Annotated in this window: 69 protein-coding genes and 2 pseudogenes (1 of these 71 only partly in view); 48 read left to right on the forward strand and 23 right to left on the reverse strand. The window is 37.3% G+C overall.

The annotated features are described in order from the left end of the window. Window positions 1-431 precede the first annotated feature (431 nt). From FCJ93_RS25520 to FCJ93_RS19400, 6 genes and pseudogenes are all read right to left on the reverse strand, one after another. Window positions 432-962: pseudogene (locus tag FCJ93_RS25520) on the reverse strand (ATP-binding protein). 47 nt (window positions 963-1,009) lie between these two features. Then, the gene (locus FCJ93_RS25525; RefSeq protein ID WP_235879545.1) at window positions 1,010-1,273 is read right to left on the reverse strand and encodes a histidine kinase dimerization/phospho-acceptor domain-containing protein; all 264 of its coding nucleotides are present in this window, start codon (window positions 1,271-1,273) and stop codon (window positions 1,010-1,012) included. A 316-nt stretch (window positions 1,274-1,589) separates the two neighbouring features. Beyond that, window positions 1,590-1,901, reverse strand: coding sequence for an FtsX-like permease family protein (locus FCJ93_RS19385; protein ID WP_235879547.1), 312 nt, complete (start codon window positions 1,899-1,901; stop codon window positions 1,590-1,592). Window positions 1,902-1,906: 5 nt separating this feature from the next. After that, window positions 1,907-3,880, reverse strand: coding sequence for an ABC transporter permease (locus FCJ93_RS19390; protein ID WP_137744447.1), 1,974 nt, complete (start codon window positions 3,878-3,880; stop codon window positions 1,907-1,909). Further along, complete coding sequence (locus tag FCJ93_RS19395) at window positions 3,880-4,584, reverse strand: ABC transporter ATP-binding protein (RefSeq protein WP_095310691.1); 705 nt, start codon at window positions 4,582-4,584, stop codon at window positions 3,880-3,882. Before FCJ93_RS19395 ends, FCJ93_RS19390 begins: the two co-directional genes overlap by 1 nt. A gap of 32 nt (window positions 4,585-4,616) precedes the next feature. Continuing rightward, complete coding sequence (locus FCJ93_RS19400; protein ID WP_170211356.1) at window positions 4,617-5,294, reverse strand: TetR/AcrR family transcriptional regulator; 678 nt, start codon at window positions 5,292-5,294, stop codon at window positions 4,617-4,619. A gap of 563 nt (window positions 5,295-5,857) precedes the next feature. Here FCJ93_RS19400 and FCJ93_RS19405 point away from each other — a divergent pair. The 9 genes from FCJ93_RS19405 to FCJ93_RS19425 all read left to right on the forward strand — a co-directional run bounded on the left by FCJ93_RS19405 (window position 5,858) and on the right by FCJ93_RS19425 (window position 10,869). Continuing rightward, window positions 5,858-6,196 (forward strand): NAD(P)-binding domain-containing protein, encoded by a 339-nt coding sequence (locus FCJ93_RS19405; RefSeq protein ID WP_170211357.1) that lies wholly within the window; start codon window positions 5,858-5,860, stop codon window positions 6,194-6,196. A gap of 120 nt (window positions 6,197-6,316) precedes the next feature. Beyond that, on the forward strand, window positions 6,317-6,484 hold the full coding sequence (locus FCJ93_RS25080; RefSeq protein ID WP_170211358.1) for a hypothetical protein: 168 nt from the start codon (window positions 6,317-6,319) through the stop codon (window positions 6,482-6,484). Window positions 6,485-6,712: 228 nt separating this feature from the next. Next, the gene (locus FCJ93_RS25085; protein WP_170211359.1) at window positions 6,713-6,886 is read left to right on the forward strand and encodes a hypothetical protein; all 174 of its coding nucleotides are present in this window, start codon (window positions 6,713-6,715) and stop codon (window positions 6,884-6,886) included. Window positions 6,887-7,053: 167 nt separating this feature from the next. Continuing rightward, entirely contained in the window at window positions 7,054-7,647 is a 594-nt protein-coding gene (locus FCJ93_RS19410) for a lysophospholipid acyltransferase family protein (protein WP_137744449.1), read from the forward strand. A 56-nt stretch (window positions 7,648-7,703) separates the two neighbouring features. Next, a complete protein-coding gene (locus tag FCJ93_RS25090) occupies window positions 7,704-7,859 on the forward strand; it encodes a hypothetical protein (protein ID WP_170211360.1) in 156 nt (51 codons plus the stop codon). Between the two features lie 409 nt (window positions 7,860-8,268). Continuing rightward, window positions 8,269-8,490: a lipid II flippase family protein gene (locus FCJ93_RS25705; protein ID WP_268951609.1), complete on the forward strand. Its 222-nt coding sequence runs from the start codon at window positions 8,269-8,271 to the stop codon at window positions 8,488-8,490. Next, window positions 8,457-9,035, forward strand: coding sequence for a lipid II flippase family protein (locus FCJ93_RS19415; RefSeq protein WP_268951607.1), 579 nt, complete (start codon window positions 8,457-8,459; stop codon window positions 9,033-9,035). The genes FCJ93_RS25705 and FCJ93_RS19415 overlap by 34 nt, the downstream gene beginning before the upstream one ends. A gap of 39 nt (window positions 9,036-9,074) precedes the next feature. Beyond that, on the forward strand, window positions 9,075-9,443 hold the full coding sequence (locus FCJ93_RS19420) for a hypothetical protein (protein ID WP_095310683.1): 369 nt from the start codon (window positions 9,075-9,077) through the stop codon (window positions 9,441-9,443). Between the two features lie 421 nt (window positions 9,444-9,864). Next, window positions 9,865-10,869: a DUF3231 family protein gene (locus tag FCJ93_RS19425; protein WP_095310681.1), complete on the forward strand. Its 1,005-nt coding sequence runs from the start codon at window positions 9,865-9,867 to the stop codon at window positions 10,867-10,869. A 78-nt stretch (window positions 10,870-10,947) separates the two neighbouring features. Here the strand turns inward: FCJ93_RS19425 and FCJ93_RS19430 are convergent, their stop codons facing one another. After that, the gene (locus FCJ93_RS19430) at window positions 10,948-11,169 is read right to left on the reverse strand and encodes a hypothetical protein (protein WP_137744450.1); all 222 of its coding nucleotides are present in this window, start codon (window positions 11,167-11,169) and stop codon (window positions 10,948-10,950) included. Between the two features lie 166 nt (window positions 11,170-11,335). Continuing rightward, window positions 11,336-11,743, reverse strand: a complete 408-nt coding sequence (locus FCJ93_RS19435; protein WP_137744451.1) for a VOC family protein — start codon at window positions 11,741-11,743, stop codon at window positions 11,336-11,338. A 179-nt stretch (window positions 11,744-11,922) separates the two neighbouring features. On the opposite strand from FCJ93_RS19435, the gene FCJ93_RS19440 reads away from it, so the two are divergent. The 13 genes from FCJ93_RS19440 to FCJ93_RS19500 all read left to right on the forward strand — a co-directional run bounded on the left by FCJ93_RS19440 (window position 11,923) and on the right by FCJ93_RS19500 (window position 22,501). Further along, window positions 11,923-12,687, forward strand: a complete 765-nt coding sequence (locus tag FCJ93_RS19440; protein ID WP_137744452.1) for a class I SAM-dependent methyltransferase — start codon at window positions 11,923-11,925, stop codon at window positions 12,685-12,687. A gap of 18 nt (window positions 12,688-12,705) precedes the next feature. Then, the gene (locus tag FCJ93_RS19445) at window positions 12,706-13,203 is read left to right on the forward strand and encodes a GNAT family N-acetyltransferase (protein ID WP_137744453.1); all 498 of its coding nucleotides are present in this window, start codon (window positions 12,706-12,708) and stop codon (window positions 13,201-13,203) included. Window positions 13,204-13,447: 244 nt separating this feature from the next. Beyond that, a complete protein-coding gene (locus FCJ93_RS19450) occupies window positions 13,448-13,831 on the forward strand; it encodes a GntR family transcriptional regulator (RefSeq protein WP_095310673.1) in 384 nt (127 codons plus the stop codon). A gap of 1 nt (window position 13,832) precedes the next feature. Then, window positions 13,833-14,702 (forward strand): ABC transporter ATP-binding protein, encoded by an 870-nt coding sequence (locus tag FCJ93_RS19455; protein WP_211344136.1) that lies wholly within the window; start codon window positions 13,833-13,835, stop codon window positions 14,700-14,702. After that, the gene (locus FCJ93_RS19460; RefSeq protein ID WP_095310667.1) at window positions 14,686-15,345 is read left to right on the forward strand and encodes an ABC-2 transporter permease; all 660 of its coding nucleotides are present in this window, start codon (window positions 14,686-14,688) and stop codon (window positions 15,343-15,345) included. Before FCJ93_RS19455 ends, FCJ93_RS19460 begins: the two co-directional genes overlap by 17 nt. 316 nt (window positions 15,346-15,661) lie before the next feature. Further along, complete coding sequence (locus tag FCJ93_RS19465) at window positions 15,662-16,846, forward strand: hypothetical protein (RefSeq protein WP_137744455.1); 1,185 nt, start codon at window positions 15,662-15,664, stop codon at window positions 16,844-16,846. 45 nt (window positions 16,847-16,891) lie between these two features. Next, entirely contained in the window at window positions 16,892-17,767 is an 876-nt protein-coding gene (locus FCJ93_RS19470; RefSeq protein ID WP_137744456.1) for a MerR family transcriptional regulator, read from the forward strand. Window positions 17,768-18,244: 477 nt separating this feature from the next. Then, window positions 18,245-18,619 (forward strand): GntR family transcriptional regulator, encoded by a 375-nt coding sequence (locus FCJ93_RS19475; protein ID WP_095310649.1) that lies wholly within the window; start codon window positions 18,245-18,247, stop codon window positions 18,617-18,619. Window positions 18,620-18,632: 13 nt separating this feature from the next. Beyond that, entirely contained in the window at window positions 18,633-19,322 is a 690-nt protein-coding gene (locus tag FCJ93_RS19480) for an ABC transporter ATP-binding protein (RefSeq protein WP_095310648.1), read from the forward strand. After that, window positions 19,319-20,152 carry a hypothetical protein gene (locus FCJ93_RS19485; protein ID WP_095310646.1) on the forward strand — a complete coding sequence of 278 codons (834 nt, stop codon included), beginning with the start codon at window positions 19,319-19,321 and terminating at the stop codon, window positions 20,150-20,152. Before FCJ93_RS19480 ends, FCJ93_RS19485 begins: the two co-directional genes overlap by 4 nt. 13 nt (window positions 20,153-20,165) lie before the next feature. Further along, window positions 20,166-21,362 (forward strand): hypothetical protein, encoded by a 1,197-nt coding sequence (locus tag FCJ93_RS19490; RefSeq protein ID WP_137744457.1) that lies wholly within the window; start codon window positions 20,166-20,168, stop codon window positions 21,360-21,362. A 75-nt stretch (window positions 21,363-21,437) separates the two neighbouring features. Continuing rightward, window positions 21,438-21,935, forward strand: coding sequence for an RNA polymerase sigma factor (locus tag FCJ93_RS19495; protein WP_170211361.1), 498 nt, complete (start codon window positions 21,438-21,440; stop codon window positions 21,933-21,935). A gap of 341 nt (window positions 21,936-22,276) precedes the next feature. After that, complete coding sequence (locus tag FCJ93_RS19500; protein ID WP_137744458.1) at window positions 22,277-22,501, forward strand: hypothetical protein; 225 nt, start codon at window positions 22,277-22,279, stop codon at window positions 22,499-22,501. 216 nt (window positions 22,502-22,717) lie between these two features. Here FCJ93_RS19500 and FCJ93_RS19505 read toward each other — a convergent pair whose 3' ends face one another. Next, a complete protein-coding gene (locus FCJ93_RS19505) occupies window positions 22,718-22,990 on the reverse strand; it encodes a hypothetical protein (RefSeq protein WP_137744459.1) in 273 nt (90 codons plus the stop codon). A 97-nt stretch (window positions 22,991-23,087) separates the two neighbouring features. Next, complete coding sequence (locus FCJ93_RS19510) at window positions 23,088-23,423, reverse strand: DUF6054 family protein (RefSeq protein ID WP_137744460.1); 336 nt, start codon at window positions 23,421-23,423, stop codon at window positions 23,088-23,090. Window positions 23,424-23,730: 307 nt separating this feature from the next. Here FCJ93_RS19510 and FCJ93_RS19515 point away from each other — a divergent pair, with 307 nt between their 5' ends. The 3 genes from FCJ93_RS19515 (at window position 23,731) to FCJ93_RS19525 (ending at window position 26,770) form a co-directional block, all read left to right on the forward strand. Continuing rightward, on the forward strand, window positions 23,731-24,765 hold the full coding sequence (locus FCJ93_RS19515; RefSeq protein WP_137744461.1) for a serine hydrolase domain-containing protein: 1,035 nt from the start codon (window positions 23,731-23,733) through the stop codon (window positions 24,763-24,765). A gap of 30 nt (window positions 24,766-24,795) precedes the next feature. Continuing rightward, window positions 24,796-26,001, forward strand: coding sequence for an MFS transporter (locus FCJ93_RS19520; RefSeq protein WP_137744462.1), 1,206 nt, complete (start codon window positions 24,796-24,798; stop codon window positions 25,999-26,001). Window positions 26,002-26,098: 97 nt separating this feature from the next. After that, window positions 26,099-26,770 (forward strand): GNAT family N-acetyltransferase, encoded by a 672-nt coding sequence (locus FCJ93_RS19525; RefSeq protein ID WP_137744463.1) that lies wholly within the window; start codon window positions 26,099-26,101, stop codon window positions 26,768-26,770. A 224-nt stretch (window positions 26,771-26,994) separates the two neighbouring features. On the opposite strand, the gene FCJ93_RS19530 is transcribed toward FCJ93_RS19525, so the two are convergent. Next, window positions 26,995-27,438, reverse strand: a complete 444-nt coding sequence (locus FCJ93_RS19530; RefSeq protein WP_095310629.1) for an Rrf2 family transcriptional regulator — start codon at window positions 27,436-27,438, stop codon at window positions 26,995-26,997. 176 nt (window positions 27,439-27,614) lie between these two features. On the opposite strand from FCJ93_RS19530, the gene FCJ93_RS19535 reads away from it, so the two are divergent. Beyond that, window positions 27,615-28,484 (forward strand): SDR family oxidoreductase, encoded by an 870-nt coding sequence (locus FCJ93_RS19535; RefSeq protein WP_095310627.1) that lies wholly within the window; start codon window positions 27,615-27,617, stop codon window positions 28,482-28,484. Window positions 28,485-28,536: 52 nt separating this feature from the next. On the opposite strand, the gene FCJ93_RS19540 is transcribed toward FCJ93_RS19535, so the two are convergent. Then, window positions 28,537-29,097 carry a sugar O-acetyltransferase gene (locus tag FCJ93_RS19540; protein WP_095310625.1) on the reverse strand — a complete coding sequence of 187 codons (561 nt, stop codon included), beginning with the start codon at window positions 29,095-29,097 and terminating at the stop codon, window positions 28,537-28,539. Window positions 29,098-29,215: 118 nt separating this feature from the next. Next, on the reverse strand, window positions 29,216-29,761 hold the full coding sequence (locus FCJ93_RS19545; RefSeq protein ID WP_137744464.1) for a helix-turn-helix domain-containing protein: 546 nt from the start codon (window positions 29,759-29,761) through the stop codon (window positions 29,216-29,218). Window positions 29,762-29,906: 145 nt separating this feature from the next. Between FCJ93_RS19545 and FCJ93_RS19550 the strand changes: the two genes are divergently transcribed. Then, window positions 29,907-30,515: a LysE family translocator gene (locus tag FCJ93_RS19550; RefSeq protein ID WP_095310621.1), complete on the forward strand. Its 609-nt coding sequence runs from the start codon at window positions 29,907-29,909 to the stop codon at window positions 30,513-30,515. Between the two features lie 418 nt (window positions 30,516-30,933). On the opposite strand, the gene FCJ93_RS19555 is transcribed toward FCJ93_RS19550, so the two are convergent. From FCJ93_RS19555 to FCJ93_RS25285, 3 genes are all read right to left on the reverse strand, one after another. Beyond that, the gene (locus FCJ93_RS19555) at window positions 30,934-31,371 is read right to left on the reverse strand and encodes a VOC family protein (protein ID WP_095310619.1); all 438 of its coding nucleotides are present in this window, start codon (window positions 31,369-31,371) and stop codon (window positions 30,934-30,936) included. A gap of 361 nt (window positions 31,372-31,732) precedes the next feature. Then, the gene (locus FCJ93_RS25280) at window positions 31,733-32,176 is read right to left on the reverse strand and encodes a hypothetical protein (protein WP_211344134.1); all 444 of its coding nucleotides are present in this window, start codon (window positions 32,174-32,176) and stop codon (window positions 31,733-31,735) included. Then, window positions 32,112-32,519, reverse strand: coding sequence for a helix-turn-helix domain-containing protein (locus FCJ93_RS25285; protein ID WP_211344135.1), 408 nt, complete (start codon window positions 32,517-32,519; stop codon window positions 32,112-32,114). The genes FCJ93_RS25280 and FCJ93_RS25285 overlap by 65 nt, the downstream gene beginning before the upstream one ends. Window positions 32,520-32,824: 305 nt before the next feature. On the opposite strand from FCJ93_RS25285, the gene FCJ93_RS19565 reads away from it, so the two are divergent. The 6 genes from FCJ93_RS19565 to wrbA all read left to right on the forward strand — a co-directional run bounded on the left by FCJ93_RS19565 (window position 32,825) and on the right by wrbA (window position 38,217). Further along, window positions 32,825-34,297: a flavin monoamine oxidase family protein gene (locus tag FCJ93_RS19565; RefSeq protein WP_137744465.1), complete on the forward strand. Its 1,473-nt coding sequence runs from the start codon at window positions 32,825-32,827 to the stop codon at window positions 34,295-34,297. A gap of 302 nt (window positions 34,298-34,599) precedes the next feature. Continuing rightward, window positions 34,600-35,538 (forward strand): ring-cleaving dioxygenase, encoded by a 939-nt coding sequence (locus tag FCJ93_RS19570; protein ID WP_137744466.1) that lies wholly within the window; start codon window positions 34,600-34,602, stop codon window positions 35,536-35,538. A gap of 219 nt (window positions 35,539-35,757) precedes the next feature. After that, on the forward strand, window positions 35,758-35,955 hold the full coding sequence (locus FCJ93_RS19575; protein ID WP_137744467.1) for a hypothetical protein: 198 nt from the start codon (window positions 35,758-35,760) through the stop codon (window positions 35,953-35,955). Between the two features lie 17 nt (window positions 35,956-35,972). Next, window positions 35,973-36,887 carry a ring-cleaving dioxygenase gene (locus tag FCJ93_RS19580; protein ID WP_137744468.1) on the forward strand — a complete coding sequence of 305 codons (915 nt, stop codon included), beginning with the start codon at window positions 35,973-35,975 and terminating at the stop codon, window positions 36,885-36,887. Further along, window positions 36,887-37,495: an alpha/beta hydrolase gene (locus FCJ93_RS19585; RefSeq protein WP_095310607.1), complete on the forward strand. Its 609-nt coding sequence runs from the start codon at window positions 36,887-36,889 to the stop codon at window positions 37,493-37,495. The genes FCJ93_RS19580 and FCJ93_RS19585 overlap by 1 nt, the downstream gene beginning before the upstream one ends. Before the next feature lie 56 nt (window positions 37,496-37,551). Further along, window positions 37,552-38,217, forward strand: a complete 666-nt coding sequence (gene wrbA / locus FCJ93_RS19590) for an NAD(P)H:quinone oxidoreductase (protein ID WP_095310605.1) — start codon at window positions 37,552-37,554, stop codon at window positions 38,215-38,217. A 775-nt stretch (window positions 38,218-38,992) separates the two neighbouring features. Here the strand turns inward: wrbA and FCJ93_RS19595 are convergent. Together FCJ93_RS19595 and FCJ93_RS19600 are read right to left on the reverse strand one after the other, a co-directional pair. Continuing rightward, window positions 38,993-39,769, reverse strand: a complete 777-nt coding sequence (locus FCJ93_RS19595; protein ID WP_095310604.1) for a YibE/F family protein — start codon at window positions 39,767-39,769, stop codon at window positions 38,993-38,995. Then, window positions 39,766-40,881: a YibE/F family protein gene (locus FCJ93_RS19600; protein ID WP_095310876.1), complete on the reverse strand. Its 1,116-nt coding sequence runs from the start codon at window positions 40,879-40,881 to the stop codon at window positions 39,766-39,768. The genes FCJ93_RS19595 and FCJ93_RS19600 overlap by 4 nt, the downstream gene beginning before the upstream one ends. A gap of 133 nt (window positions 40,882-41,014) precedes the next feature. On the opposite strand from FCJ93_RS19600, the pseudogene FCJ93_RS25530 reads away from it, so the two are divergent. The 3 genes and pseudogenes from FCJ93_RS25530 to FCJ93_RS19615 all read left to right on the forward strand — a co-directional run. Then, a pseudogene (locus FCJ93_RS25530) lies at window positions 41,015-41,140 on the forward strand (MarR family winged helix-turn-helix transcriptional regulator); the annotation flags it as partial. A gap of 156 nt (window positions 41,141-41,296) precedes the next feature. Next, window positions 41,297-41,404: a GNAT family N-acetyltransferase gene (locus FCJ93_RS25960; protein ID WP_095310874.1), complete on the forward strand. Its 108-nt coding sequence runs from the start codon at window positions 41,297-41,299 to the stop codon at window positions 41,402-41,404. After that, window positions 41,401-41,688 carry a hypothetical protein gene (locus tag FCJ93_RS19615; protein WP_137744469.1) on the forward strand — a complete coding sequence of 96 codons (288 nt, stop codon included), beginning with the start codon at window positions 41,401-41,403 and terminating at the stop codon, window positions 41,686-41,688. The genes FCJ93_RS25960 and FCJ93_RS19615 overlap by 4 nt, the downstream gene beginning before the upstream one ends. Window positions 41,689-41,787: 99 nt before the next feature. Here the strand turns inward: FCJ93_RS19615 and FCJ93_RS25540 are convergent, their stop codons facing one another. Together FCJ93_RS25540 and FCJ93_RS19625 are read right to left on the reverse strand one after the other, a co-directional pair. Continuing rightward, window positions 41,788-42,150 carry a hypothetical protein gene (locus FCJ93_RS25540; RefSeq protein WP_235879546.1) on the reverse strand — a complete coding sequence of 121 codons (363 nt, stop codon included), beginning with the start codon at window positions 42,148-42,150 and terminating at the stop codon, window positions 41,788-41,790. A gap of 448 nt (window positions 42,151-42,598) precedes the next feature. Then, window positions 42,599-42,964: a winged helix-turn-helix transcriptional regulator gene (locus FCJ93_RS19625; protein ID WP_137744470.1), complete on the reverse strand. Its 366-nt coding sequence runs from the start codon at window positions 42,962-42,964 to the stop codon at window positions 42,599-42,601. Window positions 42,965-43,087: 123 nt separating this feature from the next. Between FCJ93_RS19625 and FCJ93_RS19630 the strand changes: the two genes are divergently transcribed. The 6 genes from FCJ93_RS19630 to FCJ93_RS19655 all read left to right on the forward strand — a co-directional run bounded on the left by FCJ93_RS19630 (window position 43,088) and on the right by FCJ93_RS19655 (window position 47,937). After that, window positions 43,088-44,146 (forward strand): LLM class flavin-dependent oxidoreductase, encoded by a 1,059-nt coding sequence (locus FCJ93_RS19630; RefSeq protein WP_137744477.1) that lies wholly within the window; start codon window positions 43,088-43,090, stop codon window positions 44,144-44,146. A 12-nt stretch (window positions 44,147-44,158) separates the two neighbouring features. Beyond that, complete coding sequence (locus FCJ93_RS19635; protein WP_095310599.1) at window positions 44,159-44,725, forward strand: NADPH-dependent FMN reductase; 567 nt, start codon at window positions 44,159-44,161, stop codon at window positions 44,723-44,725. 124 nt (window positions 44,726-44,849) lie between these two features. Beyond that, a complete protein-coding gene (locus FCJ93_RS19640) occupies window positions 44,850-45,155 on the forward strand; it encodes a hypothetical protein (protein ID WP_095310597.1) in 306 nt (101 codons plus the stop codon). Between the two features lie 15 nt (window positions 45,156-45,170). Further along, complete coding sequence (locus FCJ93_RS19645; protein WP_095310595.1) at window positions 45,171-45,416, forward strand: DUF1450 domain-containing protein; 246 nt, start codon at window positions 45,171-45,173, stop codon at window positions 45,414-45,416. A gap of 781 nt (window positions 45,417-46,197) precedes the next feature. Continuing rightward, window positions 46,198-47,193 carry an NAD(P)/FAD-dependent oxidoreductase gene (locus tag FCJ93_RS19650; RefSeq protein ID WP_095310593.1) on the forward strand — a complete coding sequence of 332 codons (996 nt, stop codon included), beginning with the start codon at window positions 46,198-46,200 and terminating at the stop codon, window positions 47,191-47,193. Window positions 47,194-47,325: 132 nt separating this feature from the next. Then, window positions 47,326-47,937 carry a superoxide dismutase gene (locus tag FCJ93_RS19655; protein ID WP_095310591.1) on the forward strand — a complete coding sequence of 204 codons (612 nt, stop codon included), beginning with the start codon at window positions 47,326-47,328 and terminating at the stop codon, window positions 47,935-47,937. Window positions 47,938-48,374: 437 nt separating this feature from the next. On the opposite strand, the gene FCJ93_RS19660 is transcribed toward FCJ93_RS19655, so the two are convergent. The 3 genes from FCJ93_RS19660 to FCJ93_RS19670 form a co-directional block, all read right to left on the reverse strand. After that, entirely contained in the window at window positions 48,375-49,004 is a 630-nt protein-coding gene (locus FCJ93_RS19660; protein WP_095310589.1) for a helix-turn-helix transcriptional regulator, read from the reverse strand. A 305-nt stretch (window positions 49,005-49,309) separates the two neighbouring features. After that, window positions 49,310-49,636 (reverse strand): hypothetical protein, encoded by a 327-nt coding sequence (locus FCJ93_RS19665; protein WP_095310587.1) that lies wholly within the window; start codon window positions 49,634-49,636, stop codon window positions 49,310-49,312. 679 nt (window positions 49,637-50,315) lie between these two features. Then, on the reverse strand, window positions 50,316-50,702 hold the full coding sequence (locus FCJ93_RS19670) for a hypothetical protein (RefSeq protein WP_137744471.1): 387 nt from the start codon (window positions 50,700-50,702) through the stop codon (window positions 50,316-50,318). A gap of 400 nt (window positions 50,703-51,102) precedes the next feature. On the opposite strand from FCJ93_RS19670, the gene FCJ93_RS19675 reads away from it, so the two are divergent. From FCJ93_RS19675 to FCJ93_RS19700, 6 genes are all read left to right on the forward strand, one after another. After that, on the forward strand, window positions 51,103-51,945 hold the full coding sequence (locus FCJ93_RS19675; RefSeq protein ID WP_095314888.1) for a 2OG-Fe(II) oxygenase: 843 nt from the start codon (window positions 51,103-51,105) through the stop codon (window positions 51,943-51,945). 29 nt (window positions 51,946-51,974) lie between these two features. Beyond that, window positions 51,975-52,238 carry a DUF1450 domain-containing protein gene (locus FCJ93_RS19680; protein ID WP_095314887.1) on the forward strand — a complete coding sequence of 88 codons (264 nt, stop codon included), beginning with the start codon at window positions 51,975-51,977 and terminating at the stop codon, window positions 52,236-52,238. Between the two features lie 134 nt (window positions 52,239-52,372). Then, window positions 52,373-52,858, forward strand: coding sequence for a flavin reductase family protein (locus FCJ93_RS19685; RefSeq protein WP_095314886.1), 486 nt, complete (start codon window positions 52,373-52,375; stop codon window positions 52,856-52,858). 314 nt (window positions 52,859-53,172) lie between these two features. Beyond that, window positions 53,173-54,144, forward strand: a complete 972-nt coding sequence (gene trhO / locus FCJ93_RS19690; RefSeq protein ID WP_095314885.1) for an oxygen-dependent tRNA uridine(34) hydroxylase TrhO — start codon at window positions 53,173-53,175, stop codon at window positions 54,142-54,144. A 93-nt stretch (window positions 54,145-54,237) separates the two neighbouring features. Beyond that, window positions 54,238-54,528 carry a HesB/YadR/YfhF family protein gene (locus FCJ93_RS19695; protein WP_095314884.1) on the forward strand — a complete coding sequence of 97 codons (291 nt, stop codon included), beginning with the start codon at window positions 54,238-54,240 and terminating at the stop codon, window positions 54,526-54,528. A gap of 881 nt (window positions 54,529-55,409) precedes the next feature. After that, a protein-coding gene (locus tag FCJ93_RS19700; RefSeq protein ID WP_095311539.1) for an urease accessory protein UreH domain-containing protein crosses the window boundary here: on the forward strand, window positions 55,410-55,458 show its start. The gene runs 689 nt beyond the window's last position; the window shows 49 of its 738 coding nt (coding positions 1-49); it begins with the start codon at window positions 55,410-55,412; its stop codon lies beyond the right edge, outside the window.

Consider the following 55,458-nt stretch of genomic DNA (forward strand, 5'->3'; position numbering starts at 1 on the left):
CTTGTGTTGTCCGCATAAAGTGTTCATGAGGACAAATAGCGCCAAAAAAGAGCTTGTGTTGTCCGCATAAAGGGTTCATGAGGACAAATAGCGCCAAAAAAAAGCTTGTGTTGTCCGCATAAAGGGTTCATGAGGACAAATAGCGCCAAAAAAAAGCTTGTGTTGTCCGCATAAAGGGTTCATGAGGACAAATAGCGCCAAAAAAAAGCTCGCCATGTCCTCATAAAGGGCTCATGAGGACAAAGACTGCCAAAAAAGAGCTTGCCTTGTCCTCATCAAAGGGCAAAAGAACAAATTCAACAGGCCTCAGAGCAAAGGAAATTCTCATAACAGGTCTGTCGAGGGCCACTATTCGAATGAAAGTAAAACTGGAACCCGTTGAACTTTAATTGTTTCGAAGGTAATCCGTGTCTTGGCTTTTAAAGCAGCGTCTATTTGGTGCTAGCTTGTTTTTTATTTTTAGGATTTTCAAAAGTGACCATAAAGGTGGTGCCTTCATTTAAGCGACTTTGAACTTGAATTTTCCCTTTGTGGTTTTGGATGATTTTGTAGCTAACCAAAAGGTCTAGGCCATTGCCATTTTTTTTCGTTGTGAAAACGGGTTCTCACAATTTTTTGATCTGGTCCAAATCCATTCCGATTCCTTCATCCTTTACAATGAAGGCTATTTTTTCAGTGCTTTTTTTAAAGAAAATATAGATCGTTCCCCCAGTAGGAATTGCTTCAATCGAATTTTTGATTAAATTTAAAAATACCTGTTTCAGTTGCTTTTTTTCTCCAGAAATGTGCATACTTTCATGAGAAGTCTCGAAATTAATAGCTACATTTTTTAAAGTTGCTTCTGGTTCAAGAAATTTAACGACACTGGTTAAAATCTCATTCAAATTACAGCTGCTGAATTGGAGTTGATGCGGTTTTGCAAAGACCATGAATTCATTGACGATAAAATTAATTCGATCCATTTCAACGAGGATTGTCTCCACATTATAAGAATCAATTTGCCTTTCATTTAATAGTTGTGTTGTACAAAGCCTCGAATCGTAGTTAACGGATTTCGTACCTCATGGGCAATTCCTGCAGCTAGTTCACCAATTATAGCGAGTTTCTCTGTTTTACGGAGCGTGTCTTCTGTGTTTCTTTTTTCTGTAATATCATACTGAATTGAAATATGCTTATAACGCTCACTATTAGCATCTACAAACGGGATGATAGTTGTGCATAACCAGTATTTTGTTCCGTCTTTTGCTTGATTGAGAATTTCTCCTCTCCACACCTCGCCGCCTTGGATCGCTTCCCATATGTCATCAAAAAAAGAAGGAGGATGATAGTTGGATGAATAGATATCATGCTTCTTGCCTTAATAGTTCATCTTGTGAATATTTATAAAGTTGGCAAAAATTATCATTTAAACTTTTGAGGAGGTTACTACAAAGTTTAAACTCTTTGGGAACCCCCTCTAACATTCTTATATGGAAACTTCCAACCTTTAAACTGAAATTGACGAAAAGGTTCTTCATAAAGAGTACATGAGGATAATCTCGGGTGGAAATTGAGCAAGAAATAACAATCCTCTAGCTTAAAATATTTAATTAATCTGCCCCTTTTAAAGAGGTCACCATGTCGATATCCTTCACCTTTCTACTCATTAACATATTGACGATAAAGGAGCACAGCAGTGTTAAACCGATGGCTGTTAAATAGCTAGTGAGCTTGATTTCAGGAAATAACATCAGCCCTTCATTCATATTTGCTTGATCTAACAAATGAATCGCTCCCCACCCCGCTGGTAGTGCAAGAATGATGCCAATCGTAGTGAGGAAAAAGCTTTCTTGGAATAGCAGGTTGCGAATTTCATGGTGATTAAAGCCAAGTACCTTCAATGTAGCAAATTGTCTCGACATTTCCGTCAAATTAATGGACCAAGACTATAAATAACAGCAATACCAAGGAAAATTGCTGCAATGGTAAGCCCTGCGGCAGAAGCAAAAACGCCTTCGTTTAATGTACGATTCGCTTCCTTCATATCTGCTTTGGCAACGATCTGAGTGACAGGATAGTGTTCCTTAGCGGATTGCAGCGCTGCTTGATCCCCTAACAATAATACATTAGGGACAAAAATCTCCCCGTGCTGCTGCCATGCTGCTTCAGATACAAAAATCCGATTTGCAACCGGCGCTTGTATGGTCTGAGCTACAATCATTTCTTTCCACTGGCCTCCATCAATTCGCAGTGAAACAGTACTTCCTGCCTTTACTCCTAACACATCCGCCATTTTTTGAGACAACACAACTCCAGTTTCAGGTACAGGCATTACATCTGGACTTGCGACATCGAGGTTAATGTAATCTCCACTTCCAATGATCGTAACCGGCAAATTGCGCTGTGCAGTTGTAGATTTAACGACAACTCTTCTTTCCTGAATAGGCTGAATCCCTGCTTGATTCCAATTCATGCTTTGTGCTTGCTCAGCATTCAGTGCTAAGAGATCTGCCTTGTACTGGTACAAATATTGACGATCAAATTCTACCTCGATTGATTTATTGCTTGTATCGATATTGGCAAAGCCAAAAAGAATCAAAAAGGCACAACCAAATGAACCAAAAATCCCCATCGCCCCTCGGACTTTGCGAGAACGTAAATTCCGCAGCAGCCACAACCGCTGAAAAGAAAACTTAGCTTTAGAATGAAAAATAGACTCAAATAGTGATTTTTTGGGTCTGGAAGGAGCCTCACCCTTCAACACTACAGCAGGTAATGCATTTAATTTGCCCCCACATGCAAATAACACAGCAAGTATACAGCAGCCACAGACCGCCGCAATAGACCACAATGTTTCAATTGGAAATGAGTCTGACCACTTCGGCAATATAAAGGATTGATGTAAGGTTCCCATAAAAATCGCAGGAATAACATAATACCCTGCAATTAAACCGATTACACCACCTGTAATACCTAGAAAAAGACCATATGACAAGTAATGCCATTTAATTTTTCGAATATGGATACCAAGAGACATTAATGTTCCAATCTGAACTCTTTGATTCGTAATAAGCCGACTCATAGTACTAATGACAACAAGGATTGCTAGTAGGAAAAATAACATCGGCGTCACATAACCGATCGTCTTAAACTGTCCAATTTGATTCGCTGCACCTGATGTACTTGTATGTTCCTCATGGGTGAGACTGTTCATATATTTTTGCCCTAAGACTTGCTCAACACTTGTTAATTGTGTTTGAATATTTTTCTCTGACTTCATTTTTATTAAAAGTTGGTTCATGCCAGAAAAGGAAAACGTATGGTGTGCAGCAGTTTCCCCCATATAAGCGTACCCATACAAATCATGTCTTGTAGACAATGTTTCCGACGACACATCGATTAACTTCTCAGGACTTAACACAAGCCCTTGAATTATGACAGGAACAGATTGTCCATTGCCTGTATGAATCCGAATTGTATCCCCAATACGAAATCCATTTGCTTTTGCAAACTCCTGATCTAGCCACAATCCTTCTTTCTCACTTTCAAAAGGCTCACCTGTAGCTAAATATGGCTTAGACAATACATTTTCATTTAGAACAAACAAATCCAGCACACGGTTATCCGAAAAAACCTTCATCACCGTTCTACCTTGCGCCGCTTCAATTCCAGGAAGCTTCCTTATTGCATCCACATCTTGGGGGGTAGCCCCCTCTACATTTACCCATACATCATTTATGTCAGCACTTTTGTAAAATTGATGTACGCTTTCTTCTAATCTGCTTCCCACCGTAATTGAACCTACAAAAGTAAATACACCACAAGCAGCGATAATAATAATGGTCAAAAACTGTGCTTTTGCATGCTTAATATCCCGTAACATTTTTTTGAACAATATCATTACCAAGCTACCTCATTCATTGGAAGTGGATTTTCATTGATTTGTATATCAATGACCTTACCATCCTTGAGACGAATGACCTTATTTGCCGTATCTGCAATCGCTGCATTATGTGTAACTACGATAACAGTCTGATTATATTTTTTGCTAATATCCCATAGGACAGACATAATTAATGCACCAGTGTTGCTATCAAGCGCTCCTGTTGGTTCATCACATAGTAGCAGCTTCGGTTTTTTACATAGTGCTCTTGCAATAGAAACTCTCTGCTGCTCTCCGCCTGACAATTCAGCAGGGAAATGATGAAGACGCTTGGCAAGACCAACGGCTTCGAGCATTTCTGTACTATCTAAACCATCTTTGCACAGCTTACGTGAAAGATCCACATTTTCCTTCGCTGTTAAATTAGGAATCAAATTATAGAACTGGAATACAAAACCAATATCACTACGACGATAACGGCTTAATTCCTCAAGTGAATACTGCGCAATATTGTTACCTTCTATTAAAATGGTGCCTGAGGTTGCCTGATCCATGCCGCCCAACAAATTAAGCAAAGTGCTTTTCCCTGATCCGGAGGGGCCAAGTATAACCACAAACTCACCTTGTTCAATTTCAAACTCCATGCTATTCACTGCAGCTACCTCATTTTCACCAACTTGGTAGGTTCGCAATAAATTATTGATTTGAATAAATGATTTCATAAAATGACTCCAGTCTCTTTATAGTTTAGTTATCATGGCGAAATTGTCGCCCCCTCTCCCAGCAAATAGAGAAGGCTATGTGCTAATGCTGAAGTAAGTGCCATTTCATTTAAGGAAATTTTGGCGCCATCATCCGGTAGAGCATAGCATTTAGCAAGAACTAGATCACGCACCATGCCATCATAGGACACGACCGCAAAAGAAAATATGTCCTCGAGTGGCATGATCGGTTGCAAAACTCCCTTTTCTACCTTCTCCTGAAGGTAATGCATCGTTACCTGCATTAGCTTGTCAAACTCAGTGACCTCTGTGATATTTCCTTTTTTCTCCTCATATAACTTGGGATTAGTTAAAAATTTGGTGTTCATTTCGTACGTGAATTTGCCCTCCGCAGGTATGGAATCGATTAAATGCTGTCCTAAAACATGAAATATGCTAAGCAACACATCACGTACGCTTAGATCCTCCGCAAATAATGGTTCACATTTCTCCCATAGTCGATACTCACTCTGATTACGATTAGACAAGCTAATAAAAATATCATCAATATCACGAAAATAACGATACACACTACCTATACTTAGATTGGTCTGACGAATAATATCACGCATAGTAACTTCATAAGCTGGTTTCGTTTTACAAACTTCTAGGGCTGCATCTAAAATAACATTGCGCATTTTATCTTCATAATCTTTAGGAACTTTGGGCATACTGCTCTCCTTCCTCCGTATATTTAAAAATGACACACCTGTCATTTTTAAATATACAAAGCTAATTTTTATTTGTCAATAATATAAGACAGTATAATGTTAATATATTTGTTGGTCAGGAGGGTATAGAAAATTAATCCACATTCAACATCTGTATATTCAAAACTATAGTGACATCAAAGACTTGCATTTTTAAAATTAATATTGAACTACTGGAGAACGTTCTTACACTTACTAAAGTTTTACGTTATGCACTAATATTCAGTATTCGGGGATGGAATTAGAAGGGTGTTAACGGTTGCCAATGAATTCATTTAATCGAAGATGGTGTATTGCGTATAGATGAAATTGAAACAGCGATTCACGCTCAATTGTTTAATACATATCTCATCATGAGCAAGAGCGAACTCTGTCTTTTTATTTTTTTGTAAAGGAAATTACTTAAAATGCTCATTGTGAGTAATATGCAAAGCATTGTCCAAAAGTGATGTTGGCAAAATTTTATGAATAAATAGGATGAGGGCTTTGAACTTCCTGTTCAATTAAATGAAGAAGTAATGCTCGTGACAAAACAAGGGGATCCATTCATTATCCATACAAATTTAGGCCAATATGTTGCTAAAAATATCATTATTGCAACAGATCCTTTTCAAATTCCTCATATTCCAGTTATTGCGAAAGAACTTTCTAACAACGTAATCCAGCTTCATTCTTCACAATATAAAAACACCCGTCAATTAGTAGATGGGAATGTGTTGGTCGTTGGTGGGGGAAATAGCGGAGCGCAAATTGCTACTGAACTTTCTGGTGAGAGGGAAACTTATATTGCTGTCAGCAAAAAGCTGAATTATTTTCCATTGCTCTTATGTCAACGAAGTATTTTTTGGTGGTTGATAAATTAGGAAATTTAAATGCTGGCAGCGATTCCTTTCTCGTAGCTCATTCAGTGCAAAGGCGATCCGGTATTCGGTTTTGATTTAAAAAAGAAAGTTAAGAACAAGAGGGTAAAAGTAAAGGAGAAAGTGATTGAGGTAGAAGGAAATCAGGTGACTTTTGTTGACGGAACAACACTTGAAGTAAGAAATATATTTTGGGTAACAGGCTTTAAAATAGAGTATCCATGGTTACATATTAATGGTGTACTAGCTCCAGAGGGAAAAGTACCCATCGTAACGGAGTATCAAATATAGAAGGACTGTATTTTATTGGTTTACCGTGGCAATCAAAACGTGGTTCTGCTTTATTGCAGGGGGTAGGTGATGATGCAAAATATATTGTTGGAAAAATAATTTCAGTTCACTTGCCAAGGAGGAGGGTAGTTATTTTTGTAAGGAGTTGAATTGGGTCGGGCAATATGTAATAATACGTTAAAGAACTGGATAAAAATAGGAAAACTTAGCCGTAGGGAGTGGAATGTTATGGGCAATGCGATACTTATTATTATCATCACTTTAACGATACATTCATTCATCCTCTATTTTGTCATAAAAAATGCTATGAATAATTCTGAATTAAATAATAGAATCACAAACTTAGAAGCAACGCTTAATACGCTAATGGAAGAGATAAAGAAAAAAGAGCGTGATCAATAGAAGTTTCATAAAACAACAATTGCAGGTATGGCAATAGTACGGAAATCATTTTGTAAACAAGAAAAGCAGTGTACTTAAAAATTAGTATCAGATATTAACAGTAAGTGATAAAATAATAGTGTTGGATTAGCTTTTTCATAACATGAACAACGAAAGAGAGTGATCGAATGTATTATTTTGTTGCGAATATTATAAAATTCTTTTTGTGTTTGCGAGGGAAAATAGCGGTTTACAATAAGCAATATTTGCCTAAACAAGGTCCTTATGTGATTGCGTGTACACATACTGGATGGGTCGACATCTTTTATCTTGGAATCGCCCTTTTGCCCTCAAAAATTCATTATATGGCAAAAAAACAACTTTTTGAGAAAAGAATGCTGGGGTGGCTCCTTAAGAAGTTAAATGCTTTTCCGGTTGATAGAGATAACCCTGGGCCAAGTGTATTGAAAGTTCCGAAACGACTGTTATCAAACGGAGAAATTGTCGGAATTTTTCCAAGCGGAACAAGGACGAATGAGCAAATTGCTTTAAAACAAGGGGCAATCACAATTGCTCAGCGCTCAGAGGTGCCGATCATTCCAGTAGTTTATAATGGTCCAAATAATTTTAAGGAACTTTTTACTCGGAGAAAAGCGCATCTTATATTTGGGGAACCTATTTATCTCACCTCAAAGGAGAAAGATTCAAGAACTTATTATACGGGGGTTTTAGAACAGAAGCTTGCGGAGTTGGAATCGCAATTATTGACTAGACTTAAGTAAGTTTAGCAATGTGTTTATTTTTATATTTGCAAAAAGCGAAGGGGAGTAAGTATTTTTTGATTCCAATCGAATTAATTGTTCAAAAACTAAAACATTTAGTAGATGATGATTGTCATGGTCAGAGAAAATTTATCCATGCTGATATTGAACTGTTAAGTAAGGCACTGTTTCTTAGTGATTTACCCGACGATATAATGAACTCTTATAAATGAACGGAATAATTGGGTCCACCAGGGTATTGGCGGACTCTTTTAGTTCATTTATTCATTTTGCGCAGGGCTGTACTTGGCGATAAGTGAAGTGGTGGAGATGTGGCCATGAGTGGTTTATGAAAAGATACGCGATGGGAACCAGACTCAAACTGCTTGTTCGAATTTTAATAGTTTCGAAGATTGTCCTATGCTCTTGCTCCTTCTCAAGAACAATAAACGATATATGATTGATAGTTTAATCGGTAAGGAGTTATATTAGGAGAACTGATTTTGGTGAACAGAAAGATAAAGCGGTTGGCAATAGAACAGTCAAATCCTATTTACAGGTGGAGAAATAATGGGAAAAATATGAAACATATAAAACGATCTCTCGTCTAATAGAAGAGGTGATCGTATGCTGTTCAGTCTAATGGGACTGACCTTCGTTATTCATTTAATTGACACCCTAGCCTACTCTGTTCGTTTAAATTCAGTGAAAAGTGGGAAATATGCATTATCCTTATCACTATTTAACATATTTGTATTGGTGTCAAGGACAGCAAATATGTTTCAAGCTCCTTTAATCGGACTGCTTATCGGCATGAGTATGCTAATCAAATGGATCCTATTAAAGAGATTAGGTTCGTTTTAGCGTCTGCAACGATGGGCACTTTAGTAGGTGTTGGTCTGATCCCAACTTTTCTAAAGCTGTTTTCAAAAGCAGTAGATAGACTTGAGGTTAAAGGTTCAGTTCCTTCAATTGTCGTTGAAGCACTAAGTGTTTCAAATATAAAGCGGATAGTAAAAAATACAACGAGACCGAAGAAAAGAATGATTAACAGCTTGCGATATCGAGAAATTCCCAAGCGATTTTTACTTTTAAATACTTTCATTACAGCGGTTTATACGATAGGAGTTATTTCAGCCTATTATGCAGCCTTCTTTGTAGGAGAAGACTATCGTTTGTCTGCCTCTGCCTCATCCGGAATGATTAACGGTATCGCTACGATTCTGCTTACTTTACTAGTAGATCCACAGGCAGCGATTATTACCGATCAGGCATTGAGGAAAAAGCGTCCCTATGGGGATGTCAAAGCGCTTGTCGTTTTATTAATTGCTACAAAGTTTCTGGGAACCATTTTAGGACAAGTATTAATTTATCCCGCTGCAATGATTATAGCTAGTTTTTACCATTAAGCGGTCGCCACAAGTTTGCTGGAAGAAAGGATTGAATTTATGGATGGTACAAGTTTGATGATGATGGCTTTTGTATGGGGAAGCTTGTTAGTATATTTCCTGATTCCCTTTGAAGCAAAGCGAAGAACATATTCAGATGTTAAAGAGAGTTTTGCCACTTGCTTAAAGCAGAGTTTTGTTGAGATTACATTTCACAAAAAAGCACTTTTTGCCTTTTTTTTAATAGCGATTACCGTCTTCGTTACTTCGTGGTCACAAAGCCAAGATCAGTTGTACAATGATTTACACGGAATAAGCCCTCAAACAAAATCCATTAACTATACTTTGGGAACTATTTTATACGCAGCGTGTATATATTTATTCATAATAGCTAGAAGGGCGCTAAAACATTTTAGAAGCACTGATTAACAAAGTTAGAGTGAAAACGATACTTCAATCGAACGTCTTAGGATAATGCAGATTAGGAGCGATCGATGTTGATTTTTGGCTCATTTCGTGTGAAACTTTGATTTCATACGAAATGAGCCTACCATAGCCTCGGCAGAAAAGCTTAACTATACTTGCTTGCAAACGGGATTAAATGCAGTGTCATTAACACAATGAGCCCAATGCCGGCCCCTAATTTTCCTAAAAATATAGTCTCGATGAACGTGGATGGAACAGAAAGAATGGAAGGTGAATGCAGATTTTAACATGGAAAACACGGGAAATCGCCGAAAAAGCATGTTGAAAATGAGATTTTACTTTCCCCTTAAAGTAATAACAATATTAGTATAAAATTTAGCATGGCGAAACAAACTAAAATTAAAAACAATAAAAGGAGTTCGCCATGTCAGATAAGACAAGTATTTCCGAACCATTAACATCAGTGGAAATGGGTAAACTATGGGCAACGTATATGGGAAACAATATGGCGCAATATATATTAACTTATTATCTTCAACATGTTGATGACAAGGACATAAAAAATTTATTGCAAGAGGCGTTAGGTCTAAGTGAAGAATTTGTAAAAACGGTTACGGAGATTTTTATAAAGGATCATATACCAATACCAAATGGTTTTTCCGAGGAAGATGTCAATTTAAATGCTCCTCGCTTGTTTCAAGATGAATTTTATGTACATTATTTAAAATACACTTCAAAAGCGGGAATGAGTATTTATAATGTGGCGATCCCACTTGTTTATAGAAAGGACGTTCAAGAATTTTTTAGGTATTGTATGGATTGCACTCTTGATTTAATAGAGAAAATAAAACATATTGCACTTGACAAAGGCTTCACAAAGAAACCTCCGCTCATCCCGACGCCTGAGAAGATCGAATTTGTTCATGAGGATTTTTTAAATGGATTTGTTGGACATGTGAGACCGATGCATGCGTTAGAAATTACCCATCTTTATGATTTAATTGAAAGTAATGTAACCAGTAAAGCATTAATTAGTGCCTTTTCTAAAGTAACAAAGGATGAAGAAATTCGAACTTTATTTGAAAGAGGAGAAAAAGTCACCACTAGGAATATTGAAAATTATATGAAAAAATTGCATGAAGAAAATTTACCTTCCCTTCCTTTTTTAAACGATTTGGTAACATCTTCTGCTTTTTCTCCTTTTTCAGATAAAATTATGCTGTACCATAAAATTGATATGTTTACGATAAAAATTAGAGCCTTTGGTAATGCCGTTGCTGTCAATGGAAGAAGAGATATTAGTATGATGTATACGAAGGCTTTATTGAGAAATGCAGCTTTTTTACAAGATGCAACGAAAATAATGATTGAGAAGGGCTGGTTTGAGAAGCCGCCAAGTTTGAAAGAGAAGGATAGCCCGAGCGCATAATGTTATAATCCATGGCAATGTGGAAAGCTGAAAAAAGAGTGCCTTTCCCTTTTCTAAAAATAAGGGTAAGGCATTCTTTTAAGGCAGATCTTCGAGTTTAATTGGGGTTACAATTTTATTTTCCCAATCCTTTCTAATTATGGCATAGCATAAGGAATCTGAAACACTTCCATCACTGTTTTCATTAATATCATGAATAGAAGGACTTGGATTTGGATAATATGTCCAATGATTTTCTGTCATGAAGTTGACTAATTCATCGTACTCATTGTTAAATATTCTAAAGGTATGTACATCCAATTTAATCCTTCCTTTCATAAATTTAGGTAAACTTAATTTGGAAAATTATCCGTTTTGGGAGAGAATTATAGGTATTAATTAATATGAAATTTTGTACTCATGGATCCAGTCAAAAAAGTGGTGTGAATTGCAAAAATGTTACCCTAATCCATTCTTTTAGTATTAATTATTTGCATTTTTTTACTTGGCCAGAATAAAAAGGGGAGTCTCGTTCTTCATTAACAACACTAAATGGATTACCATCTAAGTCAAAGAAATCAAAACTTTTCATTCCGCCAAAATCTTTAATTTTGGCTGTAGTGACTCCGTTATCGGTAAGTAATTGATATGCTTCATCAATATTGTCGACTACGAAGTTGAAGTATCCATTTTTCTCTTTACCTTTGATCGCAAATTCAGAGGGTTGAGGAGATTCAACTTCCACCAATGCTAGCTGAGTTGAACCAGTAGGAAAGTAGAAGCCCACCCCATCTTCCCAACGAGCCATTTTTTTTACCGCGAGATTTTTTTCAAACCAGTCAATCGACCTATCAAGATTTGTCACAGGGATAAAAATACTTCCTATTCTAAACATAGCAATCGCTCCTTTAAAATGATAAAGTTTAGTAAATATTAATTCGAATATTCGGTAAAGTAATTATCAAATTATTATAGTATTTCGATCAGGTGATCGATTTACTAGATGGATGTCCATGGAAATATATTTTGAAAAAATTATCGACCAGTTATATGAAAAAGGAGACGTGAAAAATATTGAATAATACAGAAGAGTACGATGACCCGATTCTATATGATAAGGAAAATGAATCTTATTTACCGGAGCTTCCATTTTTATTGAAATGGGTTTCTAAATCAACTGGACCAATTATTGATTTGGCTTGTGGGACAGGAAGAATCACGATTCCATTAGCGAAAAATGGTTATGAGCTAGTTGGAGTTGATATACATAAAGGAATGTTGGATGAAGCAAAAAGAAAATCAAACAGTCTAAATTTAGCGATTCAATGGGTACAGCAGGATTGCACAGAATTAGACTTGGGTTTAACGAGTACATTCATCTATTCAGTTGGGAATTCATTTCAACATTTCCTCACGAATGAGGAGCAAAATCATCTCCTTTCCTCCATCAATAAACATCTAAAGCATAATGGCATTTTTATTTTTGGGACAAGATTTCCAAATGCCGAAGAATTGCTGCAGCCAAACACGGAGGAGTATTGGCGAAGCTATATAGATAAGGAGACTTCCTATAAAGTTGATATGTACACAATCAGTAGCTATGATTCTCTCAAACAAGTTCAACATTATACGACCATTCGAAAATACTATGGTACAGATGGAAGCATAATCGATGAAAAAAGAACGAATATTAGCTTAAGATATGTTTTTCCCAAGGAAATGGAGAGATTGCTCTCCACTCATGGATTTGAAATTGTACACCTTTATTCAGATTGGAAAGAAACTCCGATCAGTCAGAATAGTGATGGAATGATTTATGTTTGCAGGAAAATCTTTTGACAAGAGGGGGAGCAGGAAATGATGATAAGACAAATAACTCCTACTGATGCTGAAAGCTTTGTCAATTTAATTCATCAAGTCGAGCGTGAATCCCCGTTTATGCTGTTTGAAGCTGGTGAACGAAATGCAAAGTCAGAAGATGTAAGAAAAAGAATTGATGCAATTGATAAAACCACTAATTCAACGATTTTTGTTGCCGAAGTGGATCAAGAATTAGTCGGTTATTTAATGGCAGTTGGGGGAGAACCTAAGCGAAAGAAATACTGTGTATATATAGTCGTCGGGATTTTAGCGCAGCATCAGGGAAAAGGAATTGGGAAACGTTTGTTTGAAGGTTTGGAGGGCTGGGCCAAAGAACAAAATATTCGTCGCTTGGAGCTAACCGTTATTACTCAAAATGAAGCAGCTATTGGTTTGTATAAAAAAATGGGTTTTGAAATTGAAGGAATAAAAAGAGACTCGTTGTATGTGAACGGAGAATTTGTTGACGAATACTATATGTCCATGCTTCTCTAAAAACGAATGGAGGGTACAAGTAGTTTAATCTAAAACAATGAAAAGATGATTAATAAAAAAAGCCAATGGTTTCTATGCTTGAGGAGACATTGGCTTTTCAGGTTGTTCAAGGCCTCCAATTCATGGAGGTCTTAATTTTTGTCAAAATTATAAACAAATTAATTTTCTCATAGTAAAAGTTGACATATGTGTTATTAGTGTATATAGTATCTATGTACACTAATAACGGCTTGAGGGGTAAAAAGTGAATATAATAATATCAAATTTTTCGGGTGAACCCATTTACTTACAAATCGTAAACCAATTAAAAGAGCTCATAATAAAGGGAGTATTGGAGGAATCACAAAAACTTCCGTCAATAAGAAATTTAGCGAAAGAGCTTAAAATTAGTGTTATTACAGCTCAGAGGGCCTATGACGAACTTGAAAGGGAAGGGTTTATCTATACAGTCGTTGGTAAAGGTTCTTATGTTGCTTCAATTAACAAAGAAATGTACCGAGAAACCAAAACAAAAATAGTAGAAGAAAAATTGAGTGAAGCTATCAAACATGCAAAGCAAGCAGGGCTTACTGAGGAAGAGCTAAAAGGCATACTTAATCATTTAATTGAGGGTGATAGGGTTGAATAAAATTTTAGAAATTACAAACCTATGTAAAAACTACAAAGACTTTTCCATAAAAAATGTGAATTTCTCTCTTGAGAGAGGTTATATTATGGGTTTCATCGGGCCTAATGGAGCCGGTAAAAGTACAATCATCAAACTAATTATGAACCTAATCAAGAGAGACAGTGGGAATATTAATATATTTGGGCTCGATAATAAGAAAAACGAAATTGCGGTTAAGGAAAGAATTGGGTTTGTATATGATGAAAATCATTTTTATGAAGATTTAACAGTTCAAGAAATGAAGAATATTATTCGTCCATTTTACAGTCAATGGGATGAAAATTTATTCAAAAGATATGTGAAAGACTTCGGATTGCCTTCAAAAAAACAAATCAAACATTTATCAAAAGGGATGAAAATGAAATTTTCCTTAGCGATTGCCCTTTCTCATAATGCCGAATTGTTGTTAATGGATGAGCCGACTTCTGGTTTGGATCCTCTAATTAGAAGTGAGTTATTAGATGTTTTACAGTCATTAATGCAAGATGAAAACAAATCTGTTTTCTTTTCCACTCATATTACATCTGACCTAGATAAAATAGCGGATTACATTACTTTAGTTAACAATGGTGAGGTTATTTTAAGTAAAACGAAGGAAGAACTTTTGGAGGAATATTGTGTGGTAAAAGGCAGTAAAGATAAACTTGATTCAAACATAGCAAATCGTTTTATTGGAATTAAGGAAAATCAATATGGTTTTGAAGCGCTATCACAAAATAAGGATGAGATACTTCAATACCTTGGAGATTCGGTTATCATTGAAAAACCAACATTAGAAGATATTATGGTCTTTTCCACAAGAAGGAGTGATCAACATGTATCATCTTATTAAAAAAGACGTGATCATGCAAAAAAGAGCAATCGGATTATCCTTGCTATTTATTTTCTTTTTTACCTTCACTTTATCGGAAATTGGCCCTTCCGGATTGGTAGTAAACATCTTAGCAGTAACATATATGTTGGCTCTAGGAGCAAGCGCAGTGGAAGACAAAAATAATAGTGATCTTATGTTAGTTAGTCTCCCGATCAAAAAAGATACTATTGTTTCTTCAAAATATATTTCCGTATATATTTTTGCTCTTTACGCAGCTTTTGTGAATTATTTAATTTATTTGATTGTGAATCAATTAAACCTGCCTATAAAGGTTCTTCCTTTTACTTCTGGCGGATTTTTCTTTTCCATTGTTGCGGTAAGCTTATTTTGCTCTATTACTTTGCCGTTAATATTTAAATATGGCTTTCTGAAATCGAGAGTGATAAGTATTATTTTGTTCTTCGTATTTATAGCGGGAGGGTCAACTTTAGTTGATAATCTTAGTAAAAAAGAAGATTCGATCCTCATTCAAAAAATTTCAACTTTATTTCATTCATCATCAGATGCTCAAATAGCTCTGTTATTATTTATTCCAGTTGTAATCATTCTATTCGTTTCGTATCTCATTTCACTTAACTTTTACAAAAATCGAGAGTTTTAAAAGGGAGCTATATGAAATAATTGGGTAGAGTGATGAGTCTGACGGCAATTATATAAAAACTGAACGATCGCAAGTGTAAGAAAATCTCTTTTAATTGGTTAGTCAAAAAGAGGAGATTTTCTTCTTTTTTTAATTGGAACAACCCTTGTGGGAAAAGCGAAGAGGCCAGTGAAGCTCCCTTCATTTTGGGACAATCTTTTTTAATTTTGCTTTGTTATATGTCGATGTTGACTTTTGTCTCATTTTTATTTTTAAAGGATATCCCACCTTCTATCTAGAAAAATAGAATGAGAAATTATTTGAGGAGAATTGTAGAATGATGAATGATATTGAGCGAATTATGTTGGACTTAGAACAGGTTAAACTAAATCAGTATTGGCCAGGTTTTGAAAAGGTTGCCTATGCATTATACGATGAAACCAGTGCCTATATTTTTAACCATCCTAACTTTGACAATCAGCAAGTGGTGGATAAAAAGGAACAATTTCATGCTTGTACCCTCATCATGTATGAAGGCTACCCAACAGCGATTGTTGATCTCAGGCTGTTTAAACATTACGAAGACTTGTATTCGATCCTTGTTCATGAATTATTTCACGGCTATCAACATTTAAAGGGAGAAAAGCGATTTCCAGATGAACTAATGGGAATCACCTATCCTATAACGGTAGAAAACGTGGAATTGCGAAATCAGGAACGATTGAGTCTTTATCATGCTTTAATGGAAAAGGAGCCGCTAACAAAGAAAGAGTACGTTAATACATTTATCGCTCTCAGACAACAAAGAGAATTACAGCTTGGGGCGTACCTTGAGTATGAGAATTTAATAGAAACGATAGAAGGTCCTGCATGGTATGTGGAACTTTATGCTTATTATGAAACGAGTCAACTTGAATTTTCTACAGTTTTACAAAAGTATGGTGAGCCGTTAATAAATCAATATCAATCGACGGTAAACATTCGCCGCAGCTGCTATAGTTCTGGCTTGTTTATGTGTCTATTGTTGGATGAGTTATCACCAGGATGGAAGGAAAACTTTTTTAGTACGGAAAAAACCATCTATCAATACGTGAAGGAGCTTAGCGTTTTTGACGCTCCCTTTCGGACTATTGAAGTCAGTTCTGACACAGAGAGGGTTGTTCATGCTGTTTTCCAAAATAAGGAGGCTGAATTTACCATGTTTAACGAGAAAGAAGGCATTCATCTCATGATTATTGGAAAGATGGAGGCAACCTCTTTTGACCCCATGAATATTGTGATGTTTGCGGGCAAAGTTTTACATAAAAATTTCCTCAAAGTTAAAATCCAAGAAAGAGAATATTTATTCGCTCAACCAGTCGTTGCATACGGTGAGAAACTTCGACAATTTGATAAACTTCAACTCAAATTAGAGCAAGAACCGATAGAGCGAGATTCCTCTCTTTTTATCGAGGGGATTGGTGATATTAAAGGGACGGTTGAGAAGAAGGGAAATCAGTTTTACTTATACATTGAGGATTGACTGTCCCCTTAGGGATTGGCTTATGATCCTGATGAGGTGATGAACATGTTGATCAATGAAGTGTGTAAAGAATGTTCTTTAACAAAAAAAGCGATCGAATATTATGAAAAGCAAGGGCTTATTCGCCCAAAGATTGAAGAAAACGGATATCGGAACTATAGTGCTGAGGATGTTTTGGTTTTAAAAGAAATATTCGTTCTCCGGAATTTAGGGCTCGGCATCCCTGAAATCAAAGATATCATTTCAAGTAGTGATAAGCATGCAGCATTATCCAAATATAAGTATTTGAAGGAATTGGAGAAGCAAAGAATTGATAAGCAACAAAAGGGTCTTGAATTGTTAATAGAAAATTATCAGGTCGAGCCGGTCAAGCAATATATCGAGGAGCAGCTTAGCCCCCTTTTAACTATCAAGGAAAAACTCGCTCAGTCCTTCCCAGGTGGTTATGGAATTTACCTCTCGGTTCATTTCGGAAGATTTTTAAACGAAACGATTAATAGTAATGAGAAGAAAAGGGCCTATCAAGAGATTCTTAGCTTTCTCGATCATTTAGAAATCAATGAGGAAATCGAGGAGTTCTTAAAGAGCTCCATGGCTCTTTTTGATCAGGAAGACTTGGAGAACATGAATACGGCCATTTTAACTGCAGTTGAGGACATTGAGGAGTATATGGAAACAAATAAGCAAAGGATTGAGAAGTACATTCGTTTTCGCGAATCTGAAGAATATAAGTCTACAGATGCATATAAAATGCAGCAGCTCCTATTAGAATTTCAGAAACAAAGCGGGTACACCGACATATTTATCACTAATTTAAAAATTTTAAGCGACTCTTATCGTGATTATTATAAAAAGTTAGAAGAGGCAAATGAGCGATTTATTAAGAGCTTTCCGCAAATGAGCAAAGGGGAGGTACCTTGATTATATGGAAATAGAAAAGGATTTGTCTTAAAGTAGCACAAATCTTGAAGCAGCTTAATAGGCTTTGTTATATATAAATCTTGATTTTTGATTTATTTCATGTGAAACTAGGGTTTCGCATAGCATATTTATAAAGTTGAAGCACTCTTTTAGTATAGGCTCAGCCATGTTTATGAAAAAAAAATAAATATCTTCTTGACTTTCAAGCTGTATTAACCATATAATACATATATCTGGTGTATTATACGGTTAATACATAAGCAAGGAACACAGGTTCCTTCAATTTTTTGTTGGTGGTGTATTAACTGGATGATACAGTGGTTTTTAAACTTTTTGTTTGAACAAGTTGTGAGGAAAAAAATTTGCTAACACTGTATTAATTGTTTAATACATATGATTTTTTTGCCCAATCTGTATTAACTCATTAATACATCATTTTCACACAATCACACATTTTTTTATTAGGAGATGGATCTATTGAAAATTAAGTTTAACAACCGGGATCCTGTATACGTGCAAGTTATTCGACATTTTAAGGAGCAAATGGCGACAGGGGTTATTGAACCAGGTCAGGAGATTCCTTCTAGAAGAGAGCTGGCGAATCAATTGAAGATTAATCCAAACACAGCGCAGCGGGCGTATAAAGAAATGGAGGAAGAGGGCTTGATTTTTACTGAAGGAAATTTACCAAGTCGGATGACGACAGACGAAAAAGTGTTCCAGGCGGTACGAAGCGAATTAATTTTAGAAGCAGTGGATGCTTTTGTCAATGCAGTTAGAACGATAAATGTGCCATTAGATGAAGTTTTGCCAATCATCGAGCAAAAATATAAAAAAGAGTGTAATGAATAGGGGGGATTTGACTGTGATTGAACTAAAAAATGTAACGAAAAAATTTGGCAAGAAGCAGGTTTTAAAAGGTGTTTCGTTTACAGCGGAGAAAGGAAAGATAACTTGTTTAATTGGAATTAACGGTGTAGGGAAAACAACGATTATGAAGGCAATTATGGCTCTTACTCCGATAGATAGTGGCGAAATTCTGATTAATGGAGAAACACTTAATAAAGGCAGCTATGAAAAAGTTACCTTTATCCCTGATGCGATTACAATGTTGCCAAGTATGAAAATTAGTGAAGCTTTTACATTCATGGCAGATTTCTATAACAGCTGGAACATGGAAAGGGCAAAGGAGCTTCTGAACTTTTTTAACCTGAATGAAACGGACCGTATCTCTGAACTTTCAAAAGGGAACACCGCAAAAGTGAACCTTATTCTTGGATTGGCCTTGGATGTTGATTATATCTTAATGGATGAGCCTTTTTCTGGAATTGATATATTTAGTCGAGAGCAGATTGCTGATGTGTTTACAAGTCATTTAATTGAAGATCGAGGAGTTATTATTACAACGCATGAAATCAATGATATTGAGCATTTAATCGATAAGGCGGTTTTGCTTGATAATGGTGTGATTTTAAAAGAATTCGATACGGAAGAGATTAGGGAAACCGAGGGGAAATCTGTTGTTGATGTGATGAGAGAGGTGTATCGAGGATGAACCGTTATTTGAAGCTAGTGAATTTTGAGTTTGAACGCTTTTTTCGTTTTTATCTTATCTTAATAGGGATTACAATTCTTTCAGAAATAATTGGAATCATCGTAAAATCAAAAACTTATTTGAATCGGGCTCACCAAGAAATTAATGTGAATTTAATGCCGCAAAGCGAGTTTATTGAGCAATTTGGGAAAATGTCCATCTATAATTTTTCGCAATCAGGCTGGTTTATGGGGCCAATTGCTCTCTGTATCGTGACTTTATTAATTTATGTGTTTTTTATTTGGTATCGTGACTGGTTTGGAAAAAACACATTTAGTTATCGCTTATTTATGCTGCCGACGGAGCGGATGAATATTTATTTTGCAAAAGCAACAACGATTATTTTGTTTGTTTTAGGTCTTGTTGCACTCCAGATTTTATTATTCCCGATTGAAATCCAATTGTTAAAATGGCTCGTTCCATCCGAGTTTCGCATCGATATGACTGTGCCTGAAATTACTGAAAATCTATATTACTTATATTTATTATTTCCGAAAACACTGATTGAATTTATCCTCTATTATGGAACGGGAATCATTGCCGTGTTTGTTATTTTTACAGCTATCCTATTTGAACGTTCGTACCGTTTAAAAGGCATCTTCTATGCCATCATTTATGTTGCTGTTTCCATTCTCGTCTTTTTAGGACCTGCATTATTTGATGCGTTTGTTCTTGAAGGATATTTCTATACAATCGAATTATTCTTGCTAGAAATTGGGGCAGCCTTGCTCGTTTTAGCTGGTGCTATATGGGTAGGGAACAAGCTCATCAAGCATAAAATTAGGGTATAAGGGAGTGAGTTAGATGAAACGTTATTGGAAAATTAGTGTAATTTCAATCGTAATGGTCATTGTGCTGGGAACATACTTTTTACAATCAAGCTTAGCTGCGAAAAATGATGTGACTATCAAGATTGAAAAAATAAGTGGCGATGACGCTGAATTGAATGACTTAATTATATATGGTGACTATCAACTTGGCGATTTGCTCCAATCCTTTAAGCAAGTCTCAAAGGAAGAAACAGTCATCTTCAATAATCAATCTTTTCTGGAACAATTGCTTCATACTACTGCTAATCCGGTTTTAAAAAGATTAATTGATGAACACCGAAATTTTATGAGAGGAAAGGATTTAGTAACAAACAATTTTTATGAAGATGAGAATTTATTAGCTTATGCGACAATAAAGAGCAAGAATCCTTTTTCTTCAGTTAGAAGCTTCTCTTTTGAAATGGAAGTATTAAATAAAAAGTCAAACAAGACGATCAAAGTTGAGTATGATATTCCCGAAAAAGAACGGGTTAACTGGATTGAGATAGCAAATGTCGAAGTAATCAATGAGCAAATAAAGGTCATGTCACAAACCTCTCTCCTCGATGGTGGAAGCGAATTAAGTGTGTATACTTTTGATCTGAAAGCGAAAAATTTCGTAAATAAAGAAGAAATTCTCTCAACATCACATACCGAGAATAGGTGGGAAGGTTTAAGAGTGGTTCGAGATTATTCTTCTATAGGAGGAAAGAACTATGTCTTGGTGTTGAAAGAGAATTCCGAAATTAAACAGGTTGAGGAAAATGGCTATTACTATCAGGAAGAGGAACTGATTGCAAAGGAACAATATGTGCTGAACGTTGAGACAAATGAATATAAAGAAATTAAAAAATCAGATGAAGAACTCCGCTTTGACTCAGCAGTGATCGTTGGTTCCTCCATCTTCGTTCCAGTTCTGTTGGAAAAAGGCTTCGAATTGCATCAATATGATATTGAAAAGGACGAATGGAGCGCGAAAGAGGTATTTAATCGACCTGATATGAAAAATGGTTTTGAATCCAGCTTCTTAAAGTTGATGAATGGAAAATTTTATTTAACGTATTTATCAAATGACGGTCACAGTCTTTTTATTGGGGATATGGAAACAGGCGAAACTTTATATGAGGGAAAGTTAAAAGTCGATAGTGCAAATTACAACGAAGACAGTCTTAATATACATGATATTGAGTAATGATCGACGTTTGAAGAAAGAACGAGAAGGAAATTTTATTTCATTTCTCTAAAAAGATAGGTTTTGGTGATGAAGATGAGAGAGAATCTTAATGGTATTCAATTTGAAGAAATCGTGAATATGTATAGTCTTGAGTTAAAAAAATTAGCGTGGAAATATGTAATGGACTCATATCTTGTGGAAGATATTGTTCAAGAGGTTTTCATAAAATGTTATCTCCATCAGGAACAATTAGAAAGCTTCCATTCGATTAAAGGGTGGTTATACACAATAACGAGAAATCAATGTATGGATCATTTAAGAACAAGTTATCACCAAAGAGTGGTACCAACCTCCGAATTCTTTATTGCCAATGAACAGACACCAGAATCAGAAGTGATGACGCAACAGCTCGGGGAGGAAGTTCATAAGCAAATGAACAGCCTCCCTGACAAATATCAAGAAATTTTATATTTGGCGTATATGAAAGATTTGAAAATGAAAGAGATCGAACAATATTTGAATATTAACATCTCGACTGTAAAAACAAGACTTTTTCGCGCAAAACGTCTATTAAGGCAATCAATGAACTAAAAATCCAAACAGCGGGGTTTGGGTTTCTTTTTCAAGCAAATTCCGCTAAATTTCTAACAAACTTTAGTCGGTCATTAAGATATTTTCATGAAGGAAGCCCCTTCGCTTAATCCTTGCAGAACAATCGACCCTCAATGATCCTGCGCTTTAATTTGTCTGACAATTTGTAATCAAAAGGTTGATGAATAGACATTATGCTTCCTTTGCAAACCTTCTTTTATTGCGTAACAGCTTCCATCTAACTGATACATACTATTGTCGATACTGAAAATAATACTTGTATGGTTATCCTTTTCTAACGGAAGGAGTGAACACCTCTAACTGCTATTAGAGGATATATAATGAAAAATATCGCTGACATGGTTCATATAGGTGAGTTAATAGCTGTTTCTCAAGTTTTTCAACTAAATCCTTTTCAGATGGTAACTTCAATAGAAAAGGGCTTGGTAGAAGTATTTGAAACAAAGGAAGATTTTTTAGCTAAATATGGAGTTAAAGAAACGTATGATGAATTAGATGATTGGTGTGAGTTAAACAATGGTAAGCTTTTTACTAAATTAAAGTAGAAGTCAGTGTATCCAGGTGATGATTGCTCCATTAACGTCATTATCCGTTTCATTAGTTACAGCCGTTTTTAAGCTCAATAAAAACTTAAAACAAGAAATTGTTTTTTGCCGAGTTTAGACGTAAGAATCAAAGTGTTGAAAGAATGATAAGGCGCTTAATTTTTCCTCTTTTCAGCTCGAAACGCTGGAATGCTCCTAATAAAAGAGTAATGTTGGTCACCCTTTGCTTTTGGAGCTGTTGCGTTTTCGTTGTGAATTTTGATATTGTTCACAAACGATGATCAATGAACCAGTTATTAATAAAATGATGCTTAATGTATAAGGAACCCAGCCAATGATTTCCCCTAGTACTATTGCAAGTTTGCCAGGCGGATCACTCCAACCTGATAAATTAGGAATGTATAAAGCAATTGCCAGATGCATGATGCCAAATAATATGATTCCTGTAAAAAATAAAAAGTAGCCTAAACGGGTTAAGTCTTTATTCATCTAATCTCTCCTATAGTTTATCGAAATAAACAATTAAGTACTTTTATTATCATATTTGTTAAGCTGGGAACTGAGCGGCGTGCTCATTAAAAAAGGATTATTCCATTTGTTCTATACTTTTTCGGACGATTTCCACCATATCATCTTCGGCGCCGAGACTAAAGTTAAAGAAAACACCACTTCCTCCGCCAGCGCCAATTGCTGATATGAAAATAGTATTGTGAGAACCGACTACAGTAAGGCTTAAGCTAGCCCTGTTGCCATTTCTCATAAAATATTTATCATAGACTCGAACGGCTATTTTAGTATCTTCAATCGTGTAGTTGCTTTCTGCGACTAACTTCATACTTATTCCACTGTTGTTAATATCATTTTGCAATTGGTTGATTACCTCTTCAAACTTACCATTAATCGTTTTTTCATACTTTGCCATATGGACACCATCCTACCTATAGTCTTTCTAATTCTATGGAATTAGAGGCTTTATATTAAAAAGGCCTGAAAATCAAGGCTGTACACGAAATGAGCCCAAAACCGCTTTATCAACCATTCTGATGAACAAAGTCATTACTTTTAATATACATTTTTATTGCTGTTTTTCAAACTTATTTAGAAATAACGCGAATGAAATATCAATAGAAAATTAGCTTTACAGTGAGAAGTTTTGTTTTGGGAGAAGGATTCTAGCCTTTTGTATGGAAGTATTGAAGAAACAAAACTTTTTTGGATTGGAGAAATGGATGCAGACTAGATTGCTTGAAAAAATAAAGAATGTGCAAAATGAGAATGAATTTTCTGGTTCTGTCTTGGTTGCAAATGAGATGGAGCAGATAATAGAGCTAAGCTTTGGCTATGCAAATCGCTCCGAGCAACTAAAAAATCATTATGCTACACGCTTCGGAATTGCATCAGGGTGTAAGATATTTACAGCCGTTGGCATTTGTCAATTAGTGGAGAAGGGAAAACTATCATTTTCAACAAGATTGGATGAGTGTCTCAATGTTGAATTTCCTCATTTTGATAAGAGAATAACGATTCATCATCTATTAACACATACTGCAGGAATTCCCGATTACTTTGATGAGGAAGTGATGGACGACTTCGAAGAATTGTGGCTTGATAATCCAATGTATAAAATAAGAAGCTTGCGAGATTTTCTGCCATTATTTCAGAATAAGCCAATGAAATTAAATGTTGGAGAGAGATTTCACTATAATAACGCTGGTTATATTTTATTAGGTTTGATTATTGAACAAGCAAGTGGTCAGGCCTTTTCCGATTACATTCAAACAAACATTTTTCCTCAAGCTGACATGATGGAATCAGGTTATTTTGAGTTTGATGCACTTCCGTCTAACACGTCAGTTGGTTATATTGATTTTCCTGATGGAACATGGAAAACCAATATTTATTCGTTACCTGCCAAAGGCGGTTCAGATGGCGGTGCATATGTGACCGTAAACGATATGGGGAAGTTCTGGAATGCCCTTGTGAACGGACATATCATTAGGAAAGAAACACTTGAGCAAATGCTCACCCCACACGCTCAAGCAGATGAAGAAGAAGATCATTATGGCTATGGTGTTTGGATTGAGAAGAAAGGGAAAGAGGTGCACAAATATCACGTGATGGGTTATGACCCTGGTGTAAGCTTTCATTCTGCTTTTTATCCTAGTGACTGTATAACTGTGGTTGTTTGTTCCAATAAATCTGAAGGTGCATACGGGGTGATGAAAGGAATTGAACAAATTATCTCAGAAGAAAGAAACAAGTGAAAGCTTTTCAGCTTAGAATTGGGTGAGTGAATGAAAGGATGGAAGAATCCTATTTTGCTAATTTTAGGAATAGGGATTTCTTATTTGGGAAATTGGATCTATTTAATTGCTTTAAATTTATCCATTTTAGAGTTAACCGGTTCGGCGGCTGCTGTGGCAGGCTTATATATTATAAGACCGATTGCTATTTTACTGACAAACACTTGGGCTGGGAGTGTTATAGACAGGGTAAACAAGCGAAGATTAATGATAATGATTGATCTGGTCAGGGGTTTGCTTGTATTTTGCATTCCGTTTATCGGCTCATTGTTGATCATTTACGCGTTACTATTGTTGATTAATATCGTTGGAGCTTTCTTTGGACCAAGTTCAACAGTATATATAGCAAAATTGGTTCCTCAGGAAAATCGAAAAAGATTTAATTCAATCATGAGTATGACCAATTCAGGCGCCTTCCTGTTAGGTCCGGCGATAGCAGGTGTTCTCATTATGTACTTCGGAACCGAATTGTGCATGATGATTAATGCGGTCACTTTTTTAGTCTGTGCGTTTTTTATATTTCTTCTTCCGAATGTTGAGGAAGGACAGCATCGTAACAGAGAGCGTGTAGGCTGGCAGCTATTAATAAATGATTGGCGGACAGTGACAACCTATGTAATGAAGGCGAAGTTTTTTATGATTGTTTATGCCTTATTTCAAACTGCGATGTTAATTGGTTTTGCCCTTGATTCACAAGAGGTTACATTCATTAAACAAATTTTGCAATTATCAGATTGGGAGTATGGGGTGATTGTAAGTATTACTGGCGTTGGGGCATTAGCAGGTGCTTTTGTTTCTGCAGTAATCGCTAAAAAAGTACCCTTGAAATGGTACTTAGGAGCAGGGATGTTTTTAACATCGGTTGGATATGCGTGGTTTTATTCCTCGAACAGCTTTATAACAGCAACGGCAGCCTTTGTTTTTCTCGGTTTTTTTATGGCCTTTGCCAATGCGGGCTATGCAACCTTTTTCCAAAACAATGTCCCTGTAAGCATTATGGGGCGATTTGGAAGCATGGCCGATATGCTGCAAGGTATCGTTCAAATTGGTTTTACCCTAATTTTAGGTTTTCTTGCGGAATGGTTTTCTTTACAACTAGTGTGCCTAATCTTTTCGGTTGTCGGGGCTTGCTTCGCACTGGCACTTCTTATCACAGTTTTGCTGCCCTTAAAGCAAGGAAATGCTTTAAGGGATTAGCGCATGAATTTTTTAAGCTTTTTGCAACTTCATGTGATATTCTATCTTTGCTTAATATTAAAGTGCAGTTTTTTATTTAAGGGAGGATAAGCGAAAAATGGAGTACATAAGAATAACAAGTATAGATGATCCGCTGTTTGAGCAAATGCATCAGCTAATGCAAAATATTTTTCCACCAGAAGAAGTATTGGAGTTTGAGCTATGGAGGGAGCCGTTAGAAGATCCGGGAATTAGGGTTTTTGTTGCTGTGCACGAAGGAAAAGTGGTTGGAGCAACAGAATATCGCTATTATGAGAATTTTAATGTCGCAATGACAGATTTTACGATTATCGGCGAAGCCGGACTTGGTATCGGCCCTTTTTTAGCCAATAAGAGAGCAGACGATTTAAAAGCGTTAGCGGAAACAAATGGAAAACAGCTATTTGGCATGTTTGCAGAAATTTATGATCCATATCGGGTCGAGCACTATGAATTTGGTGGCGTCAAACCGATGGACCCTTATGTGCGCCGTGAAGTGTTGTCTCATTTAGGCTATCGCCGTTTAGATTTTCCATATGTGCATCCGTCTTGGAATAATGATGGAGAAGCAGTTGAGGGGTTAGACCTTTCTTTTTTAACGATAGACCCTGAAGTGAATGAAATCAAGGCAGAGCTCGTGGTGGCATTTTTAAAAAGATATTACACCGTGTTACCAAACAAGCCTCAGAAGTGGTTGGATATGATTGCAAACTTAGAAACGGAAGAAACCGTTGCGTTAAAACCATTTTAATAGGTTGAATACTGAGTTTCGCCGATATATTGTTTTTTTCGCTGATAAATTTGCTTTTTCGCCGATATATTTTTTAAAACGCCGATATAATCCAAGTTTCGCCGATATATGAAAAAAAGCGCCGATAAATATATGTATGGATAAAAAGTGTTTAAGCAAGTGATAAGGAGCTAGGACATAATAGCTTCAAATCATGAGAAAGGTGAATTTGAGTACGCTCAAATTCACCTTTCTCTATTTTGTTCTTCTTTATTTATGATGTCTTGAACGATATCTTCAATCGTGACACCGCTCAAAACCTTTTCCAGAGCTAATTGAGCGGTTGCTAAAATAGGGGCAATCGCATCTTGAATGTTCCGACCGACAAGGCATTGCGGATTTGAATTTTCATGGATGTTAAATAATTCGTTGTCCTGAACGACATCAACTGCTTTGTACACATCCAATAAAGTAATTTCCGATAAGTTTTTAGCAAGCTTTGCTCCCGCAATTCCTGGATGGACCTCCACTAGTTTAGCTTTTTTTAACATGCCGACAATTTTTCTTATTAGTGCGGGATTTGTATTCACACTGGCGGCGATATATTCTGAAGAGCTAACTCCTTCTTTATTAAACTCAATCAAGGTTAATATATGAACGCCTACAGCAAAACGGCTGCTGATCGACATAGAGAATCACCAACTTTATGAGAGTTTTAAGGCTATTATACGATATGACTATTATTATACTAAATAGAAAGCACTACATGAAATAGGTAATGATTGTGTAAAATTCTTGACAGGATTTATGGTTGTAATTAAAATGGTTACAGGTAATCATAAAAAATTGATCGGGGGAAAAGAAGATGAAAATGTTAGTAACTGGAGCAACCGGGAAGCTTGGCAGCAAAATAGTGGAAACTTTGCTACAAACAGTACCTGTAGAACAATTAGCAGTCAGTGTTCGTGAGCCAAAGAAAGCAGAAGGACTGCTGCAGCGTGGAGTCGAGGTCCGTCAAGGGGATTTTGACTATCCAGAAACATTGGATTCAGCTTTTGCAGGAATTGAGCGTTTGTTGCTGATTTCAGCCGATGGTGATAATGATACAAGAATTCGCCAGCATTTCAACGCAGTAGCTGCAGCGGAACGGGCTGGAGTTCGCTTTATTGCTTATACGAGCATTGCCAATGCACAGGAAAGCACGAATTCCATGGCACCGGTGCATAAAGCAACGGAGGAAGCAATTTTGAAGACAGGGATTCCCTACTCCTTCTTGCGCAATAACTGGTATTTGGAGAATGAAATTCCAAGTATTCAAGGTGTTGTAGCTGGTGCCCCGTGGGTAACTTCAGCAGGAGAGGGAAAGGTTGGTTGGGCGCTGCAGCAGGATTATGCGGAAGCGGCTGCTAAGGTGCTTGCTGGTGAGGGACATGAAAAAACGACCTATGAACTTTCTGGACCACTCTTATCACAGCAGGAACTTGTCACAGCAATTGGAGAAGTATTGGGTAAAGAGGTAACAATGCAAAAAGTGGATGATGCTACTTATGGTGAAATCATGAAGAGTGCTGGACTGCCAGATTTCCTCATTCCAATGCTGGTCAATATTCAAAAGGACATACGTGAAGGCTCACTAGCAATAGAGAGTGAAGATTTCGCTAAAGTTCTTGGTCGGTCAACAACACCAATAAAAGAAGCACTTACGCAAATTGTCAATGGGATTGAAGCAGAATAATAAATAAAACCGGCTTCCTTTTGGAGGTCGGTTTCGTTGTCAATATTAGTGATTATCGTTCAATCTCCTTAATGATTTTTGCGGGATTACCACCTACAACAACGTTGTCTGGTATATCCTTCGTCACGACTGCCCCGGAAGCAATAACGGCATTATTTCCGATTGTGACGCCAGGATTAATGATCGCATTGCCGCCAATCCACACATTATTTCCAATTGAAATCGGCTTTGCATATTCTTTTCCTGAATTACGTTCATGGGGATGAAGTGGATGTGTCGCTGTATAGATTTGTACACCGGGGGCAAGCATGCAATTATCACCAATGCGTACTTCACATACATCTAGAATGGTACAGTCAAAATTAGCAAAAAAATTCTCTCCGACATGGGTGTTATACCCGTAATCAAAACGGATATTCGGTTCCATATAGATATGATCACCTGTTGATCCAAGCAATTCTTTTAATAAACTGGTTCGTTTTTCTCCCTCAGTTTCTAACGTTTGATTGTAAATTCGAACCTTGCGTCTTGCCTCCTCACGTTCTTTTACTAAAACTGGATCGGCTGGATTGTACATTTCACCTGCTAGCATTTTTTCTTTTTCTGAGCGCATAATTGTTGCTCCTTTCCTGAATATATTATTGCGTTTTGTAATATGCCGTTTTTTGAGTCATTACGTGTGAAACCTTGGTTTCGCATGAGGAGAACCAAAAGTCTTTAGTAAAAAAACGTTAAAAAGACGGGGGTGTAACAGAAAATAAGATGGAAGCTGTTTGTTCAAATATATTTTCCCATTTATGACGCATATGTGCGGGGATTTTAACGCTATCGCCCGTTTCTAATATATACTCCTCACGATCTAAATAGATTTTGATTTTCCCTTCAAGCACATAGGCGATTTCCTCCCCTTTATGCTCCAGCAGCTTTTCAGACGATACGGTTTTCGGAGGTATATTCATAATGGCTGTAGCCAATGTACCTGTGAAATTTGGGGAAATGAGTTCGTATGTTAAGCCATCGACAATCATTTCCTTGCGCTGTTTCGATCTTACCACTAAATCGGCAGTAGGGGTATCCTCAAGTAAAAAACTAAAAGTAGGTACATCAAGAGCCTTCGCGAGTATCTTTAACGTTTGGATCGATGGATTAGCTAGGCCGCGTTCTATTTGACTTAACATGGATGGAGTTATCTCAGCTGTCTTGGCCAACTTCCTGCTACTCAGCCCCTTCTCTTCGCGATACTTCTTCACTTTATTACCGATATTTATATTTTCCATGATTCCTCCGCCTTTTTGTTTACATTAAATTTAATGGTCATTAAAAAATTACTAAACAACAATATCATTCTATGTTAAGTTATATTTAATATAATTAAATTATATTTTGTGTAGAGTTTTATTTCAATGAGTAGGGGTGTTTAAAATGAATGATTTCTTGACCTTTTTATTGTTATCACTTTTTGTTGTCATGAGTCCAGGGATAGATACGGCGCTGATTACAAAAAGAACGATTTCAGATGGTAGAAAAGATGGCTATAAAATGGCGCTAGGAATTACGACTGGTTCATTGGTTCATACAGTGGCAGCAGCTTTTGGTCTTTCGGCAATCCTCATGCAGTCCGCTCTTGCTTTTGAAATTGTAAAATATATTGGTGCTATTTATCTTATCTATCTTGGAGCATCTTCTTTTATCAAAAAGGAGAAGGATAGCAAGTCCGACCTTGGGGAAAATGGAAGGAAATCACCTTACACGCAAGGGCTGTTATCGAATGTTCTAAATCCAAAAGTGGCGATGTTTTTCATCACTTTTCTTCCCCAATTTGTGAATGGTTCAGGCAATGTAACGATACAACTTATTACAATGGGAGTTGTGTACACGATTTTATCGATTATATGGTTTTTTGTTTATGTGTTTTTCATCAATTATTTGCGAGAATGGTTAATGTCAGCGAAGGTTCAAAGAATCATGGACAAAACAACAGGGCTTATCCTCATAGGGTTCGGCTTGAAGCTAGCGTTCGAGAAAAGGTAAGGTGAGTGCATGAAGGAAAATTGAATAATGAGCTTTCGGTTGCAAATGGTATGCAGAAAATTGGAGATAAAGTAAGCCGTCAAGGTAAAAAAAGCAATTATGACTTACTCAGCAAAGTTTTTATTCTTGTCTTCATGAGAGGAGAAAAAGTTTGGCTATGCACTCACTCACTAAAAAGGACGGAGGCATATCCAAACTTTTTTATAAACAAGATTGAGGTCATTTGTCCACATTGAACAGTTCATCTTTTCTGTGGGCACAAAGTAGTGACTGTTGACATTTAAATTAATCAGCCAGTTAGATTTTTCCATCGAAGGTTTGCAATGTTATAGTTTGGAATAAGGTGAAATTCTTGTTTATCTTTTACTTTTGAATGGTGTTTCTCTCTTTCAATCACATTTTTCAACAGTGACTTAAATTATGCTTGCTCGTCGTCTTTAAATGCTGTCACTATTTGCCATGTAATACCGAATTGATCAGTCAATTGAGCATAAGCGGGGCTGTAACTGGTAGCGCTTAAAGGCGTGTCAATTTCTCCTCCAACAGATAATTTCTCAAATAATCTTTTCGCATCCTCTACTTCTTGTAAATCAATCATAATGGTAATTGTTGAGCCTGCTGTAAAATCTTGGCCTGGCAAAGCATCAGCAAGCATTAACTGTGAAGTGCCAATGTTAATGTGTGCGTGCATGACATTTTCTTCATAACCTTCTGGAATCCCATTTTCAAATTCATGAGGCCAATCTTTTAAAAGCTCCATACTTTCCACTTCAGCTCCAAAGGTATCTGCATAGAAGGTAACAGCTTCTTTCGCATTTCCGTTTAATAATAAATAAGGGGTTAATTTTATTTCCATAATAAAGACGTCCTTTCATTATTAATTAATTTAAAGCATTTTGAATCTCAATTTTCCATCAGTAAAGCAATCCATGTCAGGCATTAGTTAGAGCGCTCACTTTCTTTTAAAAGTCTCGCATCTCTACCATGGGAGTCCAAACACATTACCTGAATACTCCGTAACTATTTTTAAGTGATTTCTCACATCTGATCACAAATCATATCTGTTCTTTTTCAGCATCTTTTAAAGCTTTCACGGCGATTGGATAATTGCTGCTTCTCATCTTTTGCTGCGGTAGATAAATAATAAAAGCACGATTGTCTCCTCCTTTTGTTATGTTTTCAATTATATTTTGGCACAAAGGAGGAGGAGGTACTTCTTATAGATTGCGGAATGGAAAAGAATCGGCTAATAATTTAGGCAAATTAATTAAAATCGGAGGGTCTTCAGGTAAAGGAGGGCGTAAGTGCACCTCTACATGGGAATGTTCGGAGGATGGAAAGTGTAAAACTTCTTCCACTTTTCCTCGTAAACACTCATTAAGCACAAAATAGCGCAATGGATTCATTGTCTTTTCGATAGAACAGACCAATAGATAGTAGTCTCCATCTGGAATATGAGTAAAGGTATGTCTATTTGTTTGAGTTAAAGCAGTGCCAACAATGGGTTTGTGGTTAGGGATAGGACTACGGAACAGGCCGGCAAACGTGATACTTGATTCATAATTCTCAGGATAATGGATTGTTAAAGAGAGCTGGTTATTTTTTTTCGGTATTTTTTTCTTCCGAATAATAATGAAGGGTACATGGATATTTTCTTTCATATTCTTTAGTGATTCCATAAAGAGATTCGACTTGTTTTTTGTATTCACGAGGTGAAAGACCGGTTTTTTTCGCAAAAGTAGTTGAGAATGTGCCTAAGCTAGAAAATCCTGCATCAAAACTCGAATCAGTGACTGAAAAATTTTGTTTTAGTAATTCTTGCTTCGCTCGTTCAATTTTGATCGAAGACAAATAATCAGCAGCTGAAAAACCCGTCAATCTTTTGAACTCACGGCTAAAATGATATTTACTATACCCGAAGTGGCCGGCTACCTCTTCGATAGTCAACTCGTCAGATAGATTGGTTTTTATGTAAGTAAGAATATCAACAATGATTTCTTTCATAGGATTCTTCCTTTTCAGTCAATCTTTAATGCACGGTTTCTTTTATTGTACTTCTCATCTGCTCAATCAACAATTATTTTGTTAATGTTCGGGTGCGTTTTCATCAATATTTGAAGTCATCCGAATTTCAGACGTGACAATCCAATTAAGGACAATTGAAAAGGTGGCTTTAAATTAGAGGAAATTTTATGTTAGAGCGTTGTAAATTCTAGCTGTGAGTAGATATTTTGCTGATGTTGCGAGCTTTTCTCCCATCATATCCACTCTCATCTTTACATAGGATGAAAAGGAGGGGAGTGGGACGGATGAGTAGAATTGCGACAGAATATCATTACTTGAATTATCCGAATGATATGCTCCGGCTAATTCAAAATGGATTAAATAAAGGAAAAGAGCCGAAAAAAATCCTAATCGCAGGGGCAGGGATGGCCGGGCTTGTGGCAGCCTCTCTTTTAAAACAGGCTGGCCATTATGTAACCATAGTGGAGGGGAATTCTCGTATTGGTGGACGAATTTATACAGTCCGCGAGCCCTTTAGTGCTGGCAATTATTTAGATTTTGGTGCTATGAGAATACCTAACAACCATTTATTAGTCTCTGAATATATTCGTCGCTTCAAGCTGAAAACGAATCGTTTTATTAATACAACTGCAAATGACCTAATTTACGTTAATAATGTGCTAACGACAAGCGCACGTTATGAACAAAAACCTGACATACTGCAATTTCCTCTCAGCGGTTGGGAAAAAGGAAAAACGGCAAACGAACTTTTTCTAGCTGCCGTACAGCCTTTTTTGGATCGCTATCAAAATGGCACCCCAGAAGAGCAGGAAGAGTTAATGAAGCAATTTGATCAATATTCGATGGAAGCTTATCTTAGAGACAATCCTTATGGACCATCTTTGTCATTGAACGCGATCCGAATGATCAGTATTTTGCTTGGAATTGAAGGCTTTCGTGAGCTTTCGTTTGTAGGAATTGTAACAAATATTATATATCCGATTTTTAATGAGGATGCCGTTTTTTATGAAATCGAAGGTGGGAATGATCGCCTTCCTTATGCATTTTTACCTGAACTAGGGAACGAACTTTTTTTAAATGAGAAAATATATAAGATTATACAAAATGAGCAATGTGTTTGTTTTCAAACAATCAATCAACGCAACGGACAAATTCAAACATTTACAGGAGACTATGCGATTATTACGATTCCTTTTTCAGCCTTACAGTTTATCGATTTTGAACCGTATGAGTCGCTCACTTTCAATAAACGCCATGCGATTAGGGAGCTGCTATTAATACCGTCCGTGAAAATTGGTATTGAGTTTAAACACCCATTTTGGGAAAGGCTTAAGGTCGGCAATGCAATTTCTGATCTGCCGACACGGTTTAGTTATATTCCTAGCCATAATATCGGCAAAATGGGGCCAGCAGTAATGCTCGCAAGCTACAGTTGGGGACATGATGCTGCTTTGTGGAATAGTCTATCTAATCAAGAAGTCGTTCATTATGCTTTAAAGGATTTGGCGAAAATTTATGGATCAGTTGTGTATCAAGAGTTTTTACAGGGGGTTACCTTTAATTGGAGCAGAAATCCTTTTTCAGCCGGCTGTTTTACTCTATTTGCTCCTGGACAAAAAGCAGATTTAGGGGACGTGATTTACCAACAAGAAGGCAGAATGCATTTTGCTGGCGAGCATACTTCCACTTTTCATGGTTGGGTGGAAGGAGCGATTGAATCCGGAATTCGGGCTGCATATGAAGTCAATCGAAGATAGATAATGAAAAAGAGGTTGACATTAAGACGTAGATTATATACAATTATCTTGAATTAAAGATAAATTAATTCGAGATAAATTAATTCGAGATAAAGTCTTATTTTTTTAATTTGATATCTCGAATTCGAGATATTTTTAATAAGTAAAATAAGATTAAAACTAGTAAATAATAAGAAGAAGCACTTTTCCAATTATACCGTTCTGTAATTGAAGAGAAAGAATCGTGAAGACATGATTTTTGGCTAGAGACATTTAAGCGGAAACCTTTGCGATTGAATTGATATGAAAGAGAAGTGATAGGCATGGGCAAACAAACAGCAGGAATCCATCATATTACGGCAATTGTTGGACATCCTCAGGAAAATGTGGATTTTTATGCCGGCGTTTTAGGACTTCGTTTAGTCAAGCAAACGGTCAATTTTGATGATCCAGGCACATACCATTTTTATTTCGGAGATGAAGAGGGAAAGCCGGGAACGATCATTACTTTTTTTCCATGGGCTGGAGCAAGACAAGGGGTTATTGGTGATGGCCAAGTTGGCATAACCACTTATGTAGTACCAATCGATTCCATGACATTTTGGAAAAAGAGATTGGAGAAATTTGCAATTCCCTTTACAATGGTGGAGCGTTTTGGCGAGGAGTATTTAAGCTTTCTTGATCCACATGGACTAAAGTTAGAAATAGTTGCACGAACTGGCGGTGAGAAAAACAATTGGTCTTTTGGTGAAATCACTCCAGAAGTTGCGATAAAAGGGTTTGGAGGAGCGGTACTGTTCTCTGCTCAACCTAAAAAGACGGCTGAATTGTTAGAGAAGGAATTTGGTTTTGAGCTTGTTGGAGAGGAAGGAGAAATGGTTCGCTTTCAATCATCAGCAGATATTGGAAATATCATTGATCTTAAACTGACTTCAAATGGTCGTGGTCAAATGGGAGTAGGAACAGTCCATCATATTGCTATGCGGGCAGTCGATGATGCCGATCAATTAGACTGGCAGGAGCGCCTTTCCATGAATGGGTATGGCGTAACTCCAGTGCAGGATCGCAATTATTTTAATTCAATATACTTCCGCGAGCATGGGGAGATATTATTTGAGATTGCAACGGATCCTCCAGGATTTGCTCTTGACGAAACTCACGATCGTTTAGGTGAAAAATTAAAATTACCAGAACGGTATGAAAAGTTCAGAGAGCAAATTGAACGTGGTCTTATTCCGTTTGTTGTGAGAGAGTTGGATTAATTTAAGTTCGTTTGATCCAACTTAATAAATTCCTGATTGGAAGTGTTGTTCTGAGACCAATTGCCGTTGTTACGGCCGTATTTTAAATGGGGTACCAAAAAGTTTGGTTCAACGAAAAGCAGCAGGGGAAATAAAGGAAGCAACTAAAAAAATTTTGACGACACGTTGTTCAAACAATGTGGAGAAAGTAAAAATAACATTGATAAAAAATGAAATTGAATGGGCATCCAGCAGAAAGCAAAAATTAGACTGAATGTATATTGGACATACTATGGAGTTAGAAAAACGCCGCTTTTTATGATTGGCAAAGTTATTCGTAATCATGTTGCAGAAGAAATTTTTCAGAATGGCAAAATTGCTCCGATTGGCTTTGCACCAGTAAGTTGTAACTACGAAAAATTAGAACGGCCAAAATAGAAAAGGTGGTGAGGGCGTTGTTAAAGTCTGAAGGCATCCATCATATTACAGCTATGGTTAATAGTGCCCAAAGAACGATAAATTTTTACACTGACATTCTTGGGTTGAGGTTGGTGAAAAAAACAATTAATTTTGAGCGCCCTGAAGTATATCACCTTTATTTTGGTGATTATAGAGGATTGCCTGGAACGATTATGACATTTTTTCCATGGGAAAAGCAACTTAAGGGACGAATCGGCACTGGACAAGTAGGGGCGACAAGCTATGCCATCCCTGCAAATTCACTTGATTTTTGGGAAAATCGCCTTCACCATTTTGGAATTGACTATGAAAGAGTTGGTCGTTTCGGAGACTCGCTTCTATCATTAACCGATCGAGACGGTTTGAAGCTAGAGCTTATCGAGCTGCCTGTTGCCTTAAATAGTCCTGAGATCATTGGATTTGCTGGTGCTACATTGTATTCGGCAAAACCGGATAAAAGCGCGGATATTTTAGAAAATTTGTTTCGAATGAAATGTGTTGGAGATGATGAAGGCTATTTACGATTTAAAGCGGGGGGAGCAGTTGGCAATCTGATCGACATTAAGCTGACTCCATCAGTTCGTGGACTGATGGGCGCTGGGACGCTCCATCATATTGCTTTAAGAGCAAAGGATGAGGCGGAGCTTTATCAATGGAGAGAACTCCTTTTGGAAAAAAGCTTGAATCCAACTGAGATCCGTGACCGACACTATTTTAAATCGATTTATTTTCATGATGAAGGGGGAATTCTTTTTGAAATCGCGACCGATTCCCCTGGCTTTACTATTGATGAACCAGTCGAACATCTTGGACAACAGTTAATGTTGCCACCATGGCTAGAGTCAAAAAGAGCAGAATTAGAAGCTCTATTACCAGACGTGGGAGTTCATATTGTGGAGGGAATTGACTGATGCAGCATATTTTTAACCAAGGCCCAGATCTATCGAAGCCGACCTTGCTTTTACTGCATGGGACAGGCGGAAATGAACTGGATTTGTTACCGCTCGCAGGTAGAATTGATGAGGATGCCTCTGTATTAAGCGTCCGCGGCAATGTACTTGAGAATGGGATGCCAAGATTTTTTAAACGCTTAGCAGAAGGTGTGTTTGATGAAGAAGATCTCATTTTTCGTACAGATGAACTCAATCAGTTTCTTCATAATGCCGCAAAGGAGTATGGATTTGACCGAGATAATCTTGTTGCGCTCGGCTACTCCAATGGAGCCAATATTGCAGCAAGTCTATTATTTCACCATAAAAATGCATTGAGAGCAGCTATTCTTCATCATCCAATGGTGCCAAGAAGAGGCATAGAACTTCCTGATTTAACAGGCAAAGCTGTGTTCATCGCCGCTGGCACTAATGATCCGATTTGTCCGTCAGCAGAATCGAAGGAACTGCAATCATTATTGGAAGATGCTAAGGCGAATGTTGAACTTCATTGGGAAAATTATGGACATCAATTGACGCTTGGGGAAGTAGAGGCAGCGGCAAAATGGTATCGAAATTTATCTTTATAGTTTTTGGAACACGCGTATAGGAACAGTTAAGCAAACAGAAACTAGGTGGTGGTTGTATGGGCATTTTGTCCAAACTATTTGGAAATTCAACAAAAAAGGAGTCAGAGCCAATGTCAAATGTAAAATTAGCAGTTATTTATTACAGCATGGGTGGTACAAACTATCAATTATCGAAATGGGCTGAGGAAGGTGCGAAAGAGGTCGGTGCTGATGTAAAGGTGCTAAAAGTACCAGAGCTTGCGCCTGAATCTGCAATTGAGAGCAATCCAGCATGGAAGGCTCATGTTGAAGCAACAAAGGACGTCCCTGAGGTCACTCTAGACGATTTGGAATGGGCAGATGCGATTATTTTCAGTGTGCCAACACGCTTTGGAAATATGCCGTCGCAGATGAAACAATTTTTAGATACAACTGGTGGATTATGGTTCAATGGCAAGCTTGTTAATAAGGTTGTGAGTGCGATGTCATCTGCACAAAATTCCCATGGCGGTCAAGAAGCAACCATTCTTTCTCTATATACAACGATGTATCATTGGGGAGCAATTGTAGCAACTCCAGGTTATAGCGATCCGGTTATTTTTGCTTCAGGCGGCAACCCATATGGTACAAGCGTGACAGTTGATCAAGATGGCAACATGGTTGAGGATGTACAGGCTGCCGTAAAACATCAAGCAAAACGCACGGTACAAATTGCCGAATGGGTTAAAAAGGGTAACCAATAAGAGACTCATTTTCGAGACAACACAAAGCTGGGTTTTCCTCGATTGCTTCAAGATAAGACGCTTCAAACCTCCAAATTAAAAAGGTGGATTGACGCGTCTTTTTTGTTTTCGATTTTCTTTCACAAAGTGGAGTGGTTCCGAGGAAAGTAATAAGTCCGTGTGAAGGGCTTATGAGGACAAAGAACGCCTAAAAAAAACCCCTCGTGTCCGCATAAGGGGTTCAAGAGGACAAAGAAAGCTCAAAAAGAGCAAAGCATGTCCGCATGAAGGGTTCAAGAGGACAGAGAAAGCCAAAACGAGGCCAATCGTGTCCGCATGAAGGTCTCAATAGGACAAAGAAAGCTCAAAAAGAGAAAATCGTGTCCTCATAAAGGGTTCAAGAGGACAAAGAACGCCCAAAAAGAGTAACTCGTGTCCGCATAAAGGTCTCATGAGGACAAAGGCCACCCAAAAAGAGCCCTCTCATGTCCGCATAAAGGGCCCATAAGGGGAACTGCGAGTGAGATGTAGGTGGAAATGTTCGTATAAACGATACATGAGGACAAACATGAGTATGGAAAAAGTAGAAAAGTGTTCTCATAGAGGGTTCATGAGGACAAACTCTGGTTAGTCTCAACTGCAAACTGTCCTCTTGAATCAGATGCTTTCAGACAAAACGTAGAAAAGCAAGTGAATGTGTGAACTGCCCCGTAAATGTTAGACACAATCTGACGTTTATGGGGCAGTTCAATGTGCTTCACTTGCTTTTTTGGGGGCATTTTCCGACAGTTTTATGCTATGGCTGTGGGACTTTTTTATCACGGATTTTAACAAAGTAAAATGCTGATATCCATGCTGTAATCGGGATGATTAATGTAACCCCTGTGCCAGCACAAAGAATGGTAATCATTTCAGCACTGAAGATTTTTGAATTGACGATTTCTTCAATCGAATAGGAGAGATCTTTAAACCAAATAAGCAAGGCTAAATAACTGCCAAAGAAAGCAAAGAAAAGTGTATTAGCGCTAGTTCCTAAAATATCCCGTCCAATACTGATGCCAAATTTAAATAAATCCTTGCGGCTAATGTTGGGATGATGGCAAAACGCCTCATACATTGGAGAAGAAATGGCAATGGCAGCATCTGTAATAGCGCCAATCGTGCTCATAATAATGACGGCAGTAGCCAGTTTAACAAAATCAATTCCAATGTAGAGTGAAAAGATACCAAGCTCCTCTATTTCCTCTTCGCCGAATCCTTGAATCATTGCTTGTTCAGTAATGACGACTATAAAAACAAGCAAAATCACAATCGTAATGAGTGTAGAAACAAAGGCAGTTTTTGTTTTGATGTTGATCTCGTTTATATAGAATAAATTAATACAACTGATGATTGTACAGGCAATGACCGTTATAACGATTGGATTTAGACTTGGGTCATTCATAAATAAAACGGCCAGAAGAACGACGACAAAGTTGAGAAATAGGGCGAAAAAAGAGCGCGCTCCCTTTTTACCGCCTATGACAATCATCAATAAAAATAATATGATTCCAAGTAAAACCAATACATTCATTGTCTTGCCCTCTTTCGATTAACAAACAGTAGCGTAATATAGAGCCCGATTGGGATTGTGATGACAATACCGATACCACCAGCCAGAGCACGAGCCAATTCTAATGAAAGATTCATTGAAAGGGTAAAACCTAAAGGAGACGCATTTTTAAAATAAAGGATAAGCATCGGAATTGAACCGCTGATATAGGCAAAGAACAAAATATTAGTCATGGTTCCCATAATATCTTTACCGATTTCCATCCCCGACTTTTTCAGAGCCTTATTCGAGATATTTATATCTTTTTCATACAATCCAAAGATTGATGAAGACATCGTGATTGCAACATCCATGACAGCCCCTAAGGAACCGATAAATAAACCTGCTAAAAAGACGAGCTTATAGGGTCTGGTAATAAATTGAATTTCCTCATAGCGCAGTCCTTGCTCGGACGTCATCCACATTACAGCATATGTAATCAGCAATGACAGAAAGGTCCCCAGAAGCGTCGCAATGATTGCCGCATAGGTCTTTTCATTGAAACCATTTACGAGCAATAATGAAATGGCGGTGAATAAAATGATGCTGATACTACAGATCACTAGCAGATGGATACCAGATGTCTGGAGATAAAAATCTAGCGCATAGGAAAGCAATACAGCGTTTACGACTAAACTAATGATGGCGAAGAAGCCTTGTTTTTTTCCAACAAGCAAAAGGGTAAAAATAAATGCCCAAGCAACAATGAGCAAGTATTTATCTCGCTTTACATCTTGGATTGTTCCTGTTAATTCGGATTGACCCTTTGCCGGTTGCTCAATCATGACAAACAATTCATTGCCGACTTTATACTCTTGATCGAAAGCACCTGATGAGGAAAACTCATTCACAAGATGGATTTCCTCATTTTTATGTTCACCATTCATTACCTTTGCGACCAGCTCCTGCGTTGTCAGAAGATCTTTATTATCATACATATCTACATTCTCAATAGAATCTTGTATCCTTACATCGGTTACTTTAGCAATGGGACGCTCATACAGACCATAATTGAACCGGACAAAAAGGAAGGAAGAAATAAAAAGAATTGCTAAAAGAATATATGAAAGAACGTTTCGGCTTTTTTTAGTCATTTTAGTTGTTAATAGTTGCAAGAGAGGAACCTCCCGTTGGACTTCATGAATGGTCTAAGAATATCAAGAATGCTTAAAGAGCGTCAAGAATCATAGAAAGTTGCGATTTGCAAATTGTTGATTATGATGAACAAATATATTTTTGAACGAAGTGTTCTCCCATATGAATGATTTCGAGAAAGAAACGGTGATTCGCTCAATTAAACTGTTGAATGATGCTATGTCTAAATCCAGTATTCGTGGCAATATGCAGGGGTAAAATCCCTGATTAATAATACTTGCATTTTGCAAATAAGAATGAGAGGTTTATGCGAGGGCAATTGTGGAAGGACTTTCTTTCTATTAAAAAGATGGAAGCATCGTCTGGTGGGAATCTCTCTTTATAATAATCGTTGTGCTTACGCTGGGGTAGGAGATTTATCAGTATACATTACCCGCGAATAGGGGAAGAGGGAGCGGGAGTCTGCTGTTAAAAGCCATTGAAGAAACAGCAAGAAAGAATGGTTTTCACAAAATTATATGATTGTGCATAATGCATTGTACTATCGAGAATTTTGTCTTTTCTTTTCTGACGATTATCATCCCGAGTCTAATGGTAATATGCGAAGCAATTGGTTACGGATGTTATTTCCGTTTATTTTGACAGTGATTATTCTTATTTCTATCGCTATACCTGGTTATCAAATTGTTCAAGGAGAAAAGGATCAGCAAGACAAATTGCAAGAGTTTGAGAGCTGTTTAGATACTGGAAATTCAGCAACGATGGAGATCGCACAAAATGGGGAAACGAGCGTGACTTGCCAATAGCGAACTTCAGATTCAAAAAAAATTTTTTGTGAAAATGAATAATGTGATGCCCCAAATGTTGAATTTGGGGCATCACATGTGTTTGGCTAAATTTATTTTTTAGCTAAAACGATTACCGCCGCTTTGATTTTGTGCGGATTGCTGATTTTGTTGTCTTACTTCTTCAGCATCTGTTCCAGAAAACTCAGAGCTTAAGACCGATTGATTTCCACTTAATTGCCCGCTTGCATTTCCGGTTGCTGATTGAAAGCTTTGTTGCGTTTGGTTTTGTTGTTGGTATTGCTGGATCAACTGTTGAATTTGTTCTAATTGTTGAGCCGCATTTTGTTCTAAATCACTCATTTGTTGTTGCTGCTGTGTTCCCAGATCTTGATTTTGCAGGACCTGAGCATTTTGCGCTTCTTGTTGTTCTAGTTGTTTTGCAATTGTTGCGATTTGAGCCAAAATAGTGTTTTGAGGCATGTGAGAACCTCTCCTTTCATTGAGCTAACTTTAATTTGTCAATAAAATACCTATATTATGCTCATTATTTTTTTTTTTGAGGCTTGGTAGTTAAAAAAACTAGAGTTAGAGCGATAGATCAAGTAAAAGATGTTAGATAGTCATTTTCCTTCAGACTGAATGAAAACGTTTGTCTTTCAAGGAACGGAGTTACCATAATAGGAAATGGGCACCGGACAAGGCGAAGCAACAAATTAAGCGAGCATTTGCGGGCAGTCTGAGAAGCTGGGACATAACTAGCTTCAAATTCACCTTTCTCTATTTTTATGTAACAAATTCTTCTATTCCCTAGTTGTTGGCCGTGAATTTTCTTAAATTCACGGCCATTAAAGCAAAACCCGTTTCGTTCTCAACCTTTGATTTTCCACGAACAGAAAATCGAGTGGAACGAACTAGAGTATTTTCATACTTAAAGTTTTCGTTCGTTTCCCACATTCTCTTTTTTCATTTTTTCCCGTTTGTGAATGATATGATTAGTTCCCCATTCATGCATTGCGTTTAAAATCGGCTCTAAACTTCTCCCATATTCCGTGATGGAGTATTCAACCTTTGGAGGTACCTGGGGATATACTTTTCGTTCAATAATATCTTCTTCTTCTAAGTCCCGTAATTGGTTTGTCAGCATTTTTTGTGTGATTCCGGGAACACTTCTTTTTAGTTCACTGAATCTTTGAGTACCATTTTTTAATAAGTGCAATAATATGAGGGGCTTCCATTTTCCAACTAAGATCCCTAGAGCATCGTCGACACGGCAAGACTCAGGTTCAATTTTCATCTAAAACCCTCCCTGTAGTATCCTTTTATATACTATACCACTAAAAAGTGCGTACTTCATTAATCGAGTATTATGGGTGATAATAGCATGGCTAGAGTAAAAAGAGTAGGAAGGTTTGATGACATGGAAAAATATCGGATTGATCAAAGCAAAGGCTTAGAATTTGGGATTTATACGTTAGCGGACCATCTCACCAATCCACATACAGGCGAAAGAATATCAGCCCAACAAAGGGTCCAAGAAATTATTGAATTAGCCAAACTCGCAGATGAAGCGGGTATTGACTTTTTTAGTGTGGGAGAAAGTCACCAGGAATATTTTGTCGCTCAAGCCCATTCGGTTATATTATCCGCCATTGCCCAAGCGACCAAAAAAATCAAAATTGGAAGTTCATCTACGATTATTAGTACATCGGACCCGGTTAGAGTGTACGAAGATTTTGCTACGATTGATTTGATTTCAGACGGGCGTGCAGAAATAATAGCAGGACGAGCATCACGTATTGGTTTATATGAATTACTGGGGTATAACGTTCGTGATTATGAGGGGCTTTTTGAAGAGAAATTTGATTTATTATTAAAAATAAATGAAGAAGAAATTGTAAACTGGAGTGGTCAATATCGACCTGCACTGAGAAACGCGAAAGTACTGCCACGCCCGAAAAATGGTTCTTTACCAATTTGGAGAGCAGTCGGAGGAACACCGGCAAGTGCGATGAAAGCCGGGTATGCAGGGGTACCGATGGCATTAGCTGCATTGGGTGGACCAGCTAGTATTTTTAAACGTACGATCGATGCATATCGTGAGGTAGCGGAAAGTAACGGCTTTGATCCAGCAAAATTGCCAGTTGCGACAACGGGATTTTTCTTTGCGGCTGAGACGACACAGGAAGCAATGAGAGAAATGTATCCATATATTAATGAGGGAATGAAATTAACAAACGGAAATGGCTTTCCGAAGCAAGCATTTGCTCAAGCTTCTGATAAGCGCAATGTCATTAATGTAGGGAGTCCACAGGAAATTATCGAAAAAATTCTATATCAGCATGAGCTTTTTGACCATCAACGTTATATGGCTCAGATGGACTTCGGTGGCGTTCCGTTTGATAAATTGGCAAAAAATATTGAGATTATTGCTACAGATATTTTACCAGCGATCCGTAAATATACAGCGAAAAAGTAGGAGGGACAACTAATGAAAATAGTAGGCATTTCTGGTTCTATTGTCGGCTCGAAAACGAGAACGGCAATGAACTACATTTCTGAAGAAATTTCTGCAAAATATCCAGAAGTTGAATTTTCAATTATCGATTTAGCGGAGTATAATTTGCAATTTAGTGATGGTCGAAATTATTTGGAGTATGATGGTGACACAGGGTTTGTCACGAAGGAAGTAATGGAAGCAGATGCGATTGTGATTGGAACACCAGTTTTCCAAGCCTCGATTCCAGGTACGCTAAAGAATGTGTTCGACTTATTACCTGTGCAAGCATTTCGTGATAAAGTTGTAGGGATGATTGTCACGGCAGGCTCAGCAAAGCATTATTTAGTAGCCGAGCAGCAGTTGAAGCCAATCTTGTCTTATATGAAGGCACAGATTGTTCAAACGTACGTATTTATTGAGGAAAAAGATTTTCATCGTAAGGAAATCGTCAATGATGATGTCATTTTCCGCCTAGAACGATTACTTGAGGATACAGTTGTGTTAACGGAAACGTATCAAAGTATTCGTCAAGCAAAAGAGGATGAATACGATTTTTAAAAAAGGTGTCAGCAAATTGGTTGAATGATTTCGCAATTCATGGTTTAATTTTTTATAAGCTCTTTTTATACTTTTAGGTTTAAAAATATTTGGAGCATGCTAGTGATGTACAAAGGAGAAGAAGATGACAGCTGTGGAAGGGATTCTTAGCATTAGGAGAATTAAAGGCTCGGATATCTTGCTTTTGAATGACACTCCTCTTGTTAAATCACTATCCCACTTCAATGAAAAAGAGATTACTGTAACAATTGAGTGTGAAAATGACAGAGCTCAAACATTCTCTGGTGTAGCGGAAATATTTTATTTTGAAGGGCAACAGCAATATCATAGAGGAATAAAATACGTGAGTGATTTTTTTATCGATGATGTGGATATAATGGAATGGTTGGAAAGACTAGAAGGTAAATATATTAAGTTGACTGTAAAATGAGGAGGTGGAGCAGCTATGGGCATTGTAGTAGTAGAGATATGTGACGGTAGCCTTATTAATGTGTTACCAATTGAAGAGATTTTGGAAGAAGAATATCCTGAAGTGGCAGTGCTCGAAAGTAGCTGCTTATCCTTCTGCGGAATGTGTGCGAAAAGGCCATATGCCATCGTCAATGGCAAACGCATCTTTGCAAAAACAGCAGAAGAATGTTTAGAACTTATAAAAAAGCAAATTGAAATCGAGTTAGCCATTTTTGCATAAAAGAGCTATCTAGTTTGAAATCAAACTTGAATCCAGAGGAGCGACCATTTTCGAGTTGTGCCGACTGCAGTAAAGAGTTTTTTTCAAATTGGTTAAAGACAGTCTCATACGGTCGGATTGGGGGAGTTTTGTGGTCTGAATTCAGTGCCCGAATCTGCTTGAAGGACTGGAATGGTTGTGGGATAGCCGATTGAAGGAACTTTTGGACCCAAAGAGTTGGTTTCGCCGTGTAGTAGTCCGAATCAAGGTTCTATTCGACACGAAAGGCCAGGAATGATAGCCACAAGGTCCGAATTGTCGTTCTATTCGACACGAAAGGCCAGGAATGATAGCCGCAAGGTCCGAATTGTCGTTCTATTCGACACGAAAGGCCAGGAATGATAGCCGCAAGGTCCGAATTGTCGTTCTATTCGACACGAAAGGCCAGGAATGATAGCCGCAAGGTCTGAATTGTCGTTCTATTCGACACGAAAGGCCAGGCCCCGTTATAGCAAAGTCCGAATGGAAGCTATATAAGACGTGAAAGCCCAAAAACTACAGACGTAAATTCCGAATCGCAGCCCTATCCTTATCCTAAGAGCTAATCCAGGATTCGCCTGAAAAAAAGTCAGAATAGTTTGCCAAAAGGTTCAGTTTTCTTTGAACGCAGGTCTGAGTTGTAATGAACGCTCTTGTCTTTGACCATGACTCTTCCCATTTTCCAGAGAAAATACCGAGAATAAAACCATTTTTTCGAAAAGCATACACAAAACGGCCTAGAAGCACTAGAGGAGGAAAGGAAATGAAAGAGGATCAAAAAGTATATGATGTGACGATCATTGGCGGCGGTCCAGTGGGAATGTTCACTGCATTTTATGGAGGCATGAGGCAGCTATCTGTAAAGGTAATTGAAGGCCTTCCCCAGTTAGGCGGGCAGCTAGCGGCACTTTATCCTGAGAAGTTTATTTATGATGTGGCAGGTTTTCCAAAGGTACGCGCACAAGAGCTTGTCGATCGACTTAAAGAGCAAATGTCAGTTTTTTCACAGACGATTGTTTTAGGACAAACTGTTAATAAAGTGGAAAAACAGGAGGGTGGCATATTTACGTTAACAACGAATGATGAGATTCATTACTCAAAAACAGTCGTTATTACTGCTGGTGTAGGTGCCTTTCAGCCTCGTCGCATTGAATTAGAAAATGGTATTCAATATGAAGGAAAGAATTTACATTATTTTATCGATGATTTAAACAAGTTTGCTAATCAAAAAGTGATTGTATTTGGTGGCGGAGATTCCGCGGTCGATTGGACGCTGATGCTTGAGCCGATTGCTGAGAAGGTTTCCATTGTTCATCGTCGCGATAAATTTCGTGCTCATGAGCATAGTGTTGAAAGTCTTCAAAATTCAAAAGTAGATGTAAAAACTCCTTATGTCCCGGCTGCATTGATAGGCGATGAGGAGAAGATTTATCAGATCGTTCTAGAGAATGTCACAACGAAGGAAAATGAAACATTAAATGTAGATGCGGTTATTGTCAATTATGGTTTCGTTTCTGCACTGGGCCCCATTAAGGAGTGGGGATTAAACATTGAGAAAAATTCTATCGTCGTCAATTCAAAAATGGAGACGAATATTGAAGGGATTTACGCAGTAGGAGATATCTGTACGTATGACGGAAAGGTGAAATTGATTGCGAGTGGGTTCGGAGAAGCTCCTGTAGCAATAAATGCGGTCAAACACTTTGTAGATCCAACAGCGAAAAAGCATGTCCCACACAGTTCCGATATGTTCAAGTAAATTTCATGGCACACAACTGAAAAGACATCATATTTTAATTTTTTATACTTTTTAGTTGAAAAAGATTAAAAAAGAAAATACAATAAAAGAGTAAATCGGTTTCATTAAATTACATATTGGGAGGAATTATGAATGGCAAAGTACGAATTACCAGCATTACCTTATGCAAACAATGCTCTTGAACCACATATTGACGAACAAACAATGATGATTCACCATGACCGTCATCATGCAACGTATGTCAATAATTTAAATGCAGCACTTGAGGGTCATGATGATCTAGCAAGTAAGACTGTTGAACAGTTAATTGCAAACCTGGATGCAGTTCCTGAAAACATTCGTACAGCGGTGAGAAATAATGGTGGCGGACATGCGAATCACAGTCTTTTCTGGACGCTTCTTTCTCCAAATGGTGGTGGAAATCCGACTGGTGAAGTGGCAGAGGCAATTAACAGTGCTTTCGGAAGCTTTGACGCATTTAAAGCTGAATTTGCTAAAGCAGCAACTACTCGTTTCGGTTCAGGCTGGGCATGGTTGATCGTTGATAATGGTCAACTTGCTATTACTAGCACAGCAAACCAAGATAGCCCATTAATGGAAGGTAAAACTCCAATTCTTGGTCTTGATGTTTGGGAGCATGCTTACTACTTAAACTATCAAAACAGACGTCCTGATTACATCGCAGCATTTTTCAATGTCATCAATTGGGATGAAGTAAACAAGTTATTTGCAGCTGCAAAATAAAAATTAAAAAAGCTGAACTGTCCACAATTAAGAAGACAGTGGTATAGGCGGCTTTAGCTCTATATTTTTTAGGGCTAAAGCTGCTTTTTGATCGTCAAGTTCATCGTATGTCTCATAACACTATTTCTCTATATTGCCCTGCTTCTGTCCTCTTTTTTTAAGCTGCACTTACTACCAATGATCATTGGCTCAAAAATACATGACTGTGAAGCCGATATGAGCCCTTTTAAACATAAAAATGCTCCCTTTGCAGTAAAGGGAGCACTTCAGTAAAACAAACAGCACTTTTTTCTGTTCGAAAGTCAAGTGGTGATGGCGAGCAACAGATGATAAGACAAAGGCGGTCGTTACTGTTTTCAAGATAATGGGTCCAATTATTAATTAGATGTCAATATTTACGGCGTAATTAGTTTTCTATTTATATTTGATTTTTTCCCCTATGATTGCAAGGTGATTAAAAATCTACAGTGATCGTTGCCATCCGTTTTGCAGCTTGCTCTTCGAACATCATCTGCGTCAAGAACAGCTTTTAGAATGTTTGTTTCACATTGACAAGCTGTTTTGTATTGATTGGCAACTGCGATGATTGGACAATTATATTCAACTAGTTCAAAGGTATTGTTGTTAATTTGTGAGACATCGGCCATGTATCCTTTTTCATTTTGGATAGCGACAATTTCTGTCATTTTTTCAAGAGCGTTTTTTTGTGTTAATCGCTGTGTATACTCAGTGGTTAAGCGTTCTTCCCTTTTATGAAATAAATCGGCAATTGATTCTTCTCCATACATTTCTTCTATGTCCTGTAAAAATTCAAGCGTAATCCCTTCATAATTTTTGGGGAAAAGTGCTTCTCCTTTTTCTGCCAAAAAATAGATTTGCAGAGGTCGGCCAATTGGTTGTTTCACTTCTCTTGATGAAATGAGCTTCTCTTTTTGAAGGCCATCAAGATGTTTTCTGACGGCCATATGAGAAATATTTAATTCTTCGGTCAAATCATTGACTGTTAAAGAAACCTTCTTTTTTAGTAGTTGAAGAATTCGCTCTTTTGTTGAAATTTTGGTCGTCAAGTTAAAACACCTCAATTCTTTTCAGCATCTGATTACGACTAATTATACTAGAAAGTATAAAAAATGAAAAGAAGCTGTCTGCTGAGCAAATGTATTTCGTCAGTCTGCTAATCTAAGCAAATATTTAAGAACTAAAAACCATCCTTCTGGTAGGATGGTTCAAGGCTTATTTATTCTTGAAATAATCGATAAAAGCTTGAGAAATTTCAATCCCTTGATAAACAAATAAGGTAAGGGACGTAAATGACATAAAGCCAATGATTAAATATCGAATCCACATGGATTTTTCCCCCTTTGTTCATTTTTTAGTAAATGAGAAGGGAGTGAACCACATAATTTGACTGAAAATGAATCGGTGTTAACATCGCCATGACTCTTTTAAAGCGAATGAAAAGAAAAAGCAGTGTTGTACTCATCAAGATAAATATGACAATAATTGGTGCAAAAGACGATGATGCTGGGATGAATTTCAAGCTATCATCAACAGGATGACCCGAATGGGGGTCGGAAGATTCAAATGTACTATTATCTATGGCAATATTAAACTTGTCATGAGTAAGATGATGCTCAGTGTGACTATAGGAGAAAATGGAGAATAATAAAATAAAAGTAATGATTAAAGTTTTCTTCATTAGCTCCAGCCTCCTTTTTAATATAGTTAACATCATACACTACTTAGAAAAATTGTAAAACAAATATCGCTCGCAAGATTTGACATTTTTTGCTGAAAGTTTGATATTTGAAATTTATTAAAGAGGAGGGCTGTTTTATAACATTTTTCTGCAGTATAAAGAAAACTTTGTGATAAATGGTGATTAAAATTATCCTTCATTACAGAAAAGTTAGAAGTGATGAAAAAATGAAGAGATGGGGAAGAAGTGGGATTCAAGCATTTAACGAATTGAGAAGTACCCACACCGTTTTGTTCACAGTACGAAGTCTTTAAAAACAAAAGTAAAACGTGCATATCTATGAAGGAAGCAAACAATAATCTCGATCAAGCGATTGCCGATTATTTAGTCGAAATTCAAGGAACTCTTTATCTTCTGCAGATTCAGAAGAGCATATTAACGAGCCGATGATCATACGGAAATACTGTGGAGCTGCTTGAGCATCGACTTGAAAAAAGGTATCGCTCTCAGCGGATGCAGTAATTGGATTAAATGAGATGTTCCAATTGACACTCGAGACTTGAACTAAGACGAACAAAAGAAAAAGCCGAAAAAACAAGGAAGAACGAATCCAAGGGAGCAGGTATTAAAAAATCAGCATGTGCGTCAGTTAAGACGGAAAGGTGGGGCTGTTCATACACTATCCTTCCGTTAGCGCATAATATTTTTTTTCTACTCCATTATTTTCGACAATTAACATATCCTTTCTTTCATTGGTTGAAAAAATCTTACTTCCAATAGGAAGTTTAGTCGCCATTTTATTTTTAAATGAATCATTTGAATCGAAAGTATAAATGCTTTCAATTTCCCCAATTTCCTCATTTTTCGTTAAATTTAATTTATTTACCCATTCAATATTTGTTTGGTAAACAGTCTTATTTAATAAGAAAATATCCGCATCTTTATTCTCTGTTAATATTTCTTTTGCTGATGGTGCTTCACTTTTATTTATAGTTGTCTGGTTATTAAACCCACATCCTGCTAAAAAAATACTAGACAGAAATATTACGAGCAGCTTGTAATTCATTTTCTTCCTCCTTTAATATTTTTTGTTTTAAACAGGTTCTTATGATAAATATGTTCCCTTCATCGGGAATTCAGATTGGAATTTTGCGATGTTGATTCACGGTGCCCCTCAAGATAAAGCTTCTTAAGGGAATTTTCGTATGTCAGTGGTTGGCTTATCTCTTTCAGTATAACTGAAAGGTTATACCCAATGATCCAAAAGCTGTTTTTTTCCACAATTCTGTTTAATAAAGCCAAAAAATCAAATAAATATTTTCACTATGGTACAAAGGAAGTTTGCTTTAATTCCCACTATATGCGTAAGTTTGTGCTTTTAAATGATCCAATCGTTAACAGCATCAAACGAACTAGAAATATGGTAAGATGAAATTATGAATTTGTCGGGCAGGAAGGGGAATTCGATGGGGACCATAAAACAAATGTCTGGTGAGTTAAGAGATTGGATTATTGAAACGCTTCGTAGTGGGGTTAGTCCGGTTGTAATAGCTGATGGTCTTGTGAAAAAAGGGTTTAACCCGAGGTATGCATATGAAAGTCTGTTTCAAATTGTCGGAAACGAAGCAATTCAAACGACGGGATTTGAAGATGCACAATACCAATACGAAACACCCGAGATTGGTAGAAAAGGCAATACCATTTATACAAATGATAGAGAGATTAAAGTGCTTTCTAAAGTAGAGAAGCCGTTTATTCTTCATTTGGACAATGTGTTGAGCGCCGAAGAATGTGAGCAGTTGATCAGTCTTTCGAGTGCACGGTTAAAGCCATCGAAAGTAGTAGACTCCGTTACCGGTGAAGAACGAGTGGCACCTGGTCGAACGAGCAAAGGAATGTATTACTCACTCATGGAAAATTCTTTTATTGCCAAGCTTGAAAAGAGATTTGAGGAAATCACAACCTACCCAATTGAACATGGTGAGGGACTTCAAGTGTTGAATTATTCAGCAGGAGAAGAGTATAAGGCACATTTCGATTATTTTCCAACGAATAAGGTTGACCACAGTAAAGGTGGACAAAGAATTGCCACATTGCTCCTTTATTTAAATGATGTTGAAGAAGGCGGAGAAACGGTTTTTCCGAAGGCTGGAGTGTCAATTGTTCCGAAGAAAGGCTCGGCTGTGTACTTTCATTATACGAACAGTATGGGGCAAGTTGATCGCATGTCGGTTCACAGTAGCATCCCGGTGATTAGAGGGGAAAAATGGGTTGCAACGAAGTGGATTCGCGAAAGTAAAATTTATTAATACGATGCCAACAGAGGGTGTTTGGAGCTGTGAAGCTTTTTAATAGATGGTTTTTCAAGGAAAATAAGCTCATTATTGAGTTTTGTGAGAGAAATTTAAATCAATTTTTGACGGAAGATGAAATTCCTAAGTACGAGTCCTTTTTCAACGAAAAGAATGTGCAATATAAAGAATATGAGTGCCAAAGTAAATGTAAAGAATGTAAAATGGCTCCATACGCCGTTGTCAATGGTGAATTTATAACTGCAGCAACTTCAAGTGAATTGCTGGAAAAGCTGAAAAGTCAAGCTTGAATTCAGATATTCGACAAACCTGATAAAACGCTTCATAATAAACTTATCAGATTTATACATTCGAAAAAAGGAAAACAACTTATATACTGTGATAAGTGTGTGAAATAGTTAAAAGAGAAAGGTGAGTTGGATATATGGATAATGTTTCAGTTTTTAAAGAAGTAATGGGCAATTACCCAACTGGTGTGACAGTTGTAACGACTATTGATGAAGCAGGGACGCCGCTTGGCTTAACGGTAAATTCCTTTGCCTCTGTTTCCATCGATCCATTAATGATCCTATGGTCAATTGATAAAAAGGTGTCTTCTTATGAACCTTTTATAAAAACAGATAAATTTGCGGTTCATGTTTTAGCAGAGGATCAGGGCGACATTTGTTCACTGTTTGCGATGAAGGGGACTGACCGATTCGCTAATTGCGAGTGGAAAACATCTGAGCTTGGCCTTCCGATTATTTCCGGAGCATTAGGCGTTCTTCAATGTAAAACCCACAAAACAGTTGAAGCCGGGGATCACACAATTTTAATTGGCGAAGTCGTTGATATCGTGAATTTTGGTAAAGAGCCACTTTTATACCACAGACGCAAGTTTGGCAAAATTCCTGCTGATTTTTATAGATAAGTCTTTTTTGCGAGAATTGAAGTTTTTTATACAATATAGGGATGAAGGTCGCTATTCCTATCTTTATGAAAACTGCGTGCGAATACCTTTCCTCATTGGCGGGAAGGTATTCCCTTTTTAGTTTAGAGGAGTATGGAATAGAGAGTTCAACTGAGAAGTTTAACTGTGTTTACTTTTTAAACCGTCTTCCGCTCAGCAAACAAAGATTAAATGTTTTTGTGAGGAGCGCTATGATGAGCATTAGGAGCTTGTATTTTTGATTTTTTGGACATCATGAATCTAACAACTTTGATTTATAGAAAGGTGATAAATAAATGGAAACAAATAAACCGTATCGTGTATTACTGTACTATATGTACGTCCCTATTGAAGATCCAGAGGAATTCGCAGCTGAACACTTAGCCTTTTGTAAGGAATTAGGTTTAAAAGGAAGAATCCTTGTTGCTGCTGAAGGAATCAATGGAACAGTGTCTGGTACAGTTGAGCAAACAGAGCAATATATGAAGAAAATGAATGATGACCCTCGATTTGCGGAGATGGTTTTTAAAATAGATGAAGCAGATGGGCATGCTTTTAAAAAAATGCATGTACGTCCTCGTAAAGAATTGGTCACTCTTCGATTAGAGGATGATATTAATCCGAATGAATTGACTGGCAAGTATTTAAGTCCAAAGGAATTTTATCAAGCAATGCAGGACCCGAATACAGTTGTAATCGATGCTCGAAATGATTATGAGTATGATCTCGGGCATTTTAAAGGAGCTGTACGTCCGGATATTAAGGCATTCCGCGAGCTGCCAAATTGGATACGTGAGAACAAAGAAAACTTCGAAGGGAAAAAGGTTTTGACGTACTGTACAGGGGGAATTCGCTGTGAAAAGTTTTCAGGTTGGCTTGTGAAAGAAGGTTTTGAGGATGTAGGGCAGCTACATGGTGGGATTGTCACATACGGCAAGGACCCGGAAGTAAAAGGACAATTGTGGGATGGTCAATTATATGTATTTGATGAGCGCATTAGTGTTCCTGTTAACCGGGTAGAGCATGTTATCGTCGGCCGTGATCATTTTACAGGTGAGCCTTGTGAGCGCTATGTCAATTGTGCAAATCCTGAATGTAATGATAAAATTTTGTGTTCGGAGGAAAATGAACATAAATATATGCGCAGCTGCTCACATGAATGTCGTGTTCATCCAAGAAATCGTTATGTTGTCGAGCATGGTTTAACGGACGAGCAAGTCGCAGAACGGTTAAGTAAATTAGAGGAAGCTTCTGAGGCTGTAAATTAATAAAGACTCTCTCTGCTTTATTTGAGTCATTTTCGTTTATATGCTGAAATATACTCAGAACATAAAAAATAGGGAAAGCGATGAGGTGAAATGATGAATTTTCATGTTAGCAAAGAAGCTGCTCAATGGTTTAAGGAAGAAATGGATTTACAGGCTGGAGATTTTGTGCAGTTTTATGTAAAGCTTTATGGCGGCATTCCTACCGTTCATCCCAATTATTCATTAGGAATATCTTTTGGCAAAGAAGGCACTGTGGCGATTAAGGATGAAGTTGAAGGAATCACATTTTACTTCAATGATAAAGATGAATGGTTTTTAGACGATTACGTTTTAAATATCGAAGCAAAAAATGAAGATGTTGAATATATTTTTACCCCTAAATAAGACGAGGGGAACTGTTCAAAAAAATTTACGTCTTCGTTTTCGAAAGACGGTGCAAAATTTAACTTTTGTGATATGAGCTTGGCGGCTCTTTACACAGTGTTCATGAGGGCAAAGAACGGTGGATTCGCACAAAACTTGTCCTCATAGAGTGTTCATGAGCACAGAGAACGCCAAAAAAGAGTACCTCGTGTCCGCATAAAGGTCTCATGAGGACAAAGAACGCCAAAAAAGAGTCAACTCGTGTCCGCATGAAGGTCTCATGAGGACAGAGAACGCGAAAACGAGGCCAATCGTGTCCGCATGAAGGTCTCATGAGGACAGAGAAAGTCCAAAAAGAGTACCCACGTGTCCGCATGAAGGGTTCATGAGGACAGAGAATGCCAAAAAAGAGTACCTCGTGTCCGTATGAAGGTCTCATGAGGACAAAGAAAGCCAAAAAAGAGTCAACTCGTGTCCGCATGAAGGTCTCATGAGGACAGAGAAAGCGAAAACGTGGCCAATCGTGTCCGCATAAAAGCCCCATGAGGACAAAGATCGCCAAAACGAAGCAAAACGTGTCCTCATAGAGTGTTATCGTGGTTCCAGGAGAAAGAATAAATTCTTGCCCTGCATCACACTAATGCTCATTGTACGGCTTTGATAAGGCACCTGTCGAGTTTTTGGTGGCACTAGTCATAGTAAGTAGTAGTGCCTGTCAGCTACTCTTAACGTAGTCATAAAAAAGGAAGTGGAGAAAAACGAACTATTTTTCTCCACTTCCTTTTTTATGATTTATCGAACTGCCCTTTTTCATCTTAAGGGATTTTTGTGAGGACGATCACATAGCTTAGGACATGTTAGAATGTATACTAGAGTTATGTTGTGGATTAAGGAGTCATTCTATGTATCAATTTTTTAGTGAAATTAGTAATCTCATATCTCGTCCACTAA

The organism is Robertmurraya siralis (genome assembly GCF_005502275.1).
Lineage (GTDB): Bacteria > Bacillota > Bacilli > Bacillales > Cytobacillaceae > Robertmurraya > Robertmurraya siralis.

Coding starts and splice junctions, on each gene's coding strand:
- FCJ93_RS25280 (WP_211344134.1), bottom strand. CDS start 32,176: ATGAAAGAAAATATCCATGTACCCTTCATTATTATTCGGAAGAAAAAA.
- FCJ93_RS19675 (WP_095314888.1), top strand. CDS start 51,103: ATGGGGACCATAAAACAAATGTCTGGTGAGTTAAGAGATTGGATTATT.
- FCJ93_RS19460 (WP_095310667.1), top strand. CDS start 14,686: ATGTATCATCTTATTAAAAAAGACGTGATCATGCAAAAAAGAGCAATC.
- FCJ93_RS19400 (WP_170211356.1), bottom strand. CDS start 5,294: ATGCCCAAAGTTCCTAAAGATTATGAAGATAAAATGCGCAATGTTATT.
- FCJ93_RS19420 (WP_095310683.1), top strand. CDS start 9,075: ATGGATGGTACAAGTTTGATGATGATGGCTTTTGTATGGGGAAGCTTG.
- FCJ93_RS19635 (WP_095310599.1), top strand. CDS start 44,159: ATGAAAATAGTAGGCATTTCTGGTTCTATTGTCGGCTCGAAAACGAGA.
- FCJ93_RS19585 (WP_095310607.1), top strand. CDS start 36,887: ATGCAGCATATTTTTAACCAAGGCCCAGATCTATCGAAGCCGACCTTG.
- FCJ93_RS19615 (WP_137744469.1), top strand. CDS start 41,401: ATGATTGTGCATAATGCATTGTACTATCGAGAATTTTGTCTTTTCTTT.
- FCJ93_RS19645 (WP_095310595.1), top strand. CDS start 45,171: ATGGGCATTGTAGTAGTAGAGATATGTGACGGTAGCCTTATTAATGTG.
- FCJ93_RS19410 (WP_137744449.1), top strand. CDS start 7,054: ATGTATTATTTTGTTGCGAATATTATAAAATTCTTTTTGTGTTTGCGA.
- FCJ93_RS19575 (WP_137744467.1), top strand. CDS start 35,758: ATGGGCATCCAGCAGAAAGCAAAAATTAGACTGAATGTATATTGGACA.
- FCJ93_RS19640 (WP_095310597.1), top strand. CDS start 44,850: ATGACAGCTGTGGAAGGGATTCTTAGCATTAGGAGAATTAAAGGCTCG.
- FCJ93_RS19695 (WP_095314884.1), top strand. CDS start 54,238: ATGAATTTTCATGTTAGCAAAGAAGCTGCTCAATGGTTTAAGGAAGAA.
- FCJ93_RS19395 (WP_095310691.1), bottom strand. CDS start 4,584: ATGAAATCATTTATTCAAATCAATAATTTATTGCGAACCTACCAAGTT.
- FCJ93_RS19515 (WP_137744461.1), top strand. CDS start 23,731: ATGCAGACTAGATTGCTTGAAAAAATAAAGAATGTGCAAAATGAGAAT.
- FCJ93_RS19555 (WP_095310619.1), bottom strand. CDS start 31,371: ATGGAAATAAAATTAACCCCTTATTTATTATTAAACGGAAATGCGAAA.
- FCJ93_RS19470 (WP_137744456.1), top strand. CDS start 16,892: ATGTTGATCAATGAAGTGTGTAAAGAATGTTCTTTAACAAAAAAAGCG.
- FCJ93_RS19665 (WP_095310587.1), bottom strand. CDS start 49,636: ATGAAGAAAACTTTAATCATTACTTTTATTTTATTATTCTCCATTTTC.
- FCJ93_RS19630 (WP_137744477.1), top strand. CDS start 43,088: ATGGAAAAATATCGGATTGATCAAAGCAAAGGCTTAGAATTTGGGATT.
- FCJ93_RS19685 (WP_095314886.1), top strand. CDS start 52,373: ATGGATAATGTTTCAGTTTTTAAAGAAGTAATGGGCAATTACCCAACT.
- FCJ93_RS19445 (WP_137744453.1), top strand. CDS start 12,706: ATGATGATAAGACAAATAACTCCTACTGATGCTGAAAGCTTTGTCAAT.
- FCJ93_RS19655 (WP_095310591.1), top strand. CDS start 47,326: ATGGCAAAGTACGAATTACCAGCATTACCTTATGCAAACAATGCTCTT.
- FCJ93_RS19565 (WP_137744465.1), top strand. CDS start 32,825: ATGAGTAGAATTGCGACAGAATATCATTACTTGAATTATCCGAATGAT.
- FCJ93_RS19465 (WP_137744455.1), top strand. CDS start 15,662: ATGATGAATGATATTGAGCGAATTATGTTGGACTTAGAACAGGTTAAA.
- FCJ93_RS19425 (WP_095310681.1), top strand. CDS start 9,865: ATGTCAGATAAGACAAGTATTTCCGAACCATTAACATCAGTGGAAATG.
- FCJ93_RS19490 (WP_137744457.1), top strand. CDS start 20,166: ATGAAACGTTATTGGAAAATTAGTGTAATTTCAATCGTAATGGTCATT.
- FCJ93_RS19435 (WP_137744451.1), bottom strand. CDS start 11,743: ATGTTTAGAATAGGAAGTATTTTTATCCCTGTGACAAATCTTGATAGG.
- FCJ93_RS19525 (WP_137744463.1), top strand. CDS start 26,099: ATGGAGTACATAAGAATAACAAGTATAGATGATCCGCTGTTTGAGCAA.
- FCJ93_RS19415 (WP_268951607.1), top strand. CDS start 8,457: ATGGATCCTATTAAAGAGATTAGGTTCGTTTTAGCGTCTGCAACGATG.
- FCJ93_RS19510 (WP_137744460.1), bottom strand. CDS start 23,423: ATGGCAAAGTATGAAAAAACGATTAATGGTAAGTTTGAAGAGGTAATC.
- FCJ93_RS19495 (WP_170211361.1), top strand. CDS start 21,438: ATGAGAGAGAATCTTAATGGTATTCAATTTGAAGAAATCGTGAATATG.
- FCJ93_RS19550 (WP_095310621.1), top strand. CDS start 29,907: ATGAATGATTTCTTGACCTTTTTATTGTTATCACTTTTTGTTGTCATG.
- trhO (WP_095314885.1), top strand. CDS start 53,173: ATGGAAACAAATAAACCGTATCGTGTATTACTGTACTATATGTACGTC.
- FCJ93_RS25085 (WP_170211359.1), top strand. CDS start 6,713: ATGGGCAATGCGATACTTATTATTATCATCACTTTAACGATACATTCA.
- FCJ93_RS19500 (WP_137744458.1), top strand. CDS start 22,277: ATGAAAAATATCGCTGACATGGTTCATATAGGTGAGTTAATAGCTGTT.
- FCJ93_RS19485 (WP_095310646.1), top strand. CDS start 19,319: ATGAACCGTTATTTGAAGCTAGTGAATTTTGAGTTTGAACGCTTTTTT.
- FCJ93_RS19535 (WP_095310627.1), top strand. CDS start 27,615: ATGAAAATGTTAGTAACTGGAGCAACCGGGAAGCTTGGCAGCAAAATA.
- FCJ93_RS19545 (WP_137744464.1), bottom strand. CDS start 29,761: ATGGAAAATATAAATATCGGTAATAAAGTGAAGAAGTATCGCGAAGAG.
- FCJ93_RS19520 (WP_137744462.1), top strand. CDS start 24,796: ATGAAAGGATGGAAGAATCCTATTTTGCTAATTTTAGGAATAGGGATT.
- wrbA (WP_095310605.1), top strand. CDS start 37,552: ATGGGCATTTTGTCCAAACTATTTGGAAATTCAACAAAAAAGGAGTCA.
- FCJ93_RS19600 (WP_095310876.1), bottom strand. CDS start 40,881: ATGACTAAAAAAAGCCGAAACGTTCTTTCATATATTCTTTTAGCAATT.
- FCJ93_RS19595 (WP_095310604.1), bottom strand. CDS start 39,769: ATGAATGTATTGGTTTTACTTGGAATCATATTATTTTTATTGATGATT.
- FCJ93_RS19540 (WP_095310625.1), bottom strand. CDS start 29,097: ATGCGCTCAGAAAAAGAAAAAATGCTAGCAGGTGAAATGTACAATCCA.
- FCJ93_RS25285 (WP_211344135.1), bottom strand. CDS start 32,519: ATGAAAGAAATCATTGTTGATATTCTTACTTACATAAAAACCAATCTA.
- FCJ93_RS19390 (WP_137744447.1), bottom strand. CDS start 3,880: ATGATATTGTTCAAAAAAATGTTACGGGATATTAAGCATGCAAAAGCA.
- FCJ93_RS19505 (WP_137744459.1), bottom strand. CDS start 22,990: ATGAATAAAGACTTAACCCGTTTAGGCTACTTTTTATTTTTTACAGGA.
- FCJ93_RS19670 (WP_137744471.1), bottom strand. CDS start 50,702: ATGAATTACAAGCTGCTCGTAATATTTCTGTCTAGTATTTTTTTAGCA.
- FCJ93_RS25540 (WP_235879546.1), bottom strand. CDS start 42,150: ATGCCTCAAAACACTATTTTGGCTCAAATCGCAACAATTGCAAAACAA.
- FCJ93_RS19650 (WP_095310593.1), top strand. CDS start 46,198: ATGAAAGAGGATCAAAAAGTATATGATGTGACGATCATTGGCGGCGGT.
- FCJ93_RS25705 (WP_268951609.1), top strand. CDS start 8,269: ATGGGACTGACCTTCGTTATTCATTTAATTGACACCCTAGCCTACTCT.
- FCJ93_RS19570 (WP_137744466.1), top strand. CDS start 34,600: ATGGGCAAACAAACAGCAGGAATCCATCATATTACGGCAATTGTTGGA.
- FCJ93_RS19625 (WP_137744470.1), bottom strand. CDS start 42,964: ATGAAAATTGAACCTGAGTCTTGCCGTGTCGACGATGCTCTAGGGATC.
- FCJ93_RS19385 (WP_235879547.1), bottom strand. CDS start 1,901: ATGTCGAGACAATTTGCTACATTGAAGGTACTTGGCTTTAATCACCAT.
- FCJ93_RS19530 (WP_095310629.1), bottom strand. CDS start 27,438: ATGTCGATCAGCAGCCGTTTTGCTGTAGGCGTTCATATATTAACCTTG.